The organism is Antrihabitans auranticaus (assembly GCF_016481275.1).
In the GTDB taxonomy this organism is placed as follows: domain Bacteria; phylum Actinomycetota; class Actinomycetes; order Mycobacteriales; family Mycobacteriaceae; genus Antrihabitans.
The window spans coordinates 1-57,671 of record NZ_JAEMNW010000001.1; the positions used below are offsets into that span (position 1 = coordinate 1).

The 57,671-nt window shown below is 64.1% G+C and carries 54 protein-coding genes; 20 read left to right on the forward strand and 34 right to left on the reverse strand.

Going from position 1 to position 57,671, the window contains the following annotated elements; all coding sequences use genetic code 11:
* Positions 1-482 precede the first annotated feature (482 nt).
* Positions 483-1,754: a tyrosine--tRNA ligase gene (tyrS, locus tag JGU72_RS00005; RefSeq protein ID WP_374101042.1), complete on the reverse strand. Its 1,272-nt coding sequence runs from the start codon at positions 1,752-1,754 to the stop codon at positions 483-485.
* Positions 1,751-2,377, reverse strand: a complete 627-nt coding sequence (locus JGU72_RS00010; RefSeq protein ID WP_307828239.1) for a DNA-3-methyladenine glycosylase — start codon at positions 2,375-2,377, stop codon at positions 1,751-1,753. Before JGU72_RS00010 ends, tyrS begins: the two co-directional genes overlap by 4 nt.
* 95 nt (positions 2,378-2,472) lie before the next feature.
* On the opposite strand from JGU72_RS00010, the gene JGU72_RS00015 reads away from it, so the two are divergent.
* The 3 genes from JGU72_RS00015 to JGU72_RS00025 are packed head-to-tail and all read left to right on the forward strand — an operon-like array spanning position 2,473 to position 4,575.
* Complete coding sequence (locus JGU72_RS00015) at positions 2,473-3,207, forward strand: ABC transporter ATP-binding protein (protein ID WP_199681733.1); 735 nt, start codon at positions 2,473-2,475, stop codon at positions 3,205-3,207.
* Positions 3,204-3,959, forward strand: coding sequence for an ABC transporter permease (locus tag JGU72_RS00020; protein ID WP_199681734.1), 756 nt, complete (start codon positions 3,204-3,206; stop codon positions 3,957-3,959). Before JGU72_RS00015 ends, JGU72_RS00020 begins: the two co-directional genes overlap by 4 nt.
* Position 3,960: 1 nt before the next feature.
* On the forward strand, positions 3,961-4,575 hold the full coding sequence (locus JGU72_RS00025) for a TetR/AcrR family transcriptional regulator (RefSeq protein ID WP_199681735.1): 615 nt from the start codon (positions 3,961-3,963) through the stop codon (positions 4,573-4,575).
* On the opposite strand, the gene JGU72_RS00030 is transcribed toward JGU72_RS00025, so the two are convergent.
* From JGU72_RS00030 to argC, 10 genes are all read right to left on the reverse strand, one after another.
* On the reverse strand, positions 4,572-4,823 hold the full coding sequence (locus tag JGU72_RS00030; protein ID WP_307828240.1) for a Trm112 family protein: 252 nt from the start codon (positions 4,821-4,823) through the stop codon (positions 4,572-4,574). The two genes, JGU72_RS00025 and JGU72_RS00030, sit on opposite strands and share 4 nt — an antisense overlap.
* 15 nt (positions 4,824-4,838) lie before the next feature.
* Positions 4,839-7,802, reverse strand: a complete 2,964-nt coding sequence (locus tag JGU72_RS00035) for an acyl-CoA synthetase (RefSeq protein WP_199681736.1) — start codon at positions 7,800-7,802, stop codon at positions 4,839-4,841.
* Positions 7,803-7,893: 91 nt separating this feature from the next.
* Entirely contained in the window at positions 7,894-9,309 is a 1,416-nt protein-coding gene (gene argH / locus JGU72_RS00040; RefSeq protein ID WP_199681737.1) for an argininosuccinate lyase, read from the reverse strand.
* Complete coding sequence (locus JGU72_RS00045; protein ID WP_199681738.1) at positions 9,306-10,520, reverse strand: argininosuccinate synthase; 1,215 nt, start codon at positions 10,518-10,520, stop codon at positions 9,306-9,308. The genes argH and JGU72_RS00045 overlap by 4 nt, the downstream gene beginning before the upstream one ends.
* Positions 10,521-10,562: 42 nt before the next feature.
* Positions 10,563-11,054 (reverse strand): arginine repressor, encoded by a 492-nt coding sequence (locus tag JGU72_RS00050; RefSeq protein ID WP_199681739.1) that lies wholly within the window; start codon positions 11,052-11,054, stop codon positions 10,563-10,565.
* Positions 11,051-11,986, reverse strand: coding sequence for an ornithine carbamoyltransferase (gene argF, locus JGU72_RS00055; RefSeq protein ID WP_199681740.1), 936 nt, complete (start codon positions 11,984-11,986; stop codon positions 11,051-11,053). The genes JGU72_RS00050 and argF overlap by 4 nt, the downstream gene beginning before the upstream one ends.
* Positions 11,983-13,167, reverse strand: a complete 1,185-nt coding sequence (locus JGU72_RS00060; RefSeq protein WP_199681741.1) for an acetylornithine transaminase — start codon at positions 13,165-13,167, stop codon at positions 11,983-11,985. The genes argF and JGU72_RS00060 overlap by 4 nt, the downstream gene beginning before the upstream one ends.
* The gene (gene argB / locus JGU72_RS00065) at positions 13,164-14,054 is read right to left on the reverse strand and encodes an acetylglutamate kinase (protein ID WP_199681742.1); all 891 of its coding nucleotides are present in this window, start codon (positions 14,052-14,054) and stop codon (positions 13,164-13,166) included. Before argB ends, JGU72_RS00060 begins: the two co-directional genes overlap by 4 nt.
* Entirely contained in the window at positions 14,051-15,250 is a 1,200-nt protein-coding gene (gene argJ, locus JGU72_RS00070; protein WP_199681743.1) for a bifunctional glutamate N-acetyltransferase/amino-acid acetyltransferase ArgJ, read from the reverse strand. The genes argB and argJ overlap by 4 nt, the downstream gene beginning before the upstream one ends.
* The gene (gene argC / locus JGU72_RS00075; protein WP_233530993.1) at positions 15,247-16,287 is read right to left on the reverse strand and encodes an N-acetyl-gamma-glutamyl-phosphate reductase; all 1,041 of its coding nucleotides are present in this window, start codon (positions 16,285-16,287) and stop codon (positions 15,247-15,249) included. Before argC ends, argJ begins: the two co-directional genes overlap by 4 nt.
* Before the next feature lie 308 nt (positions 16,288-16,595).
* Between argC and JGU72_RS00080 the strand changes: the two genes are divergently transcribed.
* On the forward strand, positions 16,596-17,405 hold the full coding sequence (locus tag JGU72_RS00080) for an enoyl-CoA hydratase (protein ID WP_199681745.1): 810 nt from the start codon (positions 16,596-16,598) through the stop codon (positions 17,403-17,405).
* On the opposite strand, the gene JGU72_RS00085 is transcribed toward JGU72_RS00080, so the two are convergent.
* From JGU72_RS00085 to infC, 9 genes are all read right to left on the reverse strand, one after another.
* Complete coding sequence (locus tag JGU72_RS00085) at positions 17,402-18,130, reverse strand: N-acetylmuramoyl-L-alanine amidase (protein ID WP_307828241.1); 729 nt, start codon at positions 18,128-18,130, stop codon at positions 17,402-17,404. The two genes, JGU72_RS00080 and JGU72_RS00085, sit on opposite strands and share 4 nt — an antisense overlap.
* Entirely contained in the window at positions 18,123-19,154 is a 1,032-nt protein-coding gene (locus tag JGU72_RS00090) for a hypothetical protein (protein WP_199681746.1), read from the reverse strand. Before JGU72_RS00090 ends, JGU72_RS00085 begins: the two co-directional genes overlap by 8 nt.
* The gene (locus JGU72_RS00095) at positions 19,151-19,570 is read right to left on the reverse strand and encodes a hypothetical protein (RefSeq protein ID WP_374101043.1); all 420 of its coding nucleotides are present in this window, start codon (positions 19,568-19,570) and stop codon (positions 19,151-19,153) included. Before JGU72_RS00095 ends, JGU72_RS00090 begins: the two co-directional genes overlap by 4 nt.
* A 41-nt stretch (positions 19,571-19,611) precedes the next feature.
* Positions 19,612-22,080, reverse strand: coding sequence for a phenylalanine--tRNA ligase subunit beta (gene pheT / locus JGU72_RS00100; protein ID WP_199681748.1), 2,469 nt, complete (start codon positions 22,078-22,080; stop codon positions 19,612-19,614).
* 30 nt (positions 22,081-22,110) lie between these two features.
* Positions 22,111-23,142 (reverse strand): phenylalanine--tRNA ligase subunit alpha, encoded by a 1,032-nt coding sequence (pheS, locus tag JGU72_RS00105; RefSeq protein ID WP_199683093.1) that lies wholly within the window; start codon positions 23,140-23,142, stop codon positions 22,111-22,113.
* 49 nt (positions 23,143-23,191) lie between these two features.
* Entirely contained in the window at positions 23,192-24,028 is an 837-nt protein-coding gene (locus tag JGU72_RS00110; RefSeq protein ID WP_199683094.1) for a TrmH family RNA methyltransferase, read from the reverse strand.
* Positions 24,028-24,417: a 50S ribosomal protein L20 gene (gene rplT, locus JGU72_RS00115; protein ID WP_199681749.1), complete on the reverse strand. Its 390-nt coding sequence runs from the start codon at positions 24,415-24,417 to the stop codon at positions 24,028-24,030. The genes JGU72_RS00110 and rplT overlap by 1 nt, the downstream gene beginning before the upstream one ends.
* A 64-nt stretch (positions 24,418-24,481) precedes the next feature.
* Positions 24,482-24,676 (reverse strand): 50S ribosomal protein L35, encoded by a 195-nt coding sequence (rpmI, locus tag JGU72_RS00120; protein ID WP_199681750.1) that lies wholly within the window; start codon positions 24,674-24,676, stop codon positions 24,482-24,484.
* A gap of 59 nt (positions 24,677-24,735) precedes the next feature.
* The gene (infC, locus tag JGU72_RS00125) at positions 24,736-25,353 is read right to left on the reverse strand and encodes a translation initiation factor IF-3 (protein ID WP_199683095.1); all 618 of its coding nucleotides are present in this window, start codon (positions 25,351-25,353) and stop codon (positions 24,736-24,738) included.
* A gap of 370 nt (positions 25,354-25,723) precedes the next feature.
* On the opposite strand from infC, the gene JGU72_RS00130 reads away from it, so the two are divergent.
* Positions 25,724-26,059: a DUF1844 domain-containing protein gene (locus JGU72_RS00130; protein ID WP_199681751.1), complete on the forward strand. Its 336-nt coding sequence runs from the start codon at positions 25,724-25,726 to the stop codon at positions 26,057-26,059.
* Here JGU72_RS00130 and JGU72_RS00135 read toward each other — a convergent pair.
* Together JGU72_RS00135 and JGU72_RS00140 are read right to left on the reverse strand one after the other, a co-directional pair.
* Entirely contained in the window at positions 26,056-27,462 is a 1,407-nt protein-coding gene (locus JGU72_RS00135) for an alpha/beta fold hydrolase (RefSeq protein WP_199681752.1), read from the reverse strand. The genes JGU72_RS00130 and JGU72_RS00135 overlap by 4 nt on opposite strands.
* Positions 27,463-27,533: 71 nt before the next feature.
* Positions 27,534-28,220, reverse strand: coding sequence for a helix-turn-helix transcriptional regulator (locus JGU72_RS00140; protein WP_199681753.1), 687 nt, complete (start codon positions 28,218-28,220; stop codon positions 27,534-27,536).
* 87 nt (positions 28,221-28,307) lie between these two features.
* Here JGU72_RS00140 and JGU72_RS00145 point away from each other — a divergent pair, with 87 nt between their 5' ends.
* The gene (locus JGU72_RS00145; protein WP_199681754.1) at positions 28,308-29,000 is read left to right on the forward strand and encodes an alpha/beta fold hydrolase; all 693 of its coding nucleotides are present in this window, start codon (positions 28,308-28,310) and stop codon (positions 28,998-29,000) included.
* Here the strand turns inward: JGU72_RS00145 and JGU72_RS00150 are convergent.
* Both JGU72_RS00150 and uvrA read right to left on the reverse strand, forming a co-directional pair.
* Positions 28,997-30,139, reverse strand: a complete 1,143-nt coding sequence (locus JGU72_RS00150) for a lipase family protein (protein ID WP_199681755.1) — start codon at positions 30,137-30,139, stop codon at positions 28,997-28,999. The two genes, JGU72_RS00145 and JGU72_RS00150, sit on opposite strands and share 4 nt — an antisense overlap.
* A gap of 1 nt (position 30,140) precedes the next feature.
* Complete coding sequence (gene uvrA, locus JGU72_RS00155; protein ID WP_199681756.1) at positions 30,141-33,065, reverse strand: excinuclease ABC subunit UvrA; 2,925 nt, start codon at positions 33,063-33,065, stop codon at positions 30,141-30,143.
* 106 nt (positions 33,066-33,171) lie between these two features.
* On the opposite strand from uvrA, the gene JGU72_RS00160 reads away from it, so the two are divergent.
* Complete coding sequence (locus tag JGU72_RS00160) at positions 33,172-33,897, forward strand: MBL fold metallo-hydrolase (protein WP_199681757.1); 726 nt, start codon at positions 33,172-33,174, stop codon at positions 33,895-33,897.
* Positions 33,898-33,905: 8 nt separating this feature from the next.
* Here the strand turns inward: JGU72_RS00160 and JGU72_RS00165 are convergent, their stop codons facing one another.
* A complete protein-coding gene (locus JGU72_RS00165; protein ID WP_199681758.1) occupies positions 33,906-34,397 on the reverse strand; it encodes a metallophosphoesterase family protein in 492 nt (163 codons plus the stop codon).
* A gap of 47 nt (positions 34,398-34,444) precedes the next feature.
* On the opposite strand from JGU72_RS00165, the gene bla reads away from it, so the two are divergent.
* Both bla and JGU72_RS00175 read left to right on the forward strand, forming a co-directional pair.
* The gene (gene bla, locus JGU72_RS00170; RefSeq protein WP_199681759.1) at positions 34,445-35,332 is read left to right on the forward strand and encodes a class A beta-lactamase; all 888 of its coding nucleotides are present in this window, start codon (positions 34,445-34,447) and stop codon (positions 35,330-35,332) included.
* Positions 35,333-35,475: 143 nt separating this feature from the next.
* Positions 35,476-36,075 carry a DUF998 domain-containing protein gene (locus tag JGU72_RS00175; protein ID WP_199681760.1) on the forward strand — a complete coding sequence of 200 codons (600 nt, stop codon included), beginning with the start codon at positions 35,476-35,478 and terminating at the stop codon, positions 36,073-36,075.
* On the opposite strand, the gene JGU72_RS00180 is transcribed toward JGU72_RS00175, so the two are convergent.
* Both JGU72_RS00180 and JGU72_RS00185 read right to left on the reverse strand, forming a co-directional pair.
* Positions 36,056-36,928: a TIGR03619 family F420-dependent LLM class oxidoreductase gene (locus JGU72_RS00180; RefSeq protein ID WP_199681761.1), complete on the reverse strand. Its 873-nt coding sequence runs from the start codon at positions 36,926-36,928 to the stop codon at positions 36,056-36,058. The genes JGU72_RS00175 and JGU72_RS00180 overlap by 20 nt on opposite strands.
* Positions 36,929-36,967: 39 nt before the next feature.
* Complete coding sequence (locus JGU72_RS00185; protein ID WP_199681762.1) at positions 36,968-37,990, reverse strand: ROK family protein; 1,023 nt, start codon at positions 37,988-37,990, stop codon at positions 36,968-36,970.
* 149 nt (positions 37,991-38,139) lie between these two features.
* On the opposite strand from JGU72_RS00185, the gene JGU72_RS00190 reads away from it, so the two are divergent.
* The 3 genes from JGU72_RS00190 to JGU72_RS31170 all read left to right on the forward strand — a co-directional run bounded on the left by JGU72_RS00190 (position 38,140) and on the right by JGU72_RS31170 (position 41,788).
* On the forward strand, positions 38,140-38,982 hold the full coding sequence (locus JGU72_RS00190; RefSeq protein WP_199681763.1) for a DoxX family protein: 843 nt from the start codon (positions 38,140-38,142) through the stop codon (positions 38,980-38,982).
* 121 nt (positions 38,983-39,103) lie between these two features.
* The gene (locus JGU72_RS00195) at positions 39,104-41,344 is read left to right on the forward strand and encodes a HelD family protein (RefSeq protein ID WP_199683096.1); all 2,241 of its coding nucleotides are present in this window, start codon (positions 39,104-39,106) and stop codon (positions 41,342-41,344) included.
* A 45-nt stretch (positions 41,345-41,389) separates the two neighbouring features.
* Complete coding sequence (locus JGU72_RS31170; protein WP_307828242.1) at positions 41,390-41,788, forward strand: DUF732 domain-containing protein; 399 nt, start codon at positions 41,390-41,392, stop codon at positions 41,786-41,788.
* Positions 41,789-41,815: 27 nt separating this feature from the next.
* On the opposite strand, the gene JGU72_RS00205 is transcribed toward JGU72_RS31170, so the two are convergent.
* Complete coding sequence (locus JGU72_RS00205) at positions 41,816-42,268, reverse strand: universal stress protein (protein WP_199681765.1); 453 nt, start codon at positions 42,266-42,268, stop codon at positions 41,816-41,818.
* 183 nt (positions 42,269-42,451) lie between these two features.
* Between JGU72_RS00205 and JGU72_RS00210 the strand changes: the two genes are divergently transcribed.
* From JGU72_RS00210 to JGU72_RS00220, 3 genes are all read left to right on the forward strand, one after another.
* Positions 42,452-45,277: an alpha/beta fold hydrolase gene (locus JGU72_RS00210; protein WP_199681766.1), complete on the forward strand. Its 2,826-nt coding sequence runs from the start codon at positions 42,452-42,454 to the stop codon at positions 45,275-45,277.
* Positions 45,274-46,146, forward strand: a complete 873-nt coding sequence (locus JGU72_RS00215) for an ABC transporter permease (RefSeq protein WP_199681767.1) — start codon at positions 45,274-45,276, stop codon at positions 46,144-46,146. Before JGU72_RS00210 ends, JGU72_RS00215 begins: the two co-directional genes overlap by 4 nt.
* A 107-nt stretch (positions 46,147-46,253) precedes the next feature.
* Positions 46,254-46,841 carry a TetR/AcrR family transcriptional regulator gene (locus JGU72_RS00220; RefSeq protein WP_199681768.1) on the forward strand — a complete coding sequence of 196 codons (588 nt, stop codon included), beginning with the start codon at positions 46,254-46,256 and terminating at the stop codon, positions 46,839-46,841.
* A gap of 1 nt (position 46,842) precedes the next feature.
* Here the strand turns inward: JGU72_RS00220 and uvrB are convergent, their stop codons facing one another.
* Positions 46,843-48,999, reverse strand: a complete 2,157-nt coding sequence (gene uvrB / locus JGU72_RS00225; protein WP_199681769.1) for an excinuclease ABC subunit UvrB — start codon at positions 48,997-48,999, stop codon at positions 46,843-46,845.
* A gap of 78 nt (positions 49,000-49,077) precedes the next feature.
* On the opposite strand from uvrB, the gene JGU72_RS00230 reads away from it, so the two are divergent.
* Positions 49,078-49,617 carry a ribonuclease FAU-1 family protein gene (locus JGU72_RS00230; RefSeq protein WP_307828243.1) on the forward strand — a complete coding sequence of 180 codons (540 nt, stop codon included), beginning with the start codon at positions 49,078-49,080 and terminating at the stop codon, positions 49,615-49,617.
* On the opposite strand, the gene JGU72_RS00235 is transcribed toward JGU72_RS00230, so the two are convergent.
* Positions 49,580-50,377, reverse strand: a complete 798-nt coding sequence (locus JGU72_RS00235) for a crotonase/enoyl-CoA hydratase family protein (protein ID WP_199681771.1) — start codon at positions 50,375-50,377, stop codon at positions 49,580-49,582. The genes JGU72_RS00230 and JGU72_RS00235 overlap by 38 nt on opposite strands.
* 217 nt (positions 50,378-50,594) lie before the next feature.
* On the reverse strand, positions 50,595-51,797 hold the full coding sequence (gene coaE / locus JGU72_RS00240; protein ID WP_199681772.1) for a dephospho-CoA kinase: 1,203 nt from the start codon (positions 51,795-51,797) through the stop codon (positions 50,595-50,597).
* Between the two features lie 123 nt (positions 51,798-51,920).
* Here coaE and JGU72_RS00245 point away from each other — a divergent pair, with 123 nt between their 5' ends.
* The gene (locus JGU72_RS00245) at positions 51,921-52,133 is read left to right on the forward strand and encodes a hypothetical protein (protein ID WP_199681773.1); all 213 of its coding nucleotides are present in this window, start codon (positions 51,921-51,923) and stop codon (positions 52,131-52,133) included.
* Between the two features lie 197 nt (positions 52,134-52,330).
* On the opposite strand, the gene rpsA is transcribed toward JGU72_RS00245, so the two are convergent.
* Entirely contained in the window at positions 52,331-53,809 is a 1,479-nt protein-coding gene (gene rpsA, locus JGU72_RS00250; protein WP_199681774.1) for a 30S ribosomal protein S1, read from the reverse strand.
* Positions 53,810-53,994: 185 nt separating this feature from the next.
* Between rpsA and JGU72_RS00255 the strand changes: the two genes are divergently transcribed.
* On the forward strand, positions 53,995-54,897 hold the full coding sequence (locus JGU72_RS00255; RefSeq protein ID WP_307828244.1) for a class I SAM-dependent methyltransferase: 903 nt from the start codon (positions 53,995-53,997) through the stop codon (positions 54,895-54,897).
* On the opposite strand, the gene JGU72_RS00260 is transcribed toward JGU72_RS00255, so the two are convergent.
* Positions 54,858-55,301: a DUF6194 family protein gene (locus JGU72_RS00260; RefSeq protein WP_199681775.1), complete on the reverse strand. Its 444-nt coding sequence runs from the start codon at positions 55,299-55,301 to the stop codon at positions 54,858-54,860. The genes JGU72_RS00255 and JGU72_RS00260 overlap by 40 nt on opposite strands.
* Positions 55,302-55,436: 135 nt before the next feature.
* Between JGU72_RS00260 and JGU72_RS00265 the strand changes: the two genes are divergently transcribed.
* Positions 55,437-56,864 (forward strand): ABC transporter substrate-binding protein/permease, encoded by a 1,428-nt coding sequence (locus tag JGU72_RS00265; RefSeq protein WP_199681776.1) that lies wholly within the window; start codon positions 55,437-55,439, stop codon positions 56,862-56,864.
* Positions 56,861-57,652, forward strand: a complete 792-nt coding sequence (locus tag JGU72_RS00270) for an amino acid ABC transporter ATP-binding protein (protein ID WP_307828245.1) — start codon at positions 56,861-56,863, stop codon at positions 57,650-57,652. The genes JGU72_RS00265 and JGU72_RS00270 overlap by 4 nt, the downstream gene beginning before the upstream one ends.
* The last annotated feature ends 19 nt before the right edge of the window (positions 57,653-57,671 follow it).

Consider the following 57,671-nt stretch of genomic DNA (forward strand, 5'->3'; position numbering starts at 1 on the left):
CATTATGACTAGCAAACCACCCTCCCCCTGACAGGGATGAAAGAAGAAGGATGATCAAAACCAAACAAAAAACATTTGGCACTGACATTCATCGACACACTGTTGAGTTCTCAAAGAACACGCGCACACCAGTTACCTCGGAACTTTCCGGGGGATTCTGGGGCAACCGTTCCATCTTAGCCTATCCGGTCCCCGCCGTCAAAGCCGGGTTCCATCTGAGCCAGTTCGAAGCAAGCGATCCTAGGACCTCTGTACTTCTTGATTGTGGCCTAAGCGCTCAACCGTCCAACCTCGTGTCCCGTGAACCTTGCGGCTCTGGCCTCTCGGCTCCGGGTCGGTGTCCGTGTCGCTCTGACTTGAAGAAAGTTACGTGAACAAGAACACCACGTCAAATCGCCTGGTCGGGGGACTTTCGCACGGTAAAACCGCAGGTCGGTCAGCGCCATTCACCGGGAGTTCACTGCGAATTACAACAATGTGATTCAGACCACCGACTGGACGCCCGCAAAGTTGCGTTTGCCGCGACGAATCACCAGCCAGCGACCGTGCAGGAAGTCCGCCGTCGACGGAGTCCAGGTTTCGTCGTTGATCCGCTCGTTGTTCACCGACGCTCCGCCCTCCTTGACGGTTCTCCGCGCAGCGCCTTTGCTCTCGCACAGTCCGCTCAGAACCAGCAGATCGACGATCGAACTCGGGTCGTCGGCGCGTAGTTCGGCAACCGCGGCCTCACGCAGTGCGGCTGCAAGGGTCGACTCGTCCAGATCGTCCAGTGCGGCCCGGCCGAACAACGCCTGGCTCGCAAGTTCGACCGCTCGCGTGTTCTGCTCGCCGTGGACGAGCGTTGTCATCTCGGCCGCGAGGCGACGTTGCGCCTCCCTGGCGTGTGGGCGTTCGACCGTTGCGGTCTCGAGTTCGGCCAGTTCCTCGGCCGACAGGAATGTGAACCACCGGAGGTAACGAACTACGTCGGCATCACCGGTGTTCACGAAGTACTGATACCAGGCGTAGGGGCTGGTCATCGTCGGGTCGAGCCACAGGCTGCCGCCACCCGTCGACTTACCGAACTTCTTCCCGTCCGCCGAAGTGACCAGGGGCAGCGTCAGCGCATGCACCGACTCGCTGTCGACCCGGCGGTTCAGCTCAACGCCGGCGATGATGTTGCCCCACTGATCCGAACCGCCGACCTGCAGCGTGCAGCCGAAATTGCGCCGCAGATGCAGAAAGTCGTTGGCCTGCAACAACATGTAGCTGAACTCGGTGTACGACATGCCCTCGCCTTCGAGCCGTCGCTTGACGGTCTCGCGCGACAGCATGACGTTCACCGAGAAGTGCTTTCCGATGTCGCGCAGGAAATCGATCGCCGTCAGCGGGCCCGTCCAATCGAGGTTGTCGACGATCACCGCGCCAGTTGGCGAGTCGTCGATATCAACGAACCGCTCCAGTTGAGAACGAATCCGAGCAGCCCAGTCCGAAACCGTGTCTGCTGAGTTCATGGTGCGTTCGCCGACGTCACGCGGATCACCGATCAGTCCGGTCGCGCCGCCCGCCAACACGATCGGCCGATGTCCTGCGAGCTGGAATCGGCGCAGCGCAAGCAACGGAACCAGGTGTCCCGCATGCAAACTCGGTCCCGTCGGATCGAAACCCGAGTACAAGGTGACCGCTCCCCCGTCGACCGCGGTGCGCAGCGCTTGCAGGTCGGTAGATTGCGCAAGAAGTCCGCGCCAGGTCAGTTCGTCGACGATGTTGGTCACGACGTCGATCTTTCCGCATCGATGGGAGCCGGTGCACGGGGGTTTCTCCGGTAGGCCGACACCGCCGCCGATTCGGGTAGCCAGAGTCGCCACGGCCGATCCGGTGCCGTGCTGATGCCGACTCGCGGTCCGGACTGCCACCTGTCGACAGAGTCCAGTTCGAGGCGCGTCCTCGACCCTGCGTCGAAGAGCCGAGTCCCGTTGTCCGACAGATTTATTGCCAGGACCTTGCCCAGATTGCCGGGTCCACGGGCAAGGTCGGAGAAGCGACGAACCGCGGGCCTGCGCTGAGTCACGACGTCGATCCCTTCGACCACCTCCGCCGATCTCAGCAGTACTGCGCCGGCGATCCCGGGCGGTCCGCAGGTGACGTTCAAGCAGAAGTGCATGCCGTAACTCAGGTACACGTACAAGGTCCCCGCTTCACCGAACATCACCCGGTTTCGCGGCGTCGGCCCGCGATACGAGTGTGCGGCAGGGTCCGGCCACGGTCCTGCGGGATCGCCACCGTAGGCCTCGACTTCGACGATGCGAACTGCCACGTCGTCGACCGTCAAAGTTGCGCCCAGAATCCGGCTGGCAGCGGTCACCGGATCGACGTCCAACAGGGCTCCCAGCGTCACATATTCGATTGTGCCGCGCCTCTTGACCTGCGATTCATCAGGGTCTATAAATTCACTACGTGATGAGTTCATCACCCGATGAATTGGAGCGGTAGATGTCGAGATCCGTCGACGCGGACGCTATTGCGATCCGGAATCTGAACGTGCAACGAGGCAAGAAGGCAGTGCTGCACGACGTCAGCCTGTCAGTTCCGCGTGGTTCCATCACGGGACTGCTCGGACCGTCCGGGTGCGGTAAGACCACCCTGATGCGCTGTGTCGTCGGCACACAAATCGTCGAATCAGGCGAGGTCACAGTGTTGGACCAGCCTGCGGGATCGGCACCTCTACGATCCCAGGTCGGATATGTAACCCAGTCCCCCAGCATCTACTCCGACCTGACCGTGCGCGACAACGTCGCGTACTTCGGCGCTTTCTACCGTAAGACCTCCGCAGACGTCTCGGCTGCGATCGATTCGGTCGGTCTGACCGAACACGCAAAGCACCGCGGCGACGAACTGTCCGGCGGTCAACGCACTCGAGTTTCGCTCGCATGCGCGCTGGTTGCAGACCCCGCACTGCTCGTGCTGGACGAACCCACGGTCGGCCTCGATCCTGTCCTTCGAGTCGAACTTTGGGACCGCTTCGCCGCGCTCGCTGCCAAAGGCACAACACTGCTCGTGTCGAGTCACGTCATGGATGAAGCCGAACACTGCGACCAGCTGCTTCTGATGCGTGACGGCAAGCTGCTCGCCGAACTTCCGCCCGACGAACTCCGCGCCCGAACCGGCGAAACCAGTTTGGAGAACGCCTTCCTCTCCCTCATCAGAAGTGCAGGAGCGCCGACATGAACGCGAGTGCCTACGCCGCAACGACGATTCGAATCCTCAAGCAGCTCAGGGCAGATCACCGAACGGTAGCTATGATCGTCGTCGTTCCCGCCGTCCTGATGACGCTGCTCTACTTCATCTATCAGGATTACCCGACCCTGCCGGGCCAGCCGTCGCTGTTCGACCGCGTCGGGATCAGCATGCTCGGAATCCTCCCGTTCATCGTGATGTTCCTGATTACCGCGATCGCGATGCAGCGCGAGCGCACCTCCGGAACGCTCGAACGACTGATGACGACACCGGTGTCGAAGCTCGACCTGCTCGGCGGATACGGAAGCGCATTCTCAGTCGCCGCGGCCGTACAGGCAGCCTTTGCCTGCGCTGTGAGCTTCGGCCTGCTCGGTCTCCAGATCAAGGGCGGAATCAGCCTGGTCATTCTTGTTGCAATGGTCGATGCCGTGCTCGGCGTGGCACTCGGTCTTCTCGCAAGTGCTTTCGCCCGCACCGAGTTTCAGGCCGTGCAGTTCATGCCGCTGGTCGTCGCGCCGCAAATCTTCCTGTGCGGATTGCTGGTTCCACGAAGCCAGCTGCCGGGCTGGCTCGAGGCGATCAGTAACTTCATGCCGCTGAGTTACGCCGTCGACGCGCTGAACGAAGTTTCCGTGCACACGACCGCAACAGGGCTGATGTGGCGTGACCTCATGGTGGTGGCGGCGTTCGCAGTGGTGGCCCTGTGCCTCGGGGCGGCAACTCTCCGACGGCGGACCCCCTAACGTGAGCAAACCAGCAGGACAGCAGGACGGCGGCCGCACCGGTCGCCGTCCAGGACAGTCCGGGACGCGGGAAGCAATTCTCGACGCTGCGCGCCACCGGTTCGCGCAAGTCGGCTTCGACAAGGCCTCGATCAGGTCGATCGCCGCCGAAGCTGGAGTCGACTCCGCGCTGGTCCACCACTATTTCGGGACGAAACAGGACCTGTTCGTCGCAGTCGTCGCGCTACCCGTCGATCCCGTAATCGTGCTGGGCCCCCTGAACGCGGCACCTATCGATCGGCTCGGCGAACAGATCATTCGCACCGTTGTCGGGGCATGGGATTCGCCCGCCGGAGTCGGTGTTCTCGCAGCGTTTCGCGGAGTTATCGCGGGCGCCGATCCGACGCTGATCCGCACGTTTCTCGTTGAGATTGCGCTCAAGGACGTGCGCGTCCGCGTCGACGTTCCGAAGGGGTCCGGCGATAAGCGGATTGCGCTCGTTGCGTCGCAGATGTTCGGGTTGCTTGCCGCACGCAAAATCATCGAGATCGAACCCATCGCTTCGATGTCTCTCGACGAGTTGGTGCCGTTGGTGGCGCCGACGCTGCAGCGCTACCTCACCGGCGATCTCCCCTAGTTCTCTTCGCCATCCAGCTTCGGGGCTTCGATGCCGGCGGAGACAAGGCGTTCGTGCTCGGCGTCGTCGGCGACGTCACGAGCATCATCGATCAGCAGCACCGGGATGCCGTTGTCGATCGGGTACGCCCGTCGCAGCCGCGGGTTGTAAAAGATGTTCTCCGCCTTGACCAGCAGCAACGGACCATGGTCCTGCGGGCAGGCGAGGATGCTGTGCAGGGTCGGATCGAGCACGAATTCTGTCTCCACGGCAGCGACGCTACGCTAGCTCGCCGAGTCGGTCGGGAACAGCCTCGAGGCAACCTCTTCGGTGAGTTCCTTGTAGATGCCGTCGTGAACGTCGTAAATCCACGTCAACGGTCCGGGTTTCGGCAATCCTTCTGCCCGCAGAGCGAACGCGCCCGGCCGATACGACGAGCTCACCGGCAATTCGTCGACCACATGGACCAGGTCGGGGCGGTCCGATGGGAGCAGTTGGCGAAGTGCCCCCGACACAATGTCCGCAGTGATGGTCCTCCCCTGCTGCACCGTGACGGCCCCGACCGCGAGTTCGTGACTCCCGACCGGAATGCCATATGCAACAGCAAGATCGACTTCCTGCACCTCGTCCAGAGTGTCGACGATCGGCTGCGTGTACACCGGACCGCGTGCGGACCTGACTACCGTCTTCTTCGCGTCCATCAGCCAGTAGTCGCCGTCCGCGTCACGCCGGAACAGGTTCTCCGTCGGGACCCATGCGTCGCCTTGCTCGAACACCCCGCGCATGACACCCTTGCCGACCTCGACACCGGTATTGACCCTGCCCATGAGGATGCCGACTTCGTCATCGTCACACCGGCGCACAAGTCCCTCGGCGTCCTCCTGCAGTTTGCCCGCGATCGGGTCGAACGCCGCAAGTTCCACGCGTGCCGTGCCAGGAACGGGGCGACCCTTGCAACCGATCTTCGCGCCCGACACGTTCGCGAGGACGACATCGCCCTCAATGGACGCGTAGAACTCGAGAACTCGCGCCGGCTGGAACCGTTCGAGGGTCCGGTGCCACAGACCTACCGGCATACCCGAACCGATGAAAAGCCGGATCGGATGGTCTCGGCCCACAGGAATGCTGTCCGCATCGAGGATCTCGCGCAGCATGGTCCACGTGTAGGTCACCACCGTCACGCCATATCGGTGGACTTCCTCGCCGAACCGCTCTGGGTCCAGTCCGCGCGAGAGCGCGATGCGCGAACCGCCCGCGACCGCACCGCCGAGACTCACCAGCAGTCCAGACGAATGATGCAGCGGGGCAAGGCAGTACACGGTGTCCCGGCGATCGAGATCGGCTGCCGTAGCAGTACCGAATGCCGACAGGGCCCAGCGGTAGTTGGTGACCGGCTTGGTCTCCATCCGGCTCCCGGAACCGCTGAGCAGAACGAAGCCCAGCTCGCGAGCAAGCCCCGGGTTCGGGGTGTACCACGCGGGCAACCGCACCTGAGACGGATCGATCTGCTCGAGGTCGATGATGCCGTCGCCGACTTCGACGTCGAGTCCGCGGCTGTCACCGCCACCGAGGACGAGCACCTTGAGGCCCGTAGCAGCGGCGCTCTTGAGGTTGCCGGGGTCGCAGATCACCGTGTCGATTTCGGTGAGCTCGATGGCGGTCGCGAGGTCGCCGCCCGGTGGCAGTAGTACCGAGACCGCACCGAGGCGAGAGAGAGCGCCGATCGTGACGAACGCACTGGGACGGGTCTCCATAAGGACACCGACGTGCGCTGCGGGGCGAACGCCGACCTTGATCAGGCCCCGAACGACGTTGTCGATACGAGTGTTGACCGCGGCGTTCGTGTGAACGCGGTCGTCGAACAGGAAGCATTCGCCGATCGGCGCACGCCTGCCCTGTTCCGCGAGCAAACTGCCGAGCGAAATCCGGGTGTGGGGCTGAATCTGGCCGAGCCGAGCCAGACGCGGCAAGGCACGGGCCGCTTCGCCCGACAGATCGAGCGTCCCCCGCAAGGCATTGGTGGCAATCCCTGCTATGCCGCGGCCGAGACCCACGCTGACTTCGGCAACCGAGGCTGCCCGTTGCGCGACACGGCTGACGGCGGCTGCGGAATCCAGCGGCTCTTGCTCTTCTGTCATTTCGTGGACCAGTTCGGGAATAGGTCCGAGATCTTCTTTCCAGAGAACCCACTCGCCCACCGTCGGCCACGTGAGTCTGGCAGCGGTGCCGCCAACCACCAGGCCGAAATGTCCTGCACGCAAAGTAACTTCGGATACTTCGGCACGGGAGGCCGCTCGCTTGATGCCGCGGACCGCTCCTGGCTGGCCGATGTCGTCGACCTCGCCGACGAACGACAGAATCGGGCACGTGACGTCGGAGAGCGACACGGTCTGATCGTTGACGACGAAACCGCCCGACATCATCCGGTTGTGGGCGACGACCTGCTTCAGGAGTTCCGCGATGGCCGGTCCGGACCACGGCACCCAGCCCTCGTTCATCAGGAAACGGCGCTGCTGCTCGCGTGGCAGCAGTGCTTCACGGTTGTGCAGCTGTCGAACGAAATCCCAGCGCGACTTGATCGTCTTGATCGGGTCGAGAAGCTGAAAGCCGGTGCGTGCCATCTGATCCGTGATCGCGAGCCGGTTGAACACATGGTCGGCCAAGAACTCGGCGCCCCGCGACACAACGTTCGCGGGCAGGTTCACGGGCAAGTTGTTGACAAGGTCGACCGGACTACCGAAGGTGATGACGCTCGCCAGATCCTTCGAATGGCGATACGCGGCGGCTTGGTAGCAGAACATTCCACCCTGCGAGTAGCCACCGAGATGCACGTCGCGGCCGGTGTGCCGACGAACATCGGCGACGGCATCGCTCACCGCAACGACATGGTCGGTGAGGGTCCGCTCCCAGCCGCCTTCTTCGGTCGCCGGCGAGCCGAAGTCGACGACCCACGGGTCGACGCCCGCCGCACGAAGGATTCCGACGGCACCGTCCTCTTGCGTCACGTCGTACACGTCAGCAGAGATCATCATCGGCGGCACCAGTACGACCGGTGGCCGCGCGCCGAGCTCATCGTGCGGGAAATAGCGGCGCAGGCGGTACATCGGCTTGCGCTCGACGACCTCGAAAGGCGAAGAGGTAGCGCCCGTTTCGAGGCCGCCGAAGCGAAGAACCTCGAGTCCGTTCTGCGCTGTTGCGATAAGCCGCTGCAGCGGCCCACTCAACGACTCGGCGTTGATCTCAACCACGTTCACTCCCAAGCAACGTCCGGACTGCGTCTCGTTTTAGAGCTTCCCACATAGCCACGCGAGCGACGGGTTCCCCAGCGAAACTGGGTCCTTACACACACCAACCACGAAGCGAGTCCGCATGCGAGCGGACTCCGCCGAGTTGACGCGCGACCGCAGTGCCCGCCGTACCGCCTCGCGCGTTGCGAGATGCGATCGAACCGGCGACCGTGAGGACGTCGCGCACGTCGGCAGTCAGTGCTGGATCGATCGCGGCGAACTCGTCGTCGGTGAGGTCAGCAAGCCCGACCCCCCTCGCCTCCGCCTGCCGCACGCACGCGCCCGCCGCCTCGTGTGCGACACGGAACGGCACACCATGGCGGACCAGCCATTCGGCGATATCGGTCGCCAACGTAAATCCGGCGGGCGCAAGTTCGGCCATGCGGTCGGTGTGGAAGGTCAGCGTCGACACCAGCCCGGCAATCGCAGGGAGCAGCAACTCCAACTGCGCAACCGAATCGAAGACGGGCTCCTTGTCTTCCTGCAGGTCACGGTTATAGGCGAGCGGCTGCGCCTTGAGCGTCGCGAGCAAGCCGGCAAGGTTGCCGATCAACCGGCCCGCCTTGCCACGCGTGAGCTCCGAAACGTCGGGATTCTTCTTCTGCGGCATGATCGAAGATCCGGTCGACCACGCATCGGCCAACGTGACGTACCCGAATTCCGGTGTGCTCCAGATGATTACCTCTTCGGCCATCCGGCTCAGGTCCACGGCAATCATCGCGAACACGAATGCGGCCTCAGCCGCGAAGTCGCGTGACGAGGTCGCATCGATCGAGTTGTCCGCAGCACTGTCGAACTTCAGTTCCGCCGCGATCGCATCCGGGTCTAGGCCGAGCGACGAACCGGCGAGCGCACCGGACCCGTAGGGCGAGACCGCGGCGCGCTTGTCGAAATCCTGCAATCGACCGATGTCGCGGAGCAACGGGTGCGCGTGCGCCAACAAGTGGTGCGCGAGGAGCACCGGCTGTGCAGCCTGCAAGTGTGTCTTGCCAGGCATGACTGCATCCGGATGAGCGGCGGCTTGCGTCGTCAAGGCATCGACGACGTCGAGCAATCCGGCCGCGACCCGACGGACCCCGTCGCGCAGCCACATCCGAAACAGTGTCGCGACCTGGTCGTTGCGCGACCTGCCCGCGCGCAGTCTGCCGCCCAGCTCCGTTCCGACGCGATCGATAAGTCCGCGCTCGAGGGCGCCGTGCACGTCCTCGTCACTTTCCGCCGGCGCGAACGCACCCGATTGGACGTCGGCGGCCAGCAGATCGAGCCCGTCCAGCATCGGCCCGAGCTCGTCGTCACGCAGCAATCCGGCACTGTGGAGGACCCTTGCATGAGCCTTCGACGCACGGATGTCGTACGGGGCGAGCACCCAGTCGAAATGCGTCGACTTGCTCAACGCGGCCATGGCTGCCGCGGGACCGGACGCGAACCGTCCGCCCCACAGCGAGCCCTCGTTGGTCGTCGAACTCATACGCCGCGCTCGGCTGCCTGACGATCGCGCCGACCCGCAATCTTCGACGAAAGCCCATGCAGCTGAACGAATCCCTTCGCAGCAGATTGGTCGAACGTATCGCCCTCGTCGTAAGTCGCGAGGTTGAAGTCGTACAGCGAATCTTTGCTACGCCGTCCGTTGACGATGACTCCTCCGGCGTGCAGGACGAGGCGGATATCGCCGGACACATGCTCCTGGGTCTTGATGACGAACGCGTCGAGCGCGTCCTTCAGCGGAGAGAACCAGAGACCGTCATAGACGAGTTCGCTCCAACGCTGCTCCATCCCCCGCTTGTAACGACCGAGTTCGCGTTCGAGGGTGACGTGCTCGAGCTCCTGGTGGGCGGTGATAAGCACCATCGCGCCCGGAGCCTCGTAGATCTCGCGGCTCTTGATGCCGACGAGACGATCCTCCACGACGTCGAGGCGACCGACACCCTGTGCACCGGCGCGGCGGTTCAGCTCCTGGATCGCCTCCAGCACCGTCACCTCACGACCGTCGATCGCGACCGGGCGACCCTTGTCGAAGGAGATGATGAGCTCGTCGGGCGCGGTGAAGTTGACGGTCGGGTCGATCGTGTAGTCGTAGACGTCCTTCGTCGGCGCGTTCCACAGGTCCTCGAGGAAGCCCGTCTCGACTGCGCGCCCCCACACGTTCTGGTCGATCGAGAAGGGCGACTTCTTGGTGACGTTGATCGGGATGGAGTTCTCTTCGGCAAAACGGATCGCCTTCTCGCGGGTCCACGCGTAGTCGCGGACCGGGGCAAGGACCTGCAGGTCCGGAGCGAGGGTGTTGAAGCCGACCTCGAAACGAACCTGGTCGTTGCCCTTGCCAGTGCAACCGTGCGCGACGACGGTGCCGCCGTGCGTCCGGGCGGCAGTGACCAGGTGCTTGACGATCAGCGGCCGCGAGATCGCCGACACCAGCGGGTAGCGGTCCATGTACAGCGCGTTTGCCTTGATCGTCGGCAGGCAGTACTCATCGGCGAACTCGTTGCGTGCGTCCATGACGACCGACTCGACCGCACCGCAGTCGAGTGCGCGCTGACGCACCAAGTCCATGTCCTCACCGCCCTGACCGAGGTCGATGGCGACCGCGATGACTTCGGCTCCGGTCTCCTTGCCGATCCAGCTGATAGCGACGGATGTATCCAGCCCGCCCGAGTACGCAAGTACGACGCGATCGGCCATTGTTGTTGTGCTCCTTCTTCTTACGACGTGCGGTGGTGCCTGTCAGGCAAGTTCTTCGATCTTCGCGGCAAGTTGTGCGCCGGTTGTCGGCTCTCGAGCGATTACGAGAATGGTGTCATCCCCGGCGATCGTCCCGACAACGTCCGGCAGCGAAGCGCGATCCAGCGCGCTCGCGAGGTACTGAGCAGCCCCGGGTGGAGTGCGCAAAACGGCAAGGTTGGCACTGGCATCCGTAGAGACCAGCAGCTCGGAGAGCAGCTTCGACAACCGGTCGGTGCCGCCCGACACGCCACGAACCGGGCTTCCGTCTTCGGGCACGAGGTAGACGCCCACGCCCCCATCTGCTGCCCGCAGCTTGACCGCACCCAATTCTTCGAGGTCGCGGGACAACGTCGCCTGGGTGGCGTCGATGCCCTCCTCGGCGAGCAGCGCTGCGAGCTCGGTCTGGCTTCGAATCGAATTGGTCGACAGCAATTCGACAATTCGTGCCTGCCGGCCCGCACGGGTTCGTGCTACGGGTTTGGCTGCCGTCATGATCGTGCCGATTGTTTGAGAAGCCAGACGAGCAGGGCCTTCTGGGCGTGCAACCGATTCTCGGCCTCGTCCCACACCACGCTCTGTGGTCCGTCGATCACGTCGTTGGTGATCTCGTCACCGCGATGGGCCGGCAGGCAGTGCAGGACAACCGCATTCGGGTCGGCACGGCTCAGCAGGTCGGCGTTGATCTGGAACTTCCGGAACGGTCCGACACGGTCGAGGCCGTCGCCTTCCTGCCCCATCGAGGTCCACGCATCGGTGACGAGTGCATCTGCTCCCTCGACGCCGGCAATCGGATCCGTTGTGACCGTCAGTGTGGCGCCGGTCTCGGCAGCCCGCGCTCGCGAGGCTTCGATGACGCTGGGGAGTGGCGTGAAACCCTCCGGTGCGGCGATCGTCACGTCGATGCCGGCAGTCGCGCCACCCAGCAGGAGCGAATGCGCCATATTGTTCGCGCCGTCGCCGAGGTAGGTCAGTTTCAACCCGGCCAACTTGCCTTTGCGCTCTTGCAAAGTTTGCAGATCGGCGAGCACCTGGCACGGATGGAACTCGTCGGACAACGCGTTCACGATCGGAACGGTCGCACCCGCAGCCATGCGATGTAGCCGCTCCTGGCCGAAGGTCCGCCAGACGACGGCGTCGACGTATCGCGAGAGGACGCGACCGGTGTCTTCGAGCGTCTCTTCACGACCGAGCTGTGTCGTCCGCCCGTCGACCACGACCGCGTGACCGCCCAGCTGAGCGATACCCATCTCGAACGAGAACCGTGTGCGCGTCGAGTTCTTTTCGAAGATGACTCCCACGCCGCGCGGGCCTTCGAGCGGACGAGCCGAGAACGGGGCCTTCTTCAGCTCGGCCGCGAGGGCCAGCACCTCCGCCTGCTGGGCAGGCGTGAGATCGTCGTCGCGCAGAAAGTGTGTGAGTGTCATTGCTGCTCCTGCGCTGCGTCGAGAATGCTGGGAAGTGCCGCGACGAACGAGTCCGCCTGCTCCTCGGAGAGAATCAGGGGCGGAGCAAGCCTGATCACGTTCGGCTTTGCGGGATTCACCAGAAACCCAGCCTCGCGCGCCTCGGCGTCGACAGCCGCCGCGGCGTCGGCCGTGAGCACGATACCGAGCAACAACCCCGACCCACGGACGTGGTCCACCAAAGGGTGCCCAATGCTGTCGATGCCGTGGACGATCGCCTTACCCAGCGAGTTCGCGTGCGAAATCAGGTCCAGATCGGCGATGGTCTTCAGTACAGCCAATGCTGCTGCGGCACATACGGGATTGCCTCCGAACGTCGTGCCGTGCATACCTGGCTGCAGCAGGTCAGCTGTTGCGCCCGTCGCGATGCAGGCGCCGATCGGCAGTCCGCCGCCGAGTCCTTTGGCCAGGGTCATGATGTCGGGAACGATGCCGACAGCCTGGTGTGCATAGAACCAGCCCGTCCGTCCGATCCCGGTCTGCACTTCGTCGAGCACAAGGAGTGCACCGTGCCGTTGCGTGATTTCGCGGGCCGCGAGCAGGTAGCCCTCCGGCGGTACTACGACGCCGCTCTCGCCCAACATCGGTTCGAGAAAAACCGCTGCCGTCTCGGCGTCGACGACTGCTTCGAGTGCCGCGATGTCCCCGAACGGCACGTGTACAACGCCGGGCGGCATCGGTTCGAAGGGCGCCCGCTTGGCGGGTTGCCCCGTGAGCGCAAGAGACCCCATCGTCCGGCCGTGGAAGGCCTCTTCACAAGCGACGATCTTGGTTCGTCCGGTCAGGCGCGAGATCTTGAACGCCGCCTCGTTCGCTTCCGTACCGGAGTTGCACAGCAGCACTCGACCGGGTGCACCCAGGTGCGCGAGCAACTGCTCCGACAGCGCGATGCCCGGTTCCGTCGCATAGAAGTTGGAGGTGTGCCCAAGCGTGCCGAGCTGCGCGGTTACAGCTTCGATGATTGCGGGGTGCGCGTGGCCGAGAACGTTGACCGCGATTCCGCCCAGAAAGTCGATGTACTCCTTCCCGTCGGCGTCGTACACGACTGCGCCCGCACCGCGAACCAGCGCGACCTTCGGCGTGCCGTAGTTGTTCATCATCGCGCCCGACCAGCGCTGCTGCAGTTCTTCGGTGTGTGTCATTGGACGCCGTCCCCTCGGGTCACCATCGTGCCGATTCCTTCTCCCGTGAACATTTCGAGCAGAACCGAGTGCGGCACACGCCCGTCGATGACGTGCGCGGTCGGTACACCACCGAGCACCGCACGCAGGCAGGCTTCCATCTTCGGAACCATCCCGGCATCGAGACTCGGCAGGAGTGATTCCAATGCGGTGGAATCGATTTCGGATGTCAGCGAGCCCCGGTCGGGCCAGTTCGTATAGAGCCCTTCGACATCGGTGAGGACGATCAGCTTCTCTGCGCCGATCCCCTCGGCCAACGCCGCCGCGGCGGTGTCGGCATTGATGTTGTGGACGATGCCGTCGGCGTCCGGTGCGATGGTGGACACGACCGGAATGCGCCCCGCGGCGATCAGGTCCAGCACAGCCGCCGGGTTGACAGTTGTGACATCGCCGACGAGCCCGATATCGGTCGGCAGGCCGTCGACCTGAACAGTTCGCCGAGTGGCCGTGAACAGGTGCGCATCTTCACCCGAGATGCCGACCGCGTACGGTCCGTGCGCGTTGATCAACCCGACCAATTCACGGCCGACCTGACCGAACAAGACCATGCGCACAACGTCCATGACGTCCGGTGTGGTGACGCGGAACCCACCCTTGAACTCGCCCTGCATTCCGAGCCTTCGGAGCATTGCGCTGATCTGTGGTCCGCCGCCGTGGACCACCACGGGGTGTACGCCGATCGTCCGCAGAAACACCATGTCCGCCGCAAAGGCCCGCTTGAGGTCGTCGTCGACCATCGCGTTGCCGCCATATTTGACGACGACGACCTTCCCCGTGAACTTCTGCAACCACGGCAGAGCCTCTGCGAGCACATGAGCCTTCTGTGTCGCGGTGAGCCCCTCGATCATGAGCTGTAAGCCGAGTTCTCTTCGACGTAGGCGTGGGAGAGGTCCGTGGTCCGGATCGACGCGATGGCGTCACCTACTCCGAGCGTTATGGTCAGTTCGATGTCTTCACCGCTCAGATCGACTTCACGCGCGCCGGGTGCACCGACACCGTCGATGCATACGGGATTACCGTTGAACGACACCGAGATTCGGTTCGGATCCAAGGTCACCGGCGCCATTCCCACGGCAGCGAGGACACGGCCCCAGTTCGGATCGGAACCGAAAAGCGCTGTCTTGACCAAGCTGTCACGCGCGACCGTCCGCGCGGCGGCCAGTGCCTCGTCTTCGGTCAGGGCTCCGCTTACCGTAACTTCGACACGTTTCGTCACACCTTCCGCATCGGCCATCAGCTGGTGCGCGAGGTCGTCACACACCGCTAGGACAGCTGCGTTCAAGTCTTCCTGCGACGGCGACACACCGGCTGCGCCCGAACCGAGTAGCAGCACCGTGTCGTTGGTGGAACACGATCCATCGACGTCCAGCCGGTCGAACGTCAGGCGCGTCGCAGCCCGCAATGCTTCATCGAGTTGTTCGGACGTCGCTATCGCGTCGGTGGTGATGACGCAGAGCATGGTCGCGAGCGATGGCGCCAACATGCCTGCGCCCTTTGCCATTCCACCGACCACCCACTTGCCGTCGTGGTGGAACGCGGCTTCCTTGGGCACGGTGTCGGTCGTCATGATTGCGTGCGCGGCGTCGGTGCCGCCGGAGATACCCCCCGCGAGTTCGTGGACGATCTCTGTCAGGCCGGGAACGAGCTTGTCCATCGGCAGCCGGTCACCGATGAGTCCTGTTGAGCAGACCGCGATTTCGACGGCGCCGGTTTCGGTTCCCCAATTGCTGAGCGCAGCCGCGAGTTCCTCGGCGGTTTTGTGAGTGTCCTGAAATCCGAGCGGCCCGGTACAGGCGTTTGCGCCACCCGAGTTGAGCACGACTGCGCGGATCCGGCCGGTCGACAGCACCTGCTGCGACCAAAGCACAGGTGCGGCTTTCACCTTGTTGGAGGTGAAAACTGCCGCCGCGCAATTGTCCGGACCCTCGTTGAACACGAGGGCGAGGTCCGCCTTGCCACTCTTCTTGATGCCCGCCGCGATGCCGGCCGCCCTGAATCCCGCCGGCGCAGTAACACCTTGAGTGCGAATGAGTTTCCCGTTCACGGCGCGACTCCCACGGTCGAAAGCCCGTCGGTCTCCGGCAGACCAAGGGCGAGGTTCATCGACTGGACGGCACCCCCGGCGGTGCCTTTGGTCAGGTTGTCGATCGCCGAGACGACGACGAGCAATCCAGCTGCGGCATCGACGGTCACACCGATGACGGCAGCGTTGGAACCAACAACCGAACCTGTCTGCGGGTACTGGCCTTTCGGCAGCACATGCACGAACGGCTCGTCGGCGTAAGCCTTTTCGTAGACCGCTCGTGCCTCGTCTTCGGAGACAGTCGTGGGCGCAGTACAGGTCGCGAGGATGCCGCGAGGCATGGGCACAAGGACCGGGGTGAACGACACCGCTACATCAGTACCGGACAGTGCCGACAAGTTCTGGCGGATCTCGGGCGTATGCCGGTGCACCCCGCCTACGCCGTATGCGCGCGCGGAGCCCATGACCTCGGAACCGAGCAGGTTCGCCTTCGGCGCACGGCCGGCGCCCGACGTACCGCTCACCGCAACGATATTGACCGTCGGTTCGACTATCCCCGCAGCGACGGCGGGAGCAAGCGCCAGCGTCGCCGCGGTCGGATAGCAACCGGGCACTGCGATTCTGGTTGCACCGGCGAGCTTCTCGCGCGTGCCTGGTAACTCGGGAAGGCCATAGGGCCAGCTACCGGCATGTGGGCTTCCGTAGTACTGCTCCCAGGCGGCCGCGTCGGTCAGCCGGAAATCGGCGCCGCAGTCGATGATGACCGTCGATTCGGGAAGCGCTTTGGCGAACTCCGCAGAGTTGCCGTGCGGCAGACCGAGGAATACGACGTCGTGACCCGCAAGCTCGTCCACCGTCGTGGCGACCAGCACGCGGTCGGCGAGCGGAAGGAGGTGCGGGTGGTGCTCGCCCAGAGTCGAACCAGCGTTTCCGCCCGCGGTCAAAGCGCCTATGGTCAGTTCCCCACGCGCGTAAGCTGGGTGCCCGAGCAGCAGCCGCAAGATCTCACCACCGGCATAGCCGCTCGCACCTGCGACGGCGACCGTCCAATTTCCCATGTGATTCATTATGCACGACGGTGCAAGCTCATTCATAACGGGATCGGTCGGCTCGATCGCCGAACGTGTCAGTGGGTCGAACTATAGTTCGAATATGAAGTTGATCAGTCCCGACGAGCGGGCCCGAAGGGCCACCACCGACCCGGTTGCGTATGCGCACAACGCAGGTGGCTGCGCGATCGCTTCTTCGACAGGCGACGGCTGCCGGTCCGCCCTGGACCGTTGGTCGATCCGCTCATGGTGGTGTGCGGTTGTCATGTGCCGTCTGCGACGCAGGCGGCCCGACTCCGCGCGTACTGTCGGGAACCGTGAACTTCGTCCTGGTCGACAAGCCGAAACCGCACATCGCCCTGGTCACGCTCAACAGACCCGAGCGCATGAACGCCATGGCGTTCGACGTGATGATCCCGCTGAAAGAAACCCTCGAGGCGATCAGTCACGACAACACGGTCAGGGCGGTCGTCGTGACCGGAGCAGGGCGTGGATTCTGCTCGGGCGCCGATCAGACTTCGGCGGGCAGGCCACCCCACATCGACGGCTTGACCCGGCCATCGGTTGCGTTACGCGCGATGGAAATGCTCGACGACGTGGTCCACGCTTTTCGGCGCATGCACCAGCCTGTGATCGGAGCGATCAACGGCGCCGCGATCGGCGGAGGATTCTGCTTATCCCTCGCAACGGACATCCGTATCGCCTCGACGGAGGCTTACTTCCGGGCCGCCGGAATCAACAACGGACTGACCGCCAGCGAACTGGGCCTCAGTTATCTACTGCCGCGCGCGATCGGTTCTTCGCGAGCGTTCGAGATCATGTTGACCGGTCGCGACGTGACTGCGACGGAAGCCGAGCGAATCGGCCTCGTCTCCAAGGTGACCGAACCCGGTGCATTGATCGACGAATGCGTGGACCTAGCGGACCGCATTTCCGAATTCTCCCGTCCCGGCATCGAACTGACGAAGCGCACACTGTGGTCGGGACTCGACGCGGCGAGCCTTGCGCAGCACATGAATCAGGAGGGGCTGGGACAACTGCTCGTCCGAATGTCGACGGACAACTTCGAAGAAGCGACGCGCGCTCGAAAAGAGAAGCGGCGACCAGTCTTTCGCGACGAGCTCTAAGCCCCCACATACTGGAGGATCGCGTCTGCGATCGCCTGCGCATAATGCTGGCGGCCCTCGGGTGCAGACAGCACCGCCGCTTCGACGGGGTTGCGCATATTGCCGCACTCGACCAGTACCGCCGGCCGGTCAGCCAGGTTCAGACCCGCGAGGTCGGCTCGCTCCTGCAATCCACCCGATCCTGCATAGTTCGACGGGACGAACCCCGAACCGACGAAGGCATCGCGCATCGCCTGTGCCAAACGCAGCGACGGTTCGCCCTGGCTTTCGTTCAACGGCGGAGCCGAATGGGCAACATGAAATCCAGCACCCGTCGGAGTGGCACCGTCGGCATGAATCGACACGACGGCATCGGCCACGCTGCGATTTCCGATCGCGGCACGCTCGTCGACGCACGGGCCGAATCCCGCGTCATCATTCCTCGTCATGACCACCTGCACGCCGCGGGCGGCGAGCAGATCGCGGACGCGGAGCGACACGTCCCACGTGAACGCGTGCTCCGGGTACCCCGCGTCAGTCGAGGTCCCAGTCGTGTTGCACGGCTTCGTGTTTCCACGTCCAGCCGGAACCAGCCTGTCGAGTTCGCCGGGATTCGCCGCATTTCCACCGTTGTGCCCAGGGTCGAGCACGATCAAGGGCCCTCCGGCCGAATTAGCGGTCGGCACCCCGAACACGCCCATCGCACAGCTCAGCGCCACGACGAGAAGGAGCCGACGACTAGACACCGCTCAACATCGCCAGCGTCGAGTCCGACAGAAAGAACGGTTCGAGACGCTTGCGGATCTCAGCCGTCAGCATCCCGTCCTTGTTCGCCGCATCGAGAACCGACGGGCCGTAGGCAACGATCTCAGCGACGAGGTCGGCGCCCGTCAGACCAAGTTCGGGCAGCAGGCCGGCAATCGTGTGCGACCCGTACTTGTCGAAGAACACATCGATGCACTCCTCGAGAACATGCCCGAAGTACTCCTTGTTTCGTGCTGACTCGACGAGGTCGTGAATGATCAAAACCAGATCGCGAAGCTCTTGCTGGCTCAGGTACTCGCGGAGGCCGCTGACCTTCTCGTCGGCATGCAGGTCCCAGAGTTCCATTGCCGCGTCGTGCAGTGGTGCATCGTGGATGAGTTCACGAATCGCACTGTTGGTGCGGCGCAACGCGTACTGCGCACCCTTGCCCGCGACGTCGCCGAGGAACTGGTCGAGATGCCTATCCCCTGCGCTGCGAACCTTGCTGGCCGCGCTCGCGCCGACTTTGAGGAACGTCGACATCCCCGGCAGCTTCTCGGCTCGCGCACGATTGGTCGCCAGGAAGTCCGAGACGATCTTGTTGACGAAACTCGAGGCCACGTTGGCGACGAGCGGACTCTCCGTCAAACGCTCTAGCGCCAGGTCCTGCGCGGTGTGCATCGCCAGCACGTGCTCGATCAACGCAGCCACCGGCTCGCGATCGACCACGTCGCCCAAGGTGTATTCATCGCTGGCCGAGAGGTCGTATATGGCGTCAGCGATTGCCGTCGCCATCTCCTCGATGATCGCGCTGCCGCCGATCTTGTCGACCAGCCTGTGGCCCGACTCCTTGACCTGGGCGCGATCGATGACGTCGCTGACGACCATCGTGTCCGCAATCCGGAGGACGTCCGCGACGTCGCGCTCGACCACCTCTGCGAAGCGGTGGCCGCTCAACTCCCCCAGCACGAACTCGACCTGTGCCTCCAAAAGCTTCTCGGCAAGATCCTGTGCATCCGTGGTCACTCGGTCCCCTTTGTGTCATCACTGTCGTGTGTGTGCATCGCGCGACGGATCTCTTCCAGGCGCTTGTGCCCTGCTTCTTCACGCTCTTGCCACTGCTCTTGCACGGATCTTCCGGGTGACGTCTCTGCGTTCAGTTCGCTCGATCCGACCGACCGGCCGAGTCGCTCGCGGACCTTGTCGCGAACGCGATCGAAGGTCGGAACGCCACCTGCGGTGTAGTCGGGCGGTGAGAACGACGACGTCGGAAGCTGAAGCGGCGCAGGGACATCCGGCGTTGCCGGGATCAGCGCCACCGGTTGACCGGACGCCGCCTCGTGCAAGTCCGACAGCCCCGGCCTGCCCTGCGTGGCGTCACGGACAACGTCACGTAGCTCCTGATCGGACAAAGCCTTCAGCGCAACAACAAGTTCGTTCACAACCATGCCTCCTCCACGCCCCCACCCAGGCTACGTCGTGTTCATGCCCGCAGCGTTGCTCCGACCGCCGCTGTTGCTGCGGCGACCGCTGCGTCGCGCGCGGCCGTCGCCTCGTCTTCGGTGAGGGTCCGGTCAGTCGCACGGAAACGCAGCGCAAACGTCAGAGACTTACTGCCACCCAGCTGTTCGCCCTCGTACACGTCGAACAGACGTATGTCCTCGAGAAGTTCTCCGCCACCTGTCCGCAGCGCAGACTCGACTGCACCCGCCGGAACGTCCTTGCCCACCTTCACCGAAACGTCTTGCAGCACAGCAGGGAACGCGGATACCACAGGCGAAGGCAAGTTCTCCAGGATCGGCAGTGCATCGAGGTCGAGTTCGAGCGCGCAGGTCCGCTTGGGGAGATCGGACCGCTCGAGCACCGCCGGGTGCAACTCGCCCGCATGTCCGACGACGACACCGTCGACGAGCAACTCGGCACAGCGGCCCGGGTGCCAAGGCAAATGCTGGGCGGCACGGCGTTCGATCGTCACCCCTGCGGCCGCCGCGATCGTGTCGACTGCCGCAAATGTGTCTGCGGCATCGCCGTTGCGCCCAGGTCCCCATGGGCCGTTGAGCTCTCGGTGTCCCGTGAGGACCGCGGCAATATGCACCGGCTGATGCGGCAGGGACTCGACCAGAACAGCGATTTCCGCGTCGGTCGGGCGCCGGTCTACCGGCAAGGGCTCGACAGCCCGCGTGTTCGGGCCAGGCAAAACCACCTGTGCGACGCCGAAGATCGCCAGATCACGCTGACCGCGGGAAATATTGCGACCCGCGACTTCGAGCAGTCCGGGAAGCAACGTCGTCGCGAGTTCGGGCCGGTCGGCCTCCAGCGGATTGAGCACCCGGGAGGTGACACGACGCGGATCGTCGGCGTCGAGGCCCCAGGTGTCGAACACGCCGGTCGGCAAGAACACGGGCGGAGGCACTTCGGCGTACCCGGCGTACGCAAGCGCTCGACCGATCGCGCGACGTCGCTTCTGTCCAGGGGTCAATCCGCGTCCGGGCGGCGCGGGCGGCAACACAGAGGGGATCTGCTCGAGGCCTTCGAGTCGCAATACTTCTTCGACGAGGTCCGCCGGCTGGACGAGGTCGGGCCGCCAGCTCGGCGGAGTCACCACCAACTGCCCGTCTTCGACTACCGCACAACCGATTTGGACCAAACGAGCTGTTGCTGTTCCGCGTGGGTAGTCGACGCCCGCGGTCCGGGCTGGGAGGTCCTCGTCCATTCGGATCGCCGGACGTGCACCTGGATCGCCCCCGATATCGGTGAGCAGCGGTTCGACGCGACCACCGGCGATCTCGACCAGCAACGTCGCAGCGCGATCGAGCGCCGCGATGTTCAGCGCGGGATCTACGACACGCTCGAAGCGCTTGCTCGCCTCGGACGAGAGCTTGTGCCGCCGAGCCGTCCGGAAGATCGCCAACGGATTCCATGTCGCTGCCTCGAGCAGGATGTCGGTCGACTCCGACGAAACCTCCGTCGTCGCGCCGCCCATCACACCAGCGAGCGAGATGACACCGGTGTCGTCGACTATCACAACGTCCTCGGGATCGAGCACCCGCTCGGCGTCGTCGAGAGTCCGCAGCTTCTCGCCCGCGTTCGCGCGCCGGACGATCAACTCGCCCCGGACTTTTGCCACGTCGAATGCGTGAAGTGGCTGGCCGAGTTCGAGCATGACGTAGTTGGTGACGTCGACCGCAGGGGAGATCGGGCGCACGCCGGAAAGCAGCAACCGCCGCTGCAACCACCACGGGCTGACTGCCGTCGGGTCGATGCCGGTCACCTTGCGCAAGGCGAACCTCGTTGCGCTCGAGCCTGGATCGACGGTGACCGGCCAGGCCAGACCGGTCGACGGCGGCGACTCGAGGTCGGCCGGGTCGGCAAACGCCAGGTCGAATCCGCACGCCAGCTCACGAGTGAGGCCGCGGACCGAGAAGCAGTATCCGCGGTCGGGCGTGATGTTGAGCTCGATGATCGCGTCACCGAGGCCCAGCAGCTCGTTGCCGTCGGAACCGGGCTCTGCGGTACCGGGCTCGAGCACCAGAATTCCGGAGTGATCCTTGCCGATACCGAGTTCGGCGACCGAGCAGATCATGCCGTCGGAGACACGCCCATAAGTCTTACGCGACGCGATCGCGAATCCACCCGGGAGAACCGCACCGGGCAACGCCGCCACGATCAAGTCACCGACGGCAAAATTGCGGGCGCCGCAGATGATTCCGCGCGGTTCGGACTCGCCGACGTCCACCTGGCAGAACCGGATCGGCTTCTTGAACTCGGTCAGCTCCTCGATCTCGAGCACACGGCCGACCACAAGGGTGCCCGTCACCGGAGCGAGGATATCCAGCTCCTCGACCTCCAGGCCGACGCGGACGAAGCCCGCATCCAGTTCCTCGGGGGTCACAGACCAGCCAGGGTTGGCGCGCTGCAGAATTTCGGTCAGCCACGATTGCGCTACTCGCACGTCAGGATCGCTCTCGTCTCGTCGAAAGAATTAGGACTGCACGCCGAAAGGCAGTGTGAAGCGCACATCGCCCTCGACGATGTCGCGCATGTCCGGGATGCCGTTGCGGAACTGCAAAGTCCGTTCGAGGCCCATACCGAAGGCAAAGCCAGAGTAGACATCCGGATCGATTCCGCACGCGCGCAGGACGTTCGGATTGACCATGCCGCATCCGCCCCACTCCACCCAGCCCGCGCCGCCCTTCTTTTGCGGGAACCAGATGTCGACCTCGGCGGACGGCTCGGTGAACGGGAAGTAGTTGGGCCGCATACGCGTCCGTGCGTCAGGGCCGAACAGCGCTCGCGCGAACGCGTCGAGCGTCCCGCGCAAATGCGCCATCGTCAGACCCTTGTCTACGGCCAAGCCCTCCACCTGAGAAAAGACAGGTGTGTGGGTCGCGTCGAGTTCATCGGTGCGGAACGTCCGACCAGGGCACGCCACGTAGATCGGAAGGTCGCGCTCGAGCATCGTCCGGATCTGGACCGGCGAAGTGTGTGTGCGCAGGACCTGGCGCGAGTTCTCCGGCGCGATGTGAAAGGTGTCCTGCATCGTGCGCGCGGGGTGGTCCGGCAGGAAGTTCAGGGCGTCGAAGTTGAAGTGCTCGGTCTCGACCTCTGGTCCTTCGGCGATCTCCCAGCCCATGGCGACGAAGACATCCGCGACCTGTTCGGAGATGACGGTGATCGGATGGCGCGCGCCCAGCGCCTGCCGCAGGGCCGGCAATGTGACGTCGATCGACTCCGCGACCAGAACCGCCGCATCTCTTTCGGCGAGCAAAACTTCGCGCCGCTGCTCGTAGGCAGCAGAGGCCTGCGCGCGTGCGACGTTGACGCGCTTACCGGCGTCTGCCTTCGCTTCCTTCGGCAACGCTCCCAAACCACGGCGGGCAAGGGCGATAGGTGCCTTGTCGCCCAAGTGCTCGGTCTTCGCTTCAGCGAGGGCATCGAGGTCCGCTGCGGCCGCGAACGCCTTCTCTGCCGCGGCTGCTGCCGTTGCGAGCGACTCTTCGCTCAGCGGATCCATGTCTGCCACTCCTGCCTGTGTATCGAACAAAGAAGTCGAAAGGGAAATCTTATTCGATCGGCTCGACGTGATTTCCGGCGCGGCGCTGGACGCGCGAACTCTCGTACAGGCAGATCGCGGCCGCCGTCGCAAGATTCAAGCTCTCGGCGCGACCGTGAATGGGGATCCGAATGCGGTGATCGGCCCGCGCCAACACGTCCGACGGCAGACCGTGTGCTTCGTTCCCGAACAGCCACGCTGTGGGCCGGGCCAGCACGTCATCTGCGTCATCGAGGCCGATTTCGCCGTCGGCGGCCGTGGCGAGCAGCTGAATTCCGGCGGCACCCAGCGCATCGAGTACGGCGGGAACTGCCCGCTCGCGGGCAATCGGCAGGTGAAAGACACTCCCCGCCGAGGCTCGCACACATTTGCCGTTGTGCGGATCGACCGATTCGCCCGCGAGTACGACCGCATCGGCACCCACCGCGTCTGCGACCCGGATGATCGCACCCGCGTTGCCGGGTTCGGTCACCTCCACGGGCACTGCGAGAAGCCGCGGCGACCCGACGAGAGCCCGGTCCAAGGGCACGTCGATGAGCGTCGCAACGCCGACCAGACCGGGCGGAGTGACGGTGTCACCGAGCGCTTTCGCCGCGCGATCGTCGACGAGCGTCACGAGCACACCGGACGCCTCCGCCTGCGCTACGAGCTCGACGACCCGCATACCGGCGTCCGCGACGTAGAACAGCTCCCGGACGACGCCTGCTTCGAGAGCCGCCTCGACCGCATTAGCGCCTTCGACGAGAAACTCGCCGGCTTTCCTTCGCCCCGCAGAGCGAAGGAGCTTGACAGCCGAAACGACCCGCGGCGTCCGAACGGATGCCGCGGGTCGTTCTAGAGGGTAAATCAGGCAGCCTCACCGGCGGGCGCGTTCACGTCGGCGGGCAGAGCCGCCTTGGCGATCGCAACCAGGCCGGCGAATGCCTCGGCATCGGAGACAGCAAGCTCAGCGAGGATCTTGCGGTCGACCTCGACGCCCGCGGCCTTGAGGCCCTGGACGAAGCGGTTGTAGGTGATGTCGTTCAAACGCGCTGCAGCGTTGATACGGGTGATCCACAGCTTGCGGAAATCACCCTTCCGCGCACGGCGGTCACGGTATGCGTAACCGAGCGAGTGGAGCTGCTGCTCCTTCGCCTTGCGGTACAGACGCGAGCGCTGTCCGCGGTATCCGCTCGAAGCTTCGAGAATCGAACGGCGCTTCTTCTGGGCGTTTACTGCCCTTTTTACGCGTGCCACTTGCTGAATCCTGTCGATGTATGGGGCAGGCTGACTACTTCGCCCCGGTGGTCAGAGGGAAATGTCAGATGCCGAGAAGGCGCTTGATACGCGGCGCGTCGACTGCGCTGACCGCCTCGGTGCCTTCCAAACGACGGGTCCGCCTGCTCGACTTGTGCTCGAGCAAGTGCCGGCGGTTTGCCTGCTCACGCAGCAACTTGCCGCGGCCGGTCACCTTGAATCGCTTCGAGGCGCCGCTGTGACTCTTCATCTTTGGCATGTGAATCCTCAGTTCTGCGTACTTGATTACTTCTGTGTCTTGCGTGGTCTGTGTGGCGGTCAGCTGCTCGCAGCTTCACCTGGCTGCTCAGCAGTCGGTGCCGGTGCGCCCTGCTGGGCCTTGACTCGGGTCTTCGCGCCCTTGTGCGGGGCGAGAACCATCGTCATGTTGCGGCCGTCCTGCTTGGCCGATGTCTCTACGAAACCCAATTCGGCGACATCTGCTGCGAGGCGCTGGAGCAACCGGAAACCCAGTTCGGGCCGGGACTGCTCGCGTCCGCGGAACATGATGGTCACCTTGACCTTCGAGCCGACCTCGAGGAAGCGAATGACATTGCGCTTCTTGGTCTCGTAGTCGTGGTCGTCGATCTTGGGGCGGAGCTTCTGCTCCTTGATAACCGTCTGTTGCTGGTTCTTGCGAGACTCGCGCGCCTTCTGCGCCGTCTCGTACTTGAACTTGCCGTAGTCCATGATCTTGCAGACCGGTGGACGGGCGTCGGGAGCTACCTCGACCAGGTCGAGGTCTGCTTCGATGGCGACACGAAGTGCGTCTTCAACGCGCACGATCCCAACTTGTTCACCGCCTGGTCCGATCAAACGGACTTCGGGAACTCGTATGCGATCGTTGATGCGGGTCTCAGTGGTGATGGGGCCTCCTCGGTTGAGCGGTGTCTTCATGACAACCGCGCGCAGCCTGGAACCCATCCCGCAACTCAACGAAAAGGCCCCACACTCGGCAATTGTCGAGGTAGGGCCCGATGTCGACCGGTCGTCTTGTCACAGATACCCACCGGGCATCACGACAAACCCTCACATTCGAGGGAGCCCAATCACGAGGATTGGGCGACCGGACCGTGTTGCGTAAAGCCGCAAAACGGTGGGAGTCGGGCTCCACTTACTGCCCCGGAACAGGTTCCAAGGAGGTCGTCGGCAACGAGTCTAGCATTTGCGCACGTCGGAGCCGAATCAACGACTTCGACCCTATGCGCGGTTGGCGAGTCCATAGACTCCCTAACCGCCACGGGGCGCAGCCCCTATCGTCTATGGGGTGACTGAGCAGCCCGTACGCGAACTTGCAGAGATCCCCGCCGTCGAAGTTATCAGCCGGGCTGCGGTGATGCTGATGAGCTCCGCGGCCGAGAAGCTGGGCCTTTCCGATCCCGATCCGGAGAACAGCCCCAACCGCGACCTCGACGAGGCTCGTCGTGTCATCACGGCACTGGCCGGGCTCGTTTCGGCCTCGGTCGAGTATCTCGGTCCGCACGCCGGACCCATCCGCGACGGCCTGAAGTCGCTGCAACTCGCCTTCCGGGAAGCGTCGTCGCACCCTGATGAACCCGGCAAGGGGCCTGGCGAAAAGCAGACCGGCCCAGTCTGGTCCTAGGGGCTGTTGCTCTCTTCGTGTGAATGCTCGATGCGGAACTTGCGGTGGACGCTGTGCACGCCTTCGCGAATCGGGCCGGCGGGCGCAAAGCGCTCGACCGTCTCCACGATCCCGCCCAGCGCATTGCTGACGGTGTCGACACCGCTGCTCGCAAGATCGGACCACGACCCCGGCTCCGCTACCGGCTCGGCCTCGTCTTCGACTTCGGCGGGCTCCCCCGCATCGGCCTCGGCAGCGACAAGCTCGACGATGCGGCGAATCTCTGCGTTGACAACGTCGGGCTCCTCGAGGCCGGGCATGTGGCCGCACTTCGGAATGGCCGTCAATTCGGCGCCAGGAATGTGGTCCGCAAGGTATTGCTGATCGGTGGGCGGTACCAGACGATCGTTGTCGCCCTTGATGATTGCGACGTGCGCCTGCGCGAGGTTCGCAATCTCCGCGCATTCGTCGTGATCCAAGATCGCGATCACCATGTCGCCCGCTTGACGGAAGCCGTTCGCGTACACGATCGCAGCGGTCGGGCGGAGTGTCTTTCGAGCAGTTCGGCCGTGCACGGCGATGAAACGGAGTCCGACGAGATACGGCAGCATCCCGATGAGCCGTGGAACGAAGCGTGGCAACGCATCCATCACAACCAGCAATCCCGCGACCTCACGGCGCATCACGAGCGCCGCCGGCGTCAGCACCTTCCACAATCCGAAGTTCATCGTCTTCGCGAGCGGACCAGCGGACGTGGAACACAGCACGTATCCACCGATCCGGTCCGCGAGGTCGGGACGCACCGTCGCCAACGCCGACGCCGTCAGCCCACCCATGCTGTGCCCGACGATGACGAGCCGGCCGGTCGGCGCAGTCTCGTCGATGACCGCACCGAGGTCGGCAGCGAGTTGCCGCACACCGCGGATGCTCTGATCCAGCTTCTTGACGCCCGACCGGCCGTGGCCGCGAGCGTCGTAGGAGACGCGTCGAATGCCGGAATCCACGAGGGCCTCACGCTGGTTGCGCCATGCTGCCGCAGTCGTCTGTATTCCGTGGACGAAAACGACCACGACCTGCGCATCCGCCGGGCCTTCGACCTCGGCGTGGAGGATTACGCCGTCCCGGGTGCGCACGCTGTGGGCTTCACCGGCACGCCCCTCCGCGGCGAGTTCTTGCCACGGCCTGCCGTCGTAGTACTCCAGCACGCCCAGCCACGCCATGATGAAGACCGCGCCGGCGAGTAGGACAGCGACGAAGCCCCACCAGACAACGGTCCGCACACTCGTCGCGTCGACGAGCGCGGTGACACCGACGACGAGGACCACCAGACCCACGACTCCGGCCACACCGACAAGCGTGAGAAATTCGAGCGCGCTCGCCCTCCGCGTCCGCCGTTTTCGTGCGTACTGCGCAGTGTTCGTCATCGATCTGCTCTCCTGGACGGCCCCGGCCCTGCAACGATCGTAAGTATCGCGACCCAGGCTCGGGGCTGGATTCAGCGAACCGCAAACGCATCCCTGGGCGGCTCTCCGAAGACGTCGGCGGGGCGCGGCTCGAAGGATTCGCTCGTGGTTGCCGCATCTGCGACGCGATCGAGCCGGAACCAGCGAACGGCATCACGCGTCCGGCACCAACCGATCAGGTACCAACGGCCACCGGTGTGGGCAAGCATGTGCGGCTCGACGCGGCGGTCCGAGCGAACGCCGTCGTCGTCGAGGTACCGCAGTGACACCAGACGGCGCCGTTCGACGCACTCTTCGATCGCGCGGCGGATAGCGGACGAGGAATGTGCCGACCCCCGCACCCACACCCGCGCACCGACTTCTTCTGCGCGTCGTCGCGACTCGGGATCCATGACGTCGAGCAGCTTCGCCAATGCCGCTCTGCCATCCTCGGCAAAGGGCGCATCGCGATTCATCGCGAGCGCCAATGCGATGGCAATTGCCTGTGCCACGGTGAAATTCACTGCCGGCAACGAAGCTGCCCTATCGAGGAAGTATCCCCCGCCCGGCCCCGCGCGAGACTCGATGGGAACGCCCGCGGACTGCAAGGCACTGATATCTCGTTTGACAGTCCGCGTCGTAACTTCCAAGCGGACGGCGAGTTGGTCGGCCGTACGCCCTCGCTCGGCGCCGCGGCGAAGCTCCTCGGTGAGCGCGTGCAGTCGTGCCGCCCGTTGCATGAATTCCAGTGTGGCAGAACTCGACACCAAATCGTGACAAATATGGTGACAGCCAGTTGTCACCATCCGGCTGCAATGCTTGTTGTCATGACGACGCACATCATCTTGGTTCCGGGATTCTGGCTCGGCGCGTGGGCATGGGACGGAATCGGCGAGGCACTTGCCGAACGGGGCAACCAGGTCACTCCCCTCACGCTGCCCGGCCTCGGCCCCGACGACGACCGAGCAACGACGACTCTCGAGCAACAGGCGCAGGCAATCGTTGCGGCCGCGGACAATTCGGTCCTTGTCGTGCACAGCGGCGGAGCGGCAGCGGGTTATCTCGCAACTGATATGGCGCCCAACTTGTTCACGCGGGTCATCTACATAGACGCGGGACCCCTCGCACACGGCCAGGCCGTCAACCCCGCCCTCGATCCGGAGGCGACCGAATGGCCGCTGCCGGCGTGGGCCGAATTCGAGGCCGAGGGCAGCAGTCTCGAGGGACTCGATCACGACACTCTCGTTCGTTTCCGTGAACGCGCAGTGCCGGAACCCGCACTGGTCGCGCGCACGCCGCTGACACTGCAGAATCCGGATCGCCGCAAGATTCCGACGACGATCGTGTGCACAAGCTTTCCGAGCGCGATCGTCAAACAAATGCGCGACGCCGGGCACCCGATCGGACTAGAACTGCTCGAGATCGAGGCCGACTACATCGACCTTCCGACGAGCCACTGGCCGATGTGGTCGAAGCCGGCGGAACTGACGAGCATCATCGACGAGGTCGCGAATCGTTAGGCGAACAGTCGCTCGACGAACGGCACCGTGTCTGTGAGCGACGCCAACATCGCGGCATCATGGTCGCCGGGATATACGCGGAATGTCAGAGGCTGGTTGTTGGCGGTCATGCGCGCCGCCAACGCCAGCGTCGTCGGCGGTGGTACATCGACGTCGGTGAGACCTTGGCCGACAAAGAACGGCCGGTCGTAACCGGACTCGGGAATTCCCATGTAGCTCTCCAGGATTGGGCCGATTCCCGGAATCGAGGCAAGCGGCCGGGTGAACAACGATCCGACCGGAACTCCACCGACAGCTGCCGAGAAGGCGTCGTAACACGAGTCGTCGGCCAGATCGACGAGCGCCTTTCCGTGCGGCGTAAGGATCGAATCGATGTTCAGTTCCGGATACGTCGCGCGCAGGCCGGAAAGGATGAACAGGAGGTAGGTGTTCAGACTCGAGCCCACGCTGACCGGGGGAACGCCTGGACCGACGGTCGCGACGATGTTCTCGATATACGCGGGGACTCCGGTTGCGACCGCTCCGCGATAGTCCAACTCGGGACCGCCGAAGGACGTGGCATTGCGGGCGACTGCCATCGCCGCACCGGCGCCCTGTGATTGCCCGATGACAACCCACTTCTTCGACAGCGCGGGAAAGGTACTCGTACTCGCCTTCACCATGTCGACGACGCTGTGCGCCTCGACCACGCCGTTCAGATAGTGAGTCGGCCCCGAGGTTCCCAGCCCGACGTAATCCGAGGCGACAATCGCGTAGCCTTTTGCCAACCACGTTGCGAGATAAGGATAGTCACGCTCGGGCAGCGACGGACCGCGCACGCTGTAGGCGCACTGGTCGCCCAACCCGACCGTTCCGTGGGCCCACGCGACGACGGGCCAGCCTCCGGGTGGCGGTGTTCCTCCCGGTAGGTACACCGCGCCACTGCTCAGCGCCCGACCGCTCGGCCCGCTACTCCAATACGTCAGCCGTTTCGCGTCCGCCGATCCTGGCACCCAGATGCCTTGCGGGAGTTCCGCAACGCCGACGACGGCGCCCGGCGAGGTGTCGTCGGCGGAACCGACTGCAGGAAAGAGGACTACACACACAGCGGCCAGGCCGACGAGCAATACGACGCGGACCCGTCGCCCTAGCCCCCGCACCTCAGGCGCTCGAACTCACGGTCGCTGCCCGCTTCCGTGGCGCACGCTTGCGTGCAACGGGTTTGGCCGGCTTACGGTTGAGAACGTCCTTGAGGAACTGCCCTGTGTAGCTCGATTCGACGCCGGCGACCTCTTCCGGCGTGCCCTGCGCAACGACCACGCCACCGCCGGACCCGCCTTCGGGCCCCATGTCGATCACCCAGTCCGACGTCTTGATGACGTCCAGGTTGTGCTCGATGACGATGACGGTGTTGCCCTTGTCGACAAGTCCGTTCACGACGAGAAGCAGCTTTCGAATGTCTTCGAAGTGCAGACCTGTCGTGGGCTCGTCCAGGATGTACGCCGTCCGGCCGGTCGACCGCTTCTGCAGCTCAGCGGCAAGCTTGACACGTTGCGCCTCACCGCCGGAGAGGGTCGGCGCCGGTTGGCCCAGCCGTACGTATCCGAGCCCGACATCGACGAGCGTCTGCAGATATCGGTGGATCGAGGTGATCGGCTGGAAGAACTCGGCGGCTTCTTCGATCGGCATGTCCAGCACTTCGGCGATGGTCTTACCCTTGTAGTGCACCTCGAGAGTCTCGCGGTTGTACCGCGCGCCGTGGCACACCTCGCACGGAACGTAGACGTCGGGAAGAAAGTTCATCTCGATCTTCAACGTGCCGTCACCGGAGCAGGCCTCGCACCGGCCACCCTTCACGTTGAACGAGAAGCGGCCCGGCTGATAGCCGCGAACCTTCGCCTCTGTCGTTGCCGCGAACAGAGTCCGGATCTTGTCGAAAACGCCTGTGTAGGTCGCCGCGTTGGACCGCGGCGTACGACCGATCGGTGACTGATCGACTTGGACGAGCTTGTCCAGCTGATCGAGGCCGTTGACCCGCGTGTGCCGACCGGGAACCTGGCGGGCACCGTTCAGTTTGTTCGCCATCACGGTCGCGAGAATGTCGTTGACGAGCGTCGACTTGCCCGAGCCACTGACACCGGTGACCGCGGTGAGGACGCCGAGCGGGAAGCTCACATCGATGTCACGCAGGTTGTGTTCCTTGGCGCCCACCACGCTGACCTGCCGCTTCCGGCTCGCCACTCGTCGGACCATCGGAATCGGGATCTCCATGCGACCCGAAAGGTACGCGCCGGTGATGGATTCGGGATCGGTGAGCAATTCCTGATACGGACCGCTGTGCACAACCCGACCGCCGTGCTCGCCCGCGAACGGACCGATATCGACGACCCAGTCGGACGCCCGAATCGTGTCTTCGTCGTGTTCGACCACGATCAGGGTGTTGCCCATATCGCGCAATCGGGTCAGCGTCTCGATGAGTCGGCGATTGTCGCGCTGGTGCAGCCCGATGGACGGTTCGTCGAGGACGTACAGAACGCCGACCAGGCCGGACCCGATCTGGGTTGCGAGACGAATCCGCTGGGCCTCACCACCGGACAGCGTTCCCGCCGCACGCGATAGCGACAGATACTGCAATCCCACATCGAGCAGGAAGCCGAGCCGCGCCTGGACCTCCTTGAGGACCTGACCGGCGATTGCTTTCTCGCGTGGACCGAGGGTGAGGTTTCCGAGGAATTCCGAGCACTCCGAAATCGACAGTTCGCTCACGGCGGCGATCGACTTCTTGTCCTCGCCGGCCGCGATTGTGACCGCGAGAATCTCCGGCTTCAAACGCGCGCCGCCGCAGGCCGGGCACGGAACCTCGCGCATGTAGCCGTCGTAGCGCTCGCGCGCCTGCTCCGATTCGGTATTCTCCATCCTGCGCTGCAGGAAGGGCATCACGCCCTCGAACTCGGCGTAGTACGAGCGCACCCGTCCGTACCGGTTCTTGTACTTGACGTGCACTTGCTCGGTACTGCCCTCGAGGACCGCTTTGCGCGCCTTGACCGGCAGGTCCTGCCACGGCGTCTGCATCGAGAAGCCGAGATTGTTCGCCAGCCCCGACAGCAGCCGACCGAAGTACTCCGAAGTCTGCCCCATCGACCAGGGGGCGATCGCACCGTCCTCGAGGCTCAGTTCGGGATCGGGAACGACGAGATCGGGGTCGACCTCTTTCCGAATGCCGAGACCCGTGCACTCCGAACATGCGCCGTAGGGCGAGTTGAACGAGAAGGAGCGCGGCTCGAGGTCGTCGATATCGAGCTGGTGATTGTTGGGGCACGCCAGGCGCTCGGAGAAGCGCCGCTCACGATCGTGCGCGTGCTCGTCGCGGTCGACGAATTCGAGGACCACGATCCCATCGGCAAGTCGCAATGCCGTCTCCACCGAATCGGTGAGTCGCTGTTTCGAGCTCGCCTTGACGGTCAATCGATCGACGACGACCTCGATATCGTGCTTTTCCTGCTTCTTGAGCTTCGGCGGATCGGTGAGCTGATGGACCACTCCGTCGACCCGCACGCGCGAATAGCCCTGGGTGTTGAGCTGGTCGAAGAGGTCGACGAACTCGCCCTTGCGTGTCCGGACGACCGGCGCGAGTACCTGAAAGCGAATGCCGTCTTCCATCGCGAGCACCTGGTCGACGATCTGCTGCGGAGTCTGTTTGGCGATCTGCTCACCACACACGGGACAGTGCGCGGTGCCCGCTCGCGCATAGAGCAGGCGCAGGTAGTCGTACACCTCGGTAATCGTGCCGACGGTCGACCTGGGGTTGCGGTTCGTCGACTTCTGGTCGATCGACACCGCAGGTGACAGGCCCTCGATGAAGTCCACGTCCGGTTTGTCCATCTGACCGAGGAACTGCCGCGCGTACGCCGACAACGACTCGACATACCGCCGCTGGCCCTCGGCGAAGATCGTGTCGAAGGCGAGACTCGACTTGCCCGATCCCGAAAGACCCGTGAAAACGATCAGGGCATCGCGTGGCAGATCGATATCGATCCCCCGCAGGTTGTGCTCGCGTGCTCCTCGCACTATCAGGCGATCCGCCACAAGCATCCTCTCCGGTCAATTCACAGCTGTTACGTACGTGGTCGAGAGCCGGGATACCCGGCCGCCACACATGCTATGTCGCACCACCGACACGTTTCTTGGACGAATGTGCGATGCGCTCTCGCTCGACGGTAGCGTGCGGGGTGTGGACCAGCACATCGCGATAGACAGCACCTACTCCGGCAACGTCTCCCCTGGTTCAGCGCCGCAGCGCCGCACTGTCCCAGGCGCGACCATCGTCAAGATGTCGGTCGGTCCCATGGACAACAACGCCTACGTGGTCCAGTGTTCCTCGACCGGCACCACGCTGCTGATCGACGCCGCCAACGAAGCCGACCGGTTGATCCAACTCGTCGACACCGTTGCGCCGACAGGCCTCGAGTTGATCGTCACAACCCACCAGCATTTCGATCACTGGCAGGCACTGAAGAAGGTCGCGGCCCACAACAGTGTCACGACGGCGGCGCATCCGCTGGATGCCGGACCACTGCCGGTAGTACCCGACACCGAGCTGAACGACGGCGACACCGTCCGCGTCGGCGATCTCACGCTCGAAGTCATCCATCTGCGCGGACATACGCCCGGCTCGGTTGCGCTTGCGCTGACCGATGGCGACGGCATCGTCCACCTCTTCACGGGCGACTCTTTGTTCCCGGGTGGTCTCGGCCGCACGACCTCTCCGACGGATTTCTCGTCGCTGTATGCGGACGTGACGACGAAGATCTTCGACCGGTTCGCGGACTCGACCGTCGTCTACCCCGGTCACGGTGCCGACACCACACTCGGCACCGAGCGGCCCCACCTCGACGAATGGCGCGAACGCGGCTGGTGACCGACCGCCTACAACCGGTGCAGCTCGACCTCACCCACTAGGCCGTCCTCGACAACAGCGGTCATGTACGTGTGGTGCGGCTGGCGCCGGCGATCGGTGGGCGAGCCCGGATTGAGCAATCGCAGACCGGTCTCGGTTGTCGTGTCCCAGGGAATGTGACTGTGCCCGAAGACGAGCACGTCGGTGTCCGGGTATGCCGCCGACATCCGCTTTTCCCGTCCGGTGGCGGGTCCCGTCTCGTGCACGACGGTGAGGCGAACGCCCGCCAAATTCACCGATGCGATCTCGGGGAGACGCGCGCGCAAGGCGGGTCCGTCGTTGTTGCCCCAGCATGCAACAAGCCGCGCGGCTTTGGTTTCCAGTCGGTCCAGGAGGTCGACGTCGACCCAGTCGCCGGCATGGACGACCACGTCCGCTCGGTCGACAGCTGCCCAGAGTTGTTCCGGCAGTTCACGAGCACGCTTCGGAAGGTGCGTATCGGACATCAGCAGCAAGTGCACTACACCAGTGTCCAACGGCCGCACCCCGACATGTCAGGGTGGTGGGCATGGCCAAGAAAACACGAACCCTGGTGTCTGCGTTGCTTGCCCTTCCGTTGCTTGCGGCGTGCAACTCGGACCAGAGCACAGACCCTTCCACTCCGGAAGTCGACCCGGCCGTCGAACTGCAGCAATTGGAGGCGCAGTACGGCGCGAGACTGGGAGTGTTCGCACTGGACACGACGACCGAAAATTCTGTGGCGCACCGGCAAGACGAACGGTTCGCGATGGCGTCGACGTTCAAGGGCCTGGCCTGCGGCGCGTTGCTGAGCGAACACCCGCTGTCAACGGGCTACTTCGATCAGGTCGTGCACTACACGCGAGACGAATTGGTCGAGTATTCGCCGGTCACCGAAACGCGGGTGGATACCGGCATGACGGCTGCCGAACTGTGCGACGCGGCCATCACCGTCAGTGACAACACAGCGGGCAATCAGATCCTGAAACTGCTCGGCGGACCCGAAGCGCTCACCGCCTATCTGCGTTCGATAGGCGACTCCGTCAGCCGACTCGACCGGTGGGAGCCGGACCTGAACGCCGCAACGCCCGGCGACGAACGCGACACGACGACTCCGGCTGCACTTGCGGCCGACTACCGCGCGTTGGTCGTCGGCGAGGCGCTCGCCGAACCTGAACAACAGCAGCTGAAAGCGTGGCTACTCGCGAACACGACTGGTGCCGAACGCATCCGGGCCGGTATTCCTGCGAGTTGGACAGTCGCGGACAAGACAGGAAGTCCGCGGTACGGCGGAGCAAACGACGTCGGAATCGTCTGGACAGACACCGGCGAGCCGATCGTCATCTCGATCCTCAGTACGAAACCGGCGGAGGACGCAAAGGCCGACAACGGACTTGTTGCCGATGCGACGCAGATCGTGGTCGAGGCTCTGCGATAAGTGGCTCACCGAGGCGATCCGGTTCCGTAGCCTGGAGATCGCAGCGGCAGCCTGCGGGGAAAGCGGGGGTTGACATCGACACGACGTCGTCGCGCAAGACCAGCTCGGTAGCTGTTCGCATCGGCGGCACGGCGTGGGCGGCGATGCCGCTCTACTTCCTCGCGGAGGTCGTTGTCGCGATGGCGTGGCCGATCCAGTACGACGTCACGTCCAACTCGATCAGCAACCTCGGCGACACGACCTGCGACATCGGCGGCCGTACCGGCTCGGGTGCAATCTGTTCGCCGCTGCACCTCGTCATGAACCTGACCTTCATCACCACCGGCGTCCTCGTCGCGGTGGGCGCGATCGGTCTTCGCGAGCTCGTCCCAGCCGGTGTGCACCGCACTACAGCGGTGTTCCTACTGGTCGTCGGCGGCATCAGTTGCGCCCTCGTCGGCTTGGTACCGGTCAACGTCGATCCGGCTCTGCATTGGATCGTCGCCGCGCCTACCTTCCTCGCCCGCAACGTTGCGATGGGTGTGGTTGCCTGGCCGCTCATTCGACGGTGGCGTTGTTTCGGCGCGTGGACCGTCGTGTGCGCTACGGCCGGAACGGTCGGAATCTTCAGCTCACTGCTGCACACCGCGCCCTTCGGAATCGCCGAGCGTTTGGCGCTGTATCCGTTCACGATCTGGGCAATCACCGCCGGGGTCGCGGCGATCGTCCTAGCCCCGCGCCCAGCTAGCGAAACTTCGAAATGACGCTGTCTGCGTAGCGTTCGAGGTGTGCGATCTTTTTCGCGAGCGGTTCGGTGTCCGGTCCTTCGATGTACGGCACGCGGAAGCCGACGATCACGTCGGTGACGCCTTTGTCCTCCAGTCGTTTGATCCCGTCGACGGTGTACGCGTCGACCGAGATCACGTGAATCTCCAACGGCCGCGGCGCATCCCGCTCCGCTTGCAATTCCTTGATTCGCGCGAGAAGTGCGTCCAGCTCGGGACCGGCACCACCCGCGTGCATCCAACCGTCACCCAGTCGAACAGTCCTGCGCAGCGCAGGATCACTGTGCCCGCCGATGAGGATAGGAACCGGCTGGGTCGGCGTGGGTGTCAGCGCAATGCTCGGAATGTCGTAGAACTCGCCGTGAAATTCGAAGAATCCGCCCGCACACAGGCCACGGACGATCTCGATGCACTCGTCCATGCGCTTCCCACGGCGCTCGAACGGGACACCCATGATCTCGAAATCCTCGGGCCAGGGACTGATACCGACGCCGAGCGAGAAGCGGTTGTTGCTCAGGTACGCAAGCGAACTCGTCTGTTTGGCGACCAGCACCGGTGGGCGAATCGGCAGCTTCAACACGAACGGGGTAAAGCGCAACGTCGTCGTCGACGCGGCGAGAGCAGCTGACAGGACGAAGGTCTCGATGAACTCTTTGTCCTGTAGAAACTCTCTGCTGCCGTCCGGCGTGTAGGGGTACGTCGAGTCCGATACCTCGGGATACGCCACGCTGTCGGCGACACACATGCTCGTGTACCCGGCGGCTTCCGCAGCCTGGGCGAGGGGAATGTAATACGCGGCGTCGGTCATTGCCTCGGCATACGTGAAACGCATGGTTCGGCCTCTCGTTCGGAAGTTCGGGTCAGCGCGACATCACGGCAGGGCAACCGTCGTCAGAGCCGCCAGTGCCGCACCACGCGCACCTGCCATGTCGAGGTCGGGAACGGTCGCGATCACAGAGACCTCGGCCTGTTCCGCGCGCAGTAGCGTGTGCTCACGGACGGTCCCGAGGAACCACTCACGGAACTCGGGGGCAGTCTCGACGACACCGCCGCCGATGAAATACGCCGTCGGATCGGTGAAGTTGGATGCGATCGTGAACAATCGGCCGATCGCCATCGCCTGCTGCTCGAAGATTTTCCGTGCCATCGGATCGCCGTCCTCAGCGAGACCGCGGACCTTCTTCGCGGCTTCTTTCGGTGGCGTCACACCGTGCAGCGGATGATCTGGATACTGGGTCAGCCAGTACGGCAATAGGTTGTTCTGGATTCCAGTCAGCGACGCGACGCTTTCGGCGTCCGCTGCGAAACCACAATTGCACCGCGGGGTCGGCTGTCCGTCGTCGAGCAGTCCGTCCATCGGGATGTACACGTGGCCGAGTTCTCCCGCCATTCCCGACCGTCCGGAGACCACTCGGCCTGCCTCGACCAGCCCGCCGCCCAGACCCGTTCCGATGATCGCGGAGACCGACGAATAGTTTGCAGAGTCGTTGCCGAAGTGCACATAGTGGGCATACAGCGCGGCCGCGTTCGCGTCGTTGTTGTAGACGACCGGCAATCGCAGTCTTTTCTCCAGCGCACTCCGAATGTCGAATCCGAACCATTCGGGCGCCGAGAAGTTCGTCGCACCCTTGGATGAGATGACCCCGACAGCGCTAGCCGGTCCGGGAGTATCCAGGCCGACTGCGCGGATCGCCGAAAAGTCCACGCCCGTCAGCTCGAGCACTCCGTAGAAACTCTCGGCGAGCGCTTCGACTGCTGCGGTCGGCCCATCGAGAACCACACTCGGCGTCTCGATCATCTTGTCGACCAGAAAGTTGCCGTCGGGGTCGAGAACGGTTGCGTTGTTCTTGGTCCCACCGTTGTCGACACCGACAACGAACCACGGCTGCGTCATCTGATCCCCTCTCCGAGCGCTCGGTAACCAGAAATTACATCGGGCGAGCAGTCGAGCGTCGGCGTTCGGCGACAATCCGGAAAAGGTGTGCGACACAGGACACTCGCGCGACACGTTTCGGTCGCGCTCTGTTCGGGAACACCACCGACATGTTGATTCGCAGAATTGCCCGACCGCTCCTGTCGACGATCTTCATCGCCCAGGGAATCGAGGCCCTGAGGAACACGAAAACCTCCGCCGACGCGACGCGACCGCTGCTCGAAAAGAGCCACGACGTGTTGCCGGATCGCTATGCGCGAAATGTCCCGACCGACGCCGAGAAAGTGGTCCGCGTCAACGCCGCTCTGCAGATCGGCGGCGGCGCTCTCCTGGCGGCGGGTAAGGCACCGCGCCTGGCATCGCTCGTTCTCGCCGGCACATTGGTGCCCGGAAACCTCGGCCAGCACCCGTTCTGGACCGAGAGCGATCCCGCGATCAAAGACCGTGAGCGCAAAGAGTTTCTGACAAGCCTGAGCTTGCTGGGCGGACTGATCATCGCGGCCGTCGACACCGAAGGTAAGCCGTCTCTCGGCTGGCGTGGTCGGCGAGCAGCAGAACGGGCGTCCCACGCCGTCGCTTCCGCGCTACCCGTCGGAGCGGCATCGGCCGGGGTCCTGGCCGACAGTGCCGCGCGCGACCGAGTCGAACACGGCCTGCACGTCGCCGCAGAGCGTGGCCGCGAGTTGGCCGAGGCCGCTCAGAAACGCGGCGCGGCCTTCGCCGAGGTCGCCCGCGAACGCGGACCCGAACTCGCAGAAGCAGCCCGCGAACGCGGCGCAGCCATCGCCGAAGCAGCCCGCGAACGCGGACCCGAACTCGCAGAAGCAGCCCGCGAACGCGGCGCAGCCATCGCCGAAGTCGCCCGCGAACGCGGACCGGAGTACGCGGAAGTTGCACGCGATCGCACCGCCCATCTGGCGGCGGCGGCACGCGAACGGACCGCCCGCAAGTAGTGCGGAAAGCGCGGCGGCAAATCTGGCACTAGACTTCTCAGGGCTGTTTTCCAAACCCTAGGAGTCCCTGTTGCGTGAAAACGGTCAGTCCGCGCTGGACCGCGAGCAGACGTACGTCTCGATGCTGTACGAACAGCTCGACGGCATGCGCGAGTACGCGTCCAAACGGCTCAGCAGGGTGCTGCTGGAGTCGGGCGGCACACCGCAGGCACGCAGCGAGCGTGAGTCGTTCAGTCAGCTGTACAACGAGGATCTCGCGAAGTACGACGCTGCGGAGAACGGGTTGTGCTTCGGCCGAATCGACATCGGTGACGAAGAGCGCTACGTCGGCCGAATCGGAATTCTCGACGAGGCCAACGACTTCGAGACGCTGTTGCTGGATTGGCGGGCACCGCTCGCGCGACCGTTCTATCTCGCGACGACTGCGGCGCCGGACGGTGTCACGCGCAGGCGCCACATCCGGTCCCGCAGTCGCAAGGTCACGGCCGTCAACGACGAGTACCTCGACCTCGAGGCTGCGGAGGCCGCGGGCCGGCTCGAATCAGGCGGCAGCGTCGGCACCGAAAGCGCGTTGCTCGCTGCGCTGAATGCTGCCCGGACCGGGCACATGAACGACATCGTCGAAACGATTCAGAGCGAGCAGGACGCGATCATCCGGTCCGACCACAAGAGCGTTCTCGTCGTGCAGGGCGGCCCGGGTACCGGCAAGACCGCAGTCGCGCTGCACCGTGCGGCGTTCCTGCTCTACACCTATCGTCAGCAACTCGCGAAGAGCGGCGTGTTGCTGATCGGGCCGAACCCGACGTTCCTCGACTACATCGGTCAGGTTCTGCCGTCGCTCGGTGAGACCGGAGTCCTGCTGTCGACGATCGGTGACCTCTACCCCGGCGTGAAAGCGACGCGGGAGGATTCGCAGCGCGCCGGCGAGCTCAAGGGCTCGCTGACGATGATCGAGGTCCTCAAGAACGCGGTGCGCGATCGCCAGGAGGTGCCCGCGGAGCCGATCGAAATCCGCTTCGACTCCCACACGATCACCCTCGACCGCCGGACCGTCACACGGGCCCGTGGCCGGGCCCGGTCATCCCGGCGACCGCACAACCTGGCACGGCCGATCTTCGTCTCGAGCGTGATCGACATCCTCACCCAGCAGGTCGCAGACGCGGTGGGCCAGAACGTGGTCGGCGGCGCGAACCTGCTCAGCCGCGACGATCTCGCCGACATTCGCAGCGAGCTGCGCAACGATGCGGCAGTGCAATCCGCACTCGACCGGTTGTGGCCCGAACTGTCGCCACTCGAGGTTCTTGTCCGCCTGTTCTCCTCGCCCGACCGGCTCGCGGCGGCAACCCCGGACCTGTCCGACGACGACAGGAAGAGTCTGCTCGACTCGCACGGGCCCGGCTTCACCGCCGCTGATGCTCCGCTGCTCGACGAGCTCGCCGAACTCCTGGGTGTCGACGACGCCGAAGAACGCGAGCGGGCTCGCAGGCGCTGGCGCGCGCAGATCGAGGATGCCCAGGGCGCCCTCGACATTCTGACCGGTTCCGCACCGCAGGACTTGGAAGACGAGCTCGATCCCGAGATCCTGATGGCGTACGACCTGATCGACGCGAGCCAGCTCGCCGAACGGCAGAACGCGGGCACGCGCCTGACGACTGTCGAACGCGCGGCCGGCGACCGAACCTGGACCTACGGCCACGTCATCGTCGACGAGGCCCAGGAACTGTCGGAAATGGCCTGGCGGATGGTGATGAGACGGATTCCCAACCGGTGGATCACAGTCGTCGGCGATGTGTCGCAAACAGGTGATCCCGCGGGCACGACGTCATGGAACCGAATCCTCGAGCCGTACGTGGCGCAGCGATGGAAGCTCAGCGAGCTCACCGTCAACTACCGCACGCCGGCCGAAATCATGGACTCGACGCGAGAGGTGCTGCAGGCAATCGATCCCGATGCGACCCTACCGCGATCGGTCCGCGAATCCGGCACGCAACCTTGGGCGGATCACGTCGATGCCGGCGACCTCACCGAGCGCGTCCGCGGACACGTTGCGGCGGTTACTGTTCCGGGCCAGACAGCTGTGATCGCTCCGCCGGAGATTGCTGCCGAACTCGCGGACCTGTCCAGCGAAACGGTGAGTGTTCTCAGTGTTCGCGCTGCAAAGGGCTTGGAATTCGATACTGTGTTCATCGTCGAGCCGCAGCAGATTCTCGACGAATCGGCACGCGGACTCAGCGACCTGTACGTAGCCATGACGCGCGCAACGCAGCGCCTCGGCGTCATCCACGCTCGACCGCTGCCAGCGGTGCTGAAGAACCTTGCCGAACCGGTCCGCACCGCCGCGACGACCGAGCAACCACGCTGAATTCCGGTCGACCCGCGCCGGCGGCCGAAGGAGATGACCGACACCGTGCCACACGCTAAGCGCAGTCTGTCGGCACTAGGTTTGATTGCGCTCGTGGCCGCCGGTTGCGGCTCGCAGGAGGTCGAGCAGCCGACACCTGAGCTGCGGCAGGCCGCGCTATCGGACATCGCAGCGGAGACGACCGAACAGCCGATGGCACCGCGGGCCCGGGAATTCAAGGCCGCGCTCACTGCCGCGGGTGTGCCGGACCGGCAGTCCGATTCAACCGTATTGGTTGTCGCACAGGGAATTTGCGACCAACTTGCCGCGGGGACGCCGGATTCGGAGATCCTCGCAAAACTCGGGCAGCTGGCCGCCTACACGGCGACGCTCACGAATGGCCAGCTGACCGGCGACGAGATCGCGGCGCTGTACCTGACGAAGGCGAAAGCTACGTTCTGCTGACGCCCTCGCAGGCAGGTTTCGATCCGATCAGCGAACCGTGTGCACGATCAGAACATCGGACCGCGACTTGCGGGCAACGTCCGACGGCACCGAACCGAGCAGCCGGCCGGTCAGCGAGTTCAGGCCGCGGTTACCGATGACCAGCAGGTCGGCATCGACCTCGTTGACCAACGAGAGCAGCGACTCCACGGGAGCGCCGACCACAGACTTCTCGATGATCTCGTTCGCGCCGGCGGCGTGCGCCTTCTCGCGGGCGGTACGCAGAATTTCGCTGGTCGGAGCCGATCCGCGGACCTGGTAGGCCTCGTCCTTGAGGACGTCCGCAGCAGCGCCGAGATCACGGTCGTCGGTCGGGAAGTACGCGCACGCGATGACGAGCTTTGCGCCCTCGTCACTTGCTAGCGATGCAGCTTTTTCGACGGCCTTGTACGAAGAATCGGAACCATCAGTCCCGACGACAATGGTCCGGTACGCGCTCATTCAAATCCTCCAGGGGTGACGTTCAGCCTTCGAGCATGGTTCATCGCTGGTACTTTCGCTGACCCTATCCGCATCTGCGGCGCCAGAAGCGCAATTGCGGCCAAACACACTCCACAAGGTCGCGTGTGACGGTCAAGATCGACTCCGGCGGCCAATTTTCGCGATCTCGCATACGTTGGAGAGATGCGTATCTCGCGGCCGCTCGAGGCCGGGCGGCGAAATCTTCTGCGGCCCGCGATCATCGTCGCCGTGCTCGCTCTCGTCGTCGTCTCGGGCTTCTTCTACCTCGACCGGGACACCCGAATCAGCGTTGCGACAGAGGATGTCACGGTCACGGTCCCCGCGGGCCCTGGTGAGCCGGGTACGGTCGCCATCGACGCCGAGCTCTACTTTCCCGCGACCACACCCGCGCCAGCTGTTCTGCTGGCGCACGGATTCGGTGGCAGCAAGGACTCGATCGCCGGACAGGCACGCCAACTGGCGCGCGACGGCTTCGTCGTGCTCGCCTACAGCGCACGCGGTTTCGGCAAGAGCACAGGATCGATCTACATCAACGATCCCGAGCACGAGGTGGCGGACGCACGGGAACTGGTCACGTTTCTCGCGGGTCGTAGCGACGTCGATCAGGACGGCCCCGGCGATCCGCACGTCGGCGTCGCGGGAGCTTCCTACGGCGGCGCGCTTGCGCTGATGCTCGGCGGTACGGATCCACGAATCGACTCGATCGCAGCCGCGGTGACATGGAACGACCTGGGACAGGCCCTGTTCCCGAACTACGCCCAGGTGCTCGCGGGCGGTAGTAAGCCCGCGACCCCACCGACGCCGACAGCGCCGGTCTACACCGGACCGGGCGTGCTCAAACGTGCGTGGGCCGGGATCTTCTTCGGTGTGGGCGCCGAACCCGTGGGGACCCGGCCCTCGACCGGCCTCACCGGCGACCTGTGCGGGCGGTTCGCCGAATCGGTCTGTCAGGCGTATGCCCAGTCCGGAATCACAGGTTCGCCGACGCCCGAACTTCTCGACCTCATGCGGAACCATTCGCCCGCGCCCTACGTCCGCAACATCACCGCACCGACCTTGCTCATCCAGGGCGAACGCGACACCTTGTTCGGACTCGACCAGGCCGACGCCAATGCGCGGGAGATCGCTGCCGGCGGCGCACCCGTCGAGGTTCGGTGGTTCAACGGCGGTCACGACGGCGATGCGGCACGAGCGGATTCCACGATTCGCGCCTGGCTGGGGAACACGCTGCGCGACGACGACCCTGGCTCTGCCCCTTTCAATTACGCATTGCAGGGCCCACCCAACGAGGAGGGCCAGATACCGAGTAGGCGGATGAGTGCAGCCGACTACCCGGGACTCGGTGGAAACGCGGCGACGCCGCGCACGAGCCTGGAATTGAACTCGCCGACCGCGAGTCCGCAAACGATCGTGCGACCGCCTGGCGCAACTCCCGGAACGGTGTCCAGCGTGCCGGGTGTCGGATCGGCGTTGTCGTCCGCCCTTACGGTCGCCGGCCTCGACGTGATCGGCCGCGACCCACCCGGTCAATCCGCGATGTTCTCGACGAAGGCGCTCGCCGGACCGCTGGCAATCGTCGGATCGGCGATCGTCGACCTGCGCGTCCATGCCTTTGCCGCGCCGGGCGAGTCCGTCTTGTTCGCAAAGCTCTACGACGTCAGCAACGAGGGCCGCCGAATGCTACCGGGCGGCGCGGTATCGGCAGTTCGCCTGCCGGATTCGCCCGACGGCTCCCCCGTAGACGTCCGGGTGACGCTGCCCGCAATCGCGTATCGGGTGCTGGAGGGCCATCACATCGAGATCGTTGTCGGCACGACCGACCAGGCCTATGCGGTTCCCCTCAATCCCGCAGTCTTCAGCGTCGACCTCGTCGGTGCTCAGTTGCTCGTGCCGACCGTCGAGGGCGCGACGGCCGCGAGGTCGGTACCGCTCGCGCCGCTTTTCGGCATCGCGGGAATCGCAGGCGCGCTCGGGGTATTGATCGTCGGTGCGATCGTCCGTTCCAGGATGCGCGGAACAGCCGACGCCGATCCGGCGTTGGCCGACACGCCTCTCGTGGTGTCGGCGTTGACGAAGACGTATTCAAACGGCTTCCGGGCGGTGGACGGTGTGAGCTTCGTGGTCGAGCACGGTCAGGTTCTCGGCTTGCTCGGCCCTAATGGCGCAGGAAAGACGACAACGCTGCGCATGGTGCTGGGCTTGATCAAACCGCAGGGTGGCGAGGTCCGCGTGTTCGGCCACAAGGTCACTCCCGGCGCACCGGTGTTGTCGCGGTTGGGCGCATTCGTCGAGGGGCCGGGTTTGTTGCCGCATCTGTCCGGCATCGACAACCTGAAGCTGTTCTGGCGCACCACGGGACGGCCCCACGAGGATGCCGCATTCGACGAAGTCATTCGCATTGCCGACCTCGGTAGCGCGATCGAACGCAAAGTCCGCTCCTACAGCCACGGCATGAAACAGCGACTTGCGATCGCGCAGGCGATGCTCGGCCTGCCTGATCTGCTGATTCTCGACGAGCCAACCAACGGGCTCGATCCCCCGCAGATCCGCACGATGCGGGATGTCCTCACCGAGTACGCCGGCGGCGGCAGGACCGTCGTGGTCTCGAGTCACCTTCTCGCGGAGGTCGAGCAGACCTGCACACACGTTGTGGTGATGAACCAAGGAAAGGTGATCAGCGCGGGCTCGGTCCGTGACCTCGTGTCCGCGGGCGGGCCGACGGAGATTCGCGTCGACGACGCAGCCCGCGCAGCCGACGCGCTTGCCGACGTTGCCGGTCTGGGCACCGTGATCGCCACCGACGGCGACAGCCCGAAGCTTCGGATCGACCTGGGCAAGGTCGCGCCCGCCGACGTGGTCCGCAGGTTGGTCGACGCCGGTGTTGCCGTCAGCAGCGTGGCATCTTCGACGAAACTCGAAGATGTGTTCCTCGCCCTCGTACACGATCCGAGAGCGACCCGCGAGCCCGAGAAGGATCTGGCGCGATGACCGAATCTGCCATGGCGACAACGCATCCCGATGGTCGTGCGCCCGGCTTCAGACCCACACGGACGTTGTCGATGAGGGTCGAGCTTGCTCGCCAGATCCGGCGGCGGCGCACGCAGCTTGCCATCGGGTTCCTCGCAATACTGCCCGGAATACTGGCTGCAGCCTTCGCGTTGGGCGGCGGAAACGGGGAGTCGGGTGCCGGCGGGCTGATCGAGCTCGCTACGCAGGGCGGCATCAACTTCACCGTGTTCTGTCTCCTGATGTCTGTCGGATTTCTGCTGATCGTCGTGGTCGCCCTGTTCTTCGGCGATTCGATCGCGAGCGAGGCTTCGTGGTCCAGCTTGCGATATTTGTTGACGATTCCGATACCGCGCTCGCGGTTGCTGCTGCAGAAGGCAGCGGTTTCCGCTGTGCTGTCGATCGTCGCGATCGCAGTTCTGGTGCTTGTCGCGCTCGCACTCGGTTCGGCCCTGTACGGGGTCGAACCGCTCGTGACGCCTTTCGGCGATTCGATGGCGTTCGGCTCGGCGATCGGTCGGCTTGCCATCGCACTCGGTTACGTCGTCGTCAGCCTGATGTGGATTGCGGGACTGGCCTTGTTGTTGTCGGTCTGGACCGATGCGCCGCTCGGCGCAGTCGGCGGGACTGTGATGGTTGCGATTCTCGTCGAGATCCTCGATCAGATCACTGCACTCGGACAGCTCCGAAATTTGCTTCCAGGTCATTTCGGTTTTGCGTGGACCCGTGCGTTCGCGCCGACCATCGACTGGCACGACGTCGTGATCGGGTCGTTCTCGTCGGTGGCCTACGCCGCGGTGTTCGGCCTACTTGCGTGGATTCACTTCTCCCGGAAGGACATCACCAGCTAGCTGCGACTCTGCGCGCGCGAACCTACGCACGCGTAGCGTCCACTAAGCTGAGTCCCTGATCCACGCTGCTCGGTGTCGCGCGTGGCTGACTGCGAAGGTTCCACTCGATGATCGGCAACGCTATGCCCCGAATTCCGTATGCGGACGCGGCCCGAAACCTACTCCGCGAGTCGGTCCTGACGGCTGTCGACGAACTCGTCCAAGCCAAGGGCTGGGCAGCGACAAGTGTCGCCACGGTCGCCCGCGTGGCCGGCGTGAGCCGACAGACCGTGTACAAGGAGTTCGGCTCACGACAATCGATTGCCGAGGCGTACATCTTGCGGCGGCTCGACTCGATTCTCGACGAGATCGACGCCAACATTCGCTCGAGCGACGACCTCGAAGCCGGGCTGCACACGGCGATCTCGCTGTTCTTCGACATCGTCGACGAGCCGCTTGTGCAGACCGTTCTATCCGGCGGTTCGACGCCAGAAGAGTTGACCGGAATCATCAAGGTCACCAACGAGCGTGCGACGACGCGGCTGGCGTCGATGTTCCAAGCGGTCCGCCCCGGCATTCCGGATAGCGATGCGATCGTGTTCGGCGATGCGATCGCCCGTATTTGCGCAGCGCACGCTTTCGCACCGACGCTGCCCCGCGAGGAAGCAACCAATCGCGTGGTGCGTCTTGCGCTCGTCGTCCTCGCGGCGAACTGACCTACTTCAGCCCGGCTGCGTCCATCCCGCGTAGCTCTTTCTTGAGGTCCTGAATTTCGTCTCGTAGCCGGCCGGCAAGCTCGAACTGCAGATCGCGGGCAGCATTCATCATCTGATCGGTCAGTGACTTGACGAGGTCGGCCAGTTCGGAGCGCGGCATCGACTTCACGTCTCGGCCCTCGAACACACCCGCACTGACCGCGCGGCCGGGCTCGCCCTGTGCACGGCGACCACGGCTCGCATTGCGTCCCGAACCACCGATCGCGACATCGGTATCCTCGGCTTCCTCGTAGACCTGATCGAGAATGTCCGCGATCTTCTTCCGCAGCGGCTGCGGATCGACACCCATCGCCTTGTTGTAGGCAACCTGCTTTTCGCGGCGGCGGTCCGTTTCCTCGATAGCGATCGCCATCGAGTCGGTGATCTTGTCCGCATACATGTGGACCTCACCGGAAACGTTGCGAGCCGCGCGACCGATCGTCTGGATCAAGCTCGTGCTGCTTCGCAGGAACCCTTCCTTGTCAGCGTCGAGAATTGCGACCAGGGAGACCTCGGGGAGGTCGAGGCCCTCGCGGAGCAGGTTGATGCCGATCAGAACGTCGTACTCCCCCAGCCGCAATTGCCTAAGCAGTTCGACACGGCGAAGCGTGTCGATCTCCGAATGCAGGTAGCGGACCCGAATACCCAGTTGCAGGAGGTAATCGGTGAGGTCCTCGGCCATCTTCTTGGTCAGCGTCGTGACCAAGATTCGCTCGTCCTTGTCAGCGCGCTGCCTGATCTCGTGAATCAGATCGTCGATCTGACCCTTCGTCGGTTTGACCACGACCTTCGGATCGATGAGTCCGGTCGGCCGAATGACCTGCTCGACGAACTCGCCACCGGCCTGCCCCATCTCGTAATTGCCTGGAGTCGCCGACAGGTACACGACCTGACCGATGCGGTTGGCGAACTCTTCCCAGGTGAGCGGCCGGTTGTCGACCGCCGACGGCAGACGGAAACCGAACTCGACGAGGTTGCGCTTGCGCGACATATCGCCCTCGTACATGCCGCCGATCTGCGGAACCGTCACGTGTGACTCGTCGATCACGAGCAAAAAGTCTTCGGGGAAGTAATCGATGAGCGTGGCAGGTGCCGACCCTGCCGACCTGCCGTCGATGTGCCGGGAATAGTTCTCGATTCCCGAGCAGAACCCGACTTGCCGGATCATCTCCAGGTCGTACTGGGTCCGCATTCGCAACCGCTGCGCTTCGAGGAGTTTGCCCTGCTTCTCCAACTCGGCCAGGCGCTCGGTCAACTCGGTCTCGATGTCCCGAACCGCCCGTTCCATGCGCTCGGGCCCTGCCACGTAGTGGGTAGCGGGGAAGATCCGCAACGCCTGCACCTGGCGAACCACATCGCCTGTGAGCGGATGAAGGTAGTACAGCGCCTCGATCTCGTCGCCGAAGAACTCGATCCGGACCGCCAGTTCCTCGTAGGACGGGATGATCTCGACCGTGTCCCCACGGACACGAAACGAACCACGCACGAACGACAGGTCGTTGCGCGTGTATTGAACGTCGACCAGCAGCCGCAGCAGTGCGTCCCGGTCGATGTTCGCTCCGACCTCGAGCTGCACCGACCTGTCCAGGTAGGACTGCGGAGTGCCCAGACCGTAGATGCAGGACACCGAGGCGACCACCACGACATCGCGGCGTGACAGCAGACTCGAGGTCGCCGAGTGCCGGAGGCGCTCGACGTCGTCGTTGACCGAGCTGTCCTTCTCGATGTAGGTATCGGTCTGCGCGATGTACGCCTCGGGCTGGTAGTAGTCGTAGTAGGAGACGAAGTACTCGACTGCGTTGTGCGGCAACATCTCTCGCAGCTCGTTCGCGAGCTGCGCGGCGAGCGTCTTGTTCGGCGCCATCACCAAGGTCGGGCGTTGCAGCTTCTCGATCAACCAGGCCGTCGTTGCGGACTTGCCTGTGCCGGTCGCGCCCATCAGGACGACGTCCTTTTCGCCGGACGTGATGCGCCGCTCGAGCTCCGCGATGGCCTGCGGCTGGTCGCCGGCAGGCTGATGGTCGCTGACGACCGTGAACTCACCGCCGGTGCGCTCTATGAGGTCGCCGACCGGCCTGTGCTCGGAGTGTGCGATCGGGTATTCGGTAGCAAACGCCATACAGAACAGCGTAGGCGGACCCACCGACAGGTTCATTCCCGCCGACAAAACGACGGCCGCCCTGTAGCTTCGGGAGTCGTGGTACCCGTGCACAGACCGAAGGTCGAATTCTTCGACGTCGAAAACGGAACGAACACCGACCCGAAGGGCTTCGTCCGTGAGGTCGAGCGGTATCGAGTCGAGCCGTGGGGCCTGTACATGGCCCGACACAGCGACCACCACGCGTTCCACTACCTCGAGTCCTGGCTGATTCCGGCCCTCGGCGTCCGAGTGTCGATCTTTCACTACAAGCCCGAGCATCGCCGTGATCAGGACTATTACGTCGACATCGGCGAATTCACCACCGGTGCCACCGTCTGGAAGGCGGTCGACCACTACCTCGATCTGGTTGTGCGGACCGGTCGCGACATCGAACTACTGGACGTGGACGAGCTGATCGAAGCCCGAGCGGCGGGCCTGATCAGCACCGCCGATACCCACAAGGCGATCGAACTCGCAGTCGCAGCCGTCGACGGCATCGCCAGCCACGGTCACAACCTCGACAGTTGGCTGGCCTCGCACGGAATGCACGTCACCTGGGCTACATCGATCGCGCAACCCACTTCGGGAGCTCCTTAGCAGCCGCGGCCGCACGGGCGATCTTGTGGTTCTTGCCGAGGATCAACTTCAGCTGCAGCTGACTTTCGGTCCAGAACGCCGCCCGCGGAGATTCGGTCCACGTCTCGTGGAACAGCTTCTTGGTCGCCGCAATGGCATCGGGCGACTTCGCCACGATCTGGTGTGCGAGCTCGGTAGCACCGGCAAGCGGGTCCGAAGACACGTCCGTGACGAGTCCGTACCGCTTGGCACGCGCGCCGTCGAATATCTCCGCGGTCATCGTCAGGCGTTTGGCGACATCCATCGGCACGAGTTCGCGCAGGGTCACCGAACCGGTCATGTCCGGAATCAACCCCCACTTGCCCTCCATGATCGAGAACTCGGTGTCGGGCGTCGTGAACCTGAAATCCGCAGCCAACGCGAGTTGCATCCCGCCACCGAAACAGTGCCCGCGGACGACGGCGATCACCGGCACAGGCAGCTCGCGCCAGCCCCAGCACGCCTTTTGGAAAGTGTTGGTGGTCTGGACAGGTAGCTTCGCGAAGCCTTTGATCTGGCCCATCTGGTCCTTGCCGACCGACGCAAAATCCAGTCCCGAGCAGAACGACGTTCCCGCGCCCTGCAGGATGACCGCGCGGATCGATTTGTCCTTCGCAATTTCACCCGGCGTCGACGCCAAAGCCTGCAGCATCGGCAGATCCAGGGCATTGAGCTTGTCGGCGCGATTCAGAGTTGCGTACGCGATTCCGTCGACAACTTCGACGATGATTCGATCAGACATTCGGCAACCCTAGCGGGACCGGTCGTCGTCGGCGTACTCGCGTTGGCGCGGTACCAGCGGCAGTACTCAGTTACATCAGGCCGCTCGACGCGGACGGCGGATCCGGTGGCGTTGTCGGCCGCGGCTTCTGCTCAGCCGCACCCCCTTTCGGGGCAGAGACGGCGTGTCGCTCGGCGAGTCCTGGTGCGACTCCCGAGCCGGCGTGCGGCTGAAGGAGTCACGGTGTTCCGTTCTCGCTGTCAGCCCATGTGAGAGCGCGAACGTATGCGGAATCGAACCACGGTTCTTTCGCTTCGACATATGCGTCGATCGCCGACGAGTAATCCGGGAATTTCCGTGCGGCAGCGGCTGCGGCTCGTTTCACTTCGAGGTACTCGTCGCGAACGGCGGGCTCCGCACGCAACCAATCACGGAATACGAGAGCGAACCGTTGATTTGGCCAACCATCTACGCGCACATGAATATTCACCGGCCGACCGGGGTCGGCGCCACCATGAATTCGCTTTGCCCATATGGCAGGGTCGTCGTCGGCGGGTTTCGGGCTGTCGCCCATTATCTTTTCGATTCTCGGAAAGCCGCCGCTCGCAAGCGGTTCCGCCAACGCGTCCGCAGCGGCGAGGTCCGCAACGGTCACCTGAATATCCAGCACATCTTTCGCTGGTAATCCCGCAACCGCGGTAGACCCGACGTGGTCGATGCGCGAAGCGGTACCGCCACACAAAACCCGCAGGCGCGCGATCAGACGCTGCGCCTGAGAAGGCCACTCCGGGTCGGCCGGTACCAGCGCCGGCATCGTCCGAACCACCGATCCGGACTGAATGTTTCGGGCGAAGGGCACCAACCGGTCCTCCCACAACGACTCGACCTCGCCGTCGATCGACCCTTCCGGTCCACTGTTGTCGAGCCACACGTCGGCCACGGCGCGGCGCTGCTCATCTGTCGCCTGCGCGCTGATCCGCGCCCGCGCATCCGCTTCGGGAACACCACGCGATTGCGCCAACCGCTGGACCCGTTCCTCGGCGTCGACATGAACGACGACAACAAGATTGAACAACGGAGCCAAACCGTTCTCTACGAGCAACGGAATATCCTGCACGACAATGCCGTCGGCGGGCGCGGAGTTGATCAGTTCCGCGGTTCGCTTGCCCACCAATGGATGCACTATCGAGTTGAGCTTTTTCCGGGATTCCTCGTCACCGAAAGCCTTTGCTGCCAACGCAGGTCGATTCAGGCTGCCGTCGTCCTGCAGAACCTCGGTACCGAATGCGTCGACCACTGCCGCCAGCCCCGGCGTTCCAGGTTCCACAACCTCGCGGGCAATAAGATCCGAATCGACTATTACTGCGCCACAGCGCGACAGCACTTTCGAAACGGTCGATTTCCCGGCGCCCATGCCACCCGTCAAGCCAATTCTCAACACGCATTCAGTCTCTCATTACGACACGCCGCTAGCACACCAGTCCCAAATACACCTGGTTTCCCAGCGTGTCGGTTATGTTGCACGTGGCGAGCCAGGCCAACCGTTCACTAACAAAGGAAAACCATGCGAAGCAATAGACACCAGGACGGTCGGCACCGCCTGGGCATGCCTAACGGCGTGCATTGCATCATGATCCCTGCGGTGGCCGACGCCCTCGCGGAGCATCGTCGCAACTGGTTCACGTCGCTCATCAACCCCGCTCGCCACAGCTTCGCAGGAATGCGCAAGCGCAGCGTGTCCGCATCGAACTACTGGGTGCCCGCGACAGCCAGCTGAACTAGAGCGATGCCGAACATGGCCCAGTCCCACTAGGGGCTGGGCCGTATTTGTCCACAGTGCTGAATTGTCCTCCGCTGTGCCGAATTGCCCTCCGCGTCGCTCCCGGCTGGCGTGTCCGAGACCCAACCAGTGTCAGCCCAAAGACAAAGGCCCCGATCCGTTTCCGGATCGGGGCCTTCAGGTTCTAGCAGCTATCAGGCGTTGCCCGACAGCTTCTCGCGCAGTGCAGCGAGCTGTGCGTCGCTGGCAAGCGAGCCGCCGGCCGACTCAGGAGCCGACGAGGTGGCAGCTGCGCCACCTTCGGCGGAACCGGTCTCCGAGGAGTAACCGGCTGCTGCCTGGGCAGCTTCGGCGGCCTCGTCGGCAGCCATCTTCTCCATCTGAGCGGTGTGCATCTTGTGGCGACGCTCGGCCTCGGCGTACCGGCCTTCCCACTCTTCACGCTGCTTGTCGAAGCCTTCGATCCAGTCGTTGGTCTCGGAGTCGAAGCCCTCGGGGAAGATGTAGTTGCCGGCCTCGTCGTAGCTGTCCGCCATGCCGTACTTCGACGGATCGAACTCGGCGTGGTAGTCCTCGTTGGCCTGCTTGAGGCTCAGCGAGATGCGGCGACGCTCGAGGTCGATGTCGATGACCTTGACCATCGCATCGTCGCCAACGCCGACGACCTGGTCCGGGACCTCCACGTGGCGCTCGGCCAGCTCGGAGATGTGCACGAGGCCCTCGATGCCCTCTTCGACCCGAACGAACGCACCGAACGGAACGAGCTTGGTGACCTTGCCCGGGACGATCTGGCCGATCGCGTGGGTCCGGGCGAACTGACGCCACGGATCTTCCTGCGTCGCCTTGAGCGACAGCGAGACACGCTCGCGGTCCAGGTCGACGTCGAGAACCTCGACGGTGACCTCGTTGCCGACCTCGACAACCTCGGACGGATGGTCTATGTGCTTCCAAGACAGCTCGGAAACGTGGACCAGACCGTCGACGCCGCCGAGATCGACGAACGCACCGAAGTTGACGATCGAGGAGACGACGCCCTTGCGGACCTGTCCCTTCTGGAGCTGGTGCAGGAACTCGCTGCGGACCTCGGACTGGGTCTGCTCCAACCATGCGCGACGCGACAGGACCACGTTGTTGCGATTCTTGTCGAGCTCGATGATCTTGGCCTCGATCTCCTTGCCGACGTACGGCTGGAGGTCACGGACACGACGCATCTCGACGAGCGAGGCGGGAAGGAAGCCACGGAGACCGATGTCGAGGATGAGACCACCCTTGACGACCTCGATGACGGTGCCCTTGACGGCCTCGTCCTTCTCCTTGAGCTCCTCGATGGTGCCCCACGCGCGCTCGTACTGTGCACGCTTCTTCGAGAGGATCAGACGGCCTTCTTTGTCCTCTTTGGTGAGAACGAGGGCCTCGATCAGATCGCCCACGGAAACGACCTCGTTGGGGTCGACGTCGTGCTTGATGGAAAGTTCTCGAGAAGGAATTACACCTTCAGTCTTGTAACCGATGTCGAGCAGAACCTCGTCGCGGTCGACCTTGACGATGGTGCCTTCGACGATGTCGCCATCGTTGAAGTACTTGATCGTTGCGTCGATGGCGGCGAGGAAGTCCTCGGCGGAGCCGATGTCGTTGACGGCTACCTGCGGCGAGGTGACGGTGGATGAGGGCATGTGTTGAGTTGCTCCGGACGGATTGTAGGTAGGTTGGTGGGCGTTCGGTCGGACACGAACGTCGTTGCACCTGAACTGGCCATTTCTGAACCAGCGCAGCACAAAGACACTCGCGGCTCACAGGTTACGCGCCTCGATATGAGCGGGGCAAACCGGGCGCGCCACCGGAGGCCTACTGTATTCGCGTGCCGAACGAGCCGATCGACGAGAAAACCCGCGAACGCCACGCTGACGCGCTCTCCGCGTTGGGCGCGGTCGGCGTGAGCCGCACCAAGATCGACTCGAAGTCGAGCGAGCGCGCAAGCCGCGTCTGGTGGGACGCCGACGCGACCGACTACCACCGGACCCATGGCGATTTTCTCGGTGTCGACTCCGAACACGGCGAGTTCGTCTGGTGCCCGGAAGGCCTGCACGAGGGCGATGTGCACTTGCTCGGTGAGATCGTCGGCAAGCGGATCCTCGAGATCGGGTGCGGTTCAGCGCCCTGTTCGCGCTGGTTGGCGGCGTCGGGGGCGCACCCCGTCGGGCTCGATCTGTCCATGGGGATGCTGGCCAGGGGACGTGAAGCGATGCAGCATGGCCCACGGGTACCGCTGGTCCAAGCCGGAGCCGAGTCGCTGCCGTTTGCCGACGAGTCCTTCGACCTGGCCTGCTCGGCCTTCGGCGCCGTCCCCTTCGTCGCGGATTCGGCGCGGGTCATGCGCGAGGTCGCCCGGGTGCTGCGCCCGGGCGGGCGCTGGGTGTTCTCGGTGAACCACCCGATGCGCTGGATCTTCCCCGACGATCCGGGCGAAGCAGGGTTGACAGCCACCATCTCGTACTTCGATCGCAGCCCCTATGTAGAAGTAGATGCCGAGGGCACGCCGACCTACGTCGAGCACCACAGAACCGTCGGTGATCGGGTCCGTGAACTCGTCGCGGCCGGCTTCGTCGTTGTCGACATCGTCGAACCGGACTGGCCCGAATGGCTCGACCGCGAATGGGGCCAATGGAGCCCACTGCGCGGCGAACTGTTTCCGGGAACGGCGATCTTCGTCGCCGAGCTGCCTTATCGATCCCCGCTGCGGCCGACCACGCGTCGACGCTGAGTGTCGTATGCGGAGCGCAGGAGGTCGGCGACTGTCGCCGATGTCCGATCAGCCGGTACAACCACCGCGAGCCAACCGGCCGCTGCATAGACGGGATGCGGCCGCATAACGTCGGCTTCGGCGAAGTCGCCGCCTGTGGTCAGCTCTGCCAATCTCGCGCGGCCGACGTTGATGTTCACTCGCCACCGGCCATCTGGGTCCAGATCGGACTGCGTGTCACCGGGATAGTTCTTGGTGACGATGGTCGCGAACGGCTGCATGTTCGCCGGGACTTCTCCGTCCGGTGCGTAATAGAAGAAGTAGTCACCCCACGCGATCTCCGGAGCGGAGCTTCCGGCGGCCGGCGCCAGGACAAGCACCCCTTCCAGCGAGCGGACCTCCTCGAGAATCTGTTCCATACTCATGGTTCAAGCCTATGGTCGAAGTGCGTATGGAGGGATCGACGATCAACAGCGCTTTGTTCAGAGCGGGCACCGATATAGCAAACCTGTTGAGCGAAACAGTTCTTTCTGCGGACCATCACATCTAGGGTTCGCGGAATGCGAAGGTTCCACGTCCTGGCGGTCCTTGCGTTCCTACTTGCGACTGCATTCCTGAGTGGTTGCGGCGGGCCCGACGATTCGGACTCCAACGTCCTGCGTGTGGGCACCGAGGGCACCTATGCACCATTCAGCTATCACGATCCCGAGACCGGCGAACTGACCGGCTACGACGTCGAGGTCATCGAAGCGATCGCCGAAAAGCTGGATCGGCGAGTCGAGTTCGTGGAAAGCCCGTGGCGGTCGATCTTCAACAACCTCGAGGCCGACCGCTTCGACGTCGTCGCGAATCAGGTCTCGATCAACGAAGACCGCAAGGCGCGATACGACCTGACCGAGCCCTACGTGCAGACCGACGGCGTCATCGTCGTCCGCGCCGACGACGACCGAATCAAGGGCGTCGAAGATCTGCGGGGCAAGGTCGCGGGCCAGACATCGACGAGTAACTGGGCCGATTCGGCACGCGGGGCCGGTGCCGAGGTCGAGGACGTCGAGGGCTTCACCGAGGCCGTTCAGATCCTCAAGGACGGCCGCATCGACTTCATCATCAACGACAACCTCGCCGTGCTGAACTACCTGGCGGGACATCCGGACAGCGGCCTGAAGACGGTCGGTGTCGTCGGGGAGCAGAGTTCCCAGGCGTTCGCGCTGCGCAAGAACAGCCCCCTGACCGCCGAGATCAACAAAGCCATCGAAGACATTCGAGCGGATGGCACGCTCGAGGAAATCGGCGCCGAGTACTTCAATCCGGAGCCCAAGAGTCCGCGCAGCACAACGAAACTGGTGCTGGACACGCTGTGGCCGTTGGCGAAATCGGCGTTCACAGGGACGATCCCGCTTACCGCGATCAGCTTCGTTGTCGGATTGGTGATCGCACTGGGTGTCGCGCTTGCGCGTCTCTCGGCGATCGCGCCGCTGTCCTGGCTGGCCCGGATCTACATCTCGTTGATTCGTGGCACTCCGCTGCTGGTCCAGCTGTTCATCATCTTCTTCGCACTCCCCCAAGCCGGCATCACGATCGAACCGTTCCCCGCGGCTGTCGTCGCGTTCTCACTCAACGTGGGCGGCTACGCGGCAGAGATCATCCGTGCCGCGATCCTCAGCGTCCCGCGCGGGCAATGGGAGGCGGCCGAAACCATCGGCATGGGCTATCGGACGACACTGCAGCGGATCATCCTGCCCCAGGCACTGCGGACCGCTGTTCCCCCGTTGTCGAACACCCTGATCTCACTGGTGAAGGACACGTCCCTTGCGTCGACGATCCTCGTCACCGAGATTCTGCGAACCGCCCAGATCGCCGCCGCACCGAGTTTCGAATTCTTCGCCCTCTACGGCACTGCCGCTCTCTACTACTGGGTGATTTGCCTGGTGTTGTCGTTCGGCCAGGACAAGCTCGAACATCGACTGGATAGGTACATCGCGAAATGACGAGCAACGAGCATGTGACGAGCGCCGACGCCCGACCGCTGATCGAAGCCACCGGCATCACGAAATCGTTCGGTGACAACAAGGTGCTGCGCGGTATCGACATCAAGGTGCCGCGCGGTTCGGTCACCACGATCATCGGGCCGTCGGGTTCGGGCAAGACGACGCTGCTGCGTGCGCTCAACGCGCTGGATGCTCCAGACGGGGGCGTCGTCCGGGTGGGTGATGTGGAGATCGACTTCGCCACCAAACCCAGCAGGGCCGCGCTCGGGAAGTATCGCGCGCAGAGCGCATTCGTCTTTCAGTCGCACAATCTCTTTCCGCACAAGACGGCGATCGAGAACCTCGCCGAAGGACCGATCGTCGTGCAGCGGCGGCCGAAAGACGAGGTGTACGCAGAGGCACGCGAACTGCTCGAACGAGTCGGGTTGGGACACAAGGAAGATGCGTATCCGAGTCAGCTTTCGGGCGGGCAGCAGCAACGCGTCGGCATCGCTCGCGCCTTGGCGCTACGGCCGAAGCTGATCCTCTTCGACGAACCCACTTCGGCCCTCGACCCGGAACTGGTCGGCGAAGTGCTGAAGGTCATCAAAGACCTCGCGTCGAGCGGTTGGACCCTGGTGGTCGTCACGCACGAACTTCAGTTCGCGCGTCAAGTTGCCGATCAGGTGCTGTTCACCGACGGAGGGCTGGTCGTCGAGACGGGCCCGCCAGCCGAGGTGATCGGCAACCCGAAACATGAACGCACGCGCCGGTTCTTGGACCGGATTCTGAACCCCCTGGACGATTGAGCCAGTCCGCAACGCGCAT

Excerpts from the sequence above, each read along its gene's own strand:
- JGU72_RS00185 (WP_199681762.1), bottom strand. The coding sequence starts at position 37,990 with ATGACGCAGCCGTGGTTCGTTGTCGGTGTCGACAACGGTGGGACCAAG.
- JGU72_RS00190 (WP_199681763.1), top strand. The coding sequence starts at position 38,140 with ATGTTGATTCGCAGAATTGCCCGACCGCTCCTGTCGACGATCTTCATC.
- argB (WP_199681742.1), bottom strand. The coding sequence starts at position 14,054 with ATGATCGAGGGGCTCACCGCGACACAGAAGGCTCATGTGCTCGCAGAG.
- rpmI (WP_199681750.1), bottom strand. The coding sequence starts at position 24,676 with ATGCCAAAGATGAAGAGTCACAGCGGCGCCTCGAAGCGATTCAAGGTG.
- JGU72_RS00160 (WP_199681757.1), top strand. The coding sequence starts at position 33,172 with ATGTGCGATGCGCTCTCGCTCGACGGTAGCGTGCGGGGTGTGGACCAG.
- JGU72_RS00180 (WP_199681761.1), bottom strand. The coding sequence starts at position 36,928 with ATGCGTTTCACGTATGCCGAGGCAATGACCGACGCCGCGTATTACATT.
- JGU72_RS00145 (WP_199681754.1), top strand. The coding sequence starts at position 28,308 with ATGACGACGCACATCATCTTGGTTCCGGGATTCTGGCTCGGCGCGTGG.
- JGU72_RS00135 (WP_199681752.1), bottom strand. The coding sequence starts at position 27,462 with ATGACGAACACTGCGCAGTACGCACGAAAACGGCGGACGCGGAGGGCG.
- JGU72_RS00175 (WP_199681760.1), top strand. The coding sequence starts at position 35,476 with ATGCCGCTCTACTTCCTCGCGGAGGTCGTTGTCGCGATGGCGTGGCCG.
- JGU72_RS00060 (WP_199681741.1), bottom strand. The coding sequence starts at position 13,167 with ATGACACACACCGAAGAACTGCAGCAGCGCTGGTCGGGCGCGATGATG.
- JGU72_RS00245 (WP_199681773.1), top strand. The coding sequence starts at position 51,921 with ATGCGAAGCAATAGACACCAGGACGGTCGGCACCGCCTGGGCATGCCT.
- bla (WP_199681759.1), top strand. The coding sequence starts at position 34,445 with ATGGCCAAGAAAACACGAACCCTGGTGTCTGCGTTGCTTGCCCTTCCG.
- argC (WP_233530993.1), bottom strand. The coding sequence starts at position 16,287 with ATGGGAAATTGGACGGTCGCCGTCGCAGGTGCGAGCGGCTATGCCGGT.
- rpsA (WP_199681774.1), bottom strand. The coding sequence starts at position 53,809 with ATGCCCTCATCCACCGTCACCTCGCCGCAGGTAGCCGTCAACGACATC.
- JGU72_RS00270 (WP_307828245.1), top strand. The coding sequence starts at position 56,861 with ATGACGAGCAACGAGCATGTGACGAGCGCCGACGCCCGACCGCTGATC.
- JGU72_RS00210 (WP_199681766.1), top strand. The coding sequence starts at position 42,452 with ATGCGTATCTCGCGGCCGCTCGAGGCCGGGCGGCGAAATCTTCTGCGG.
- JGU72_RS00265 (WP_199681776.1), top strand. The coding sequence starts at position 55,437 with ATGCGAAGGTTCCACGTCCTGGCGGTCCTTGCGTTCCTACTTGCGACT.
- JGU72_RS00235 (WP_199681771.1), bottom strand. The coding sequence starts at position 50,377 with ATGTCTGATCGAATCATCGTCGAAGTTGTCGACGGAATCGCGTACGCA.
- JGU72_RS00050 (WP_199681739.1), bottom strand. The coding sequence starts at position 11,054 with ATGACGGCAGCCAAACCCGTAGCACGAACCCGTGCGGGCCGGCAGGCA.
- JGU72_RS00140 (WP_199681753.1), bottom strand. The coding sequence starts at position 28,220 with ATGCAACGGGCGGCACGACTGCACGCGCTCACCGAGGAGCTTCGCCGC.
- JGU72_RS00195 (WP_199683096.1), top strand. The coding sequence starts at position 39,104 with ATGCTGTACGAACAGCTCGACGGCATGCGCGAGTACGCGTCCAAACGG.
- infC (WP_199683095.1), bottom strand. The coding sequence starts at position 25,353 with ATGAAGACACCGCTCAACCGAGGAGGCCCCATCACCACTGAGACCCGC.
- argF (WP_199681740.1), bottom strand. The coding sequence starts at position 11,986 with ATGACACTCACACACTTTCTGCGCGACGACGATCTCACGCCTGCCCAG.
- JGU72_RS00045 (WP_199681738.1), bottom strand. The coding sequence starts at position 10,520 with ATGGCCGATCGCGTCGTACTTGCGTACTCGGGCGGGCTGGATACATCC.
- JGU72_RS00205 (WP_199681765.1), bottom strand. The coding sequence starts at position 42,268 with ATGAGCGCGTACCGGACCATTGTCGTCGGGACTGATGGTTCCGATTCT.
- JGU72_RS00260 (WP_199681775.1), bottom strand. The coding sequence starts at position 55,301 with ATGAGTATGGAACAGATTCTCGAGGAGGTCCGCTCGCTGGAAGGGGTG.
- pheS (WP_199683093.1), bottom strand. The coding sequence starts at position 23,142 with ATGGATCCGCTGAGCGAAGAGTCGCTCGCAACGGCAGCAGCCGCGGCA.
- JGU72_RS00020 (WP_199681734.1), top strand. The coding sequence starts at position 3,204 with ATGAACGCGAGTGCCTACGCCGCAACGACGATTCGAATCCTCAAGCAG.
- uvrB (WP_199681769.1), bottom strand. The coding sequence starts at position 48,999 with ATGGCGTTTGCTACCGAATACCCGATCGCACACTCCGAGCACAGGCCG.
- JGU72_RS00015 (WP_199681733.1), top strand. The coding sequence starts at position 2,473 with ATGTCGAGATCCGTCGACGCGGACGCTATTGCGATCCGGAATCTGAAC.
- JGU72_RS00220 (WP_199681768.1), top strand. The coding sequence starts at position 46,254 with ATGATCGGCAACGCTATGCCCCGAATTCCGTATGCGGACGCGGCCCGA.
- JGU72_RS00215 (WP_199681767.1), top strand. The coding sequence starts at position 45,274 with ATGACCGAATCTGCCATGGCGACAACGCATCCCGATGGTCGTGCGCCC.
- argH (WP_199681737.1), bottom strand. The coding sequence starts at position 9,309 with ATGAGTTCGACGACCAACGAGGGCTCGCTGTGGGGCGGACGGTTCGCG.